This window comes from Geodermatophilus sp. SYSU D00710 (genome assembly GCF_054050195.1).
On record NZ_JBJGYX010000033.1, the window covers coordinates 1 to 50,013 of the forward strand.

At 76.4% G+C, this 50,013-nt stretch carries 45 protein-coding genes, 1 tRNA gene and 1 pseudogene; 26 read left to right on the forward strand and 21 right to left on the reverse strand.

Going from position 1 to position 50,013, the window contains the following annotated elements; genetic code table 11:
• Positions 1 to 181 precede the first annotated feature (181 nt).
• Positions 182 to 1,042, reverse strand: a complete 861-nt coding sequence (folP, locus tag ACI78U_RS15395; protein ID WP_456876208.1) for a dihydropteroate synthase — start codon at positions 1,040 to 1,042, stop codon at positions 182 to 184.
• Positions 1,043 to 1,116: 74 nt separating this feature from the next.
• Here folP and ACI78U_RS15400 point away from each other — a divergent pair, with 74 nt between their 5' ends.
• A complete protein-coding gene (locus tag ACI78U_RS15400) occupies positions 1,117 to 1,578 on the forward strand; it encodes a MaoC family dehydratase (protein WP_456876209.1) in 462 nt (153 codons plus the stop codon).
• Between the two features lie 51 nt (positions 1,579 to 1,629).
• On the opposite strand, the gene ACI78U_RS15405 is transcribed toward ACI78U_RS15400, so the two are convergent.
• Together ACI78U_RS15405 and ACI78U_RS15410 are read right to left on the reverse strand one after the other, a co-directional pair.
• Positions 1,630 to 2,886 (reverse strand): serine hydrolase domain-containing protein, encoded by a 1,257-nt coding sequence (locus tag ACI78U_RS15405; RefSeq protein WP_456876210.1) that lies wholly within the window; start codon positions 2,884 to 2,886, stop codon positions 1,630 to 1,632.
• A gap of 177 nt (positions 2,887 to 3,063) precedes the next feature.
• Positions 3,064 to 3,369 (reverse strand): annotated as a pseudogene (locus ACI78U_RS15410) (HU family DNA-binding protein); the annotation flags it as partial.
• A gap of 236 nt (positions 3,370 to 3,605) precedes the next feature.
• On the opposite strand from ACI78U_RS15410, the gene ACI78U_RS15415 reads away from it, so the two are divergent.
• A complete protein-coding gene (locus ACI78U_RS15415; RefSeq protein WP_456876211.1) occupies positions 3,606 to 4,529 on the forward strand; it encodes an aldo/keto reductase in 924 nt (307 codons plus the stop codon).
• A 78-nt stretch (positions 4,530 to 4,607) separates the two neighbouring features.
• Here the strand turns inward: ACI78U_RS15415 and ACI78U_RS15420 are convergent, their stop codons facing one another.
• Positions 4,608 to 5,702 carry an EAL domain-containing protein gene (locus ACI78U_RS15420; protein WP_456876212.1) on the reverse strand — a complete coding sequence of 365 codons (1,095 nt, stop codon included), beginning with the start codon at positions 5,700 to 5,702 and terminating at the stop codon, positions 4,608 to 4,610.
• Positions 5,703 to 5,876: 174 nt separating this feature from the next.
• Here ACI78U_RS15420 and ACI78U_RS15425 point away from each other — a divergent pair, with 174 nt between their 5' ends.
• The gene (locus tag ACI78U_RS15425) at positions 5,877 to 8,606 is read left to right on the forward strand and encodes a SpoIIE family protein phosphatase (RefSeq protein ID WP_456876213.1); all 2,730 of its coding nucleotides are present in this window, start codon (positions 5,877 to 5,879) and stop codon (positions 8,604 to 8,606) included.
• A 178-nt stretch (positions 8,607 to 8,784) separates the two neighbouring features.
• Here the strand turns inward: ACI78U_RS15425 and ACI78U_RS15430 are convergent, their stop codons facing one another.
• Positions 8,785 to 10,014, reverse strand: coding sequence for a saccharopine dehydrogenase family protein (locus ACI78U_RS15430; RefSeq protein WP_456876214.1), 1,230 nt, complete (start codon positions 10,012 to 10,014; stop codon positions 8,785 to 8,787).
• A 37-nt stretch (positions 10,015 to 10,051) separates the two neighbouring features.
• Positions 10,052 to 10,765 carry a trimeric intracellular cation channel family protein gene (locus tag ACI78U_RS15435; protein ID WP_456876215.1) on the reverse strand — a complete coding sequence of 238 codons (714 nt, stop codon included), beginning with the start codon at positions 10,763 to 10,765 and terminating at the stop codon, positions 10,052 to 10,054.
• A 125-nt stretch (positions 10,766 to 10,890) separates the two neighbouring features.
• On the opposite strand from ACI78U_RS15435, the gene ACI78U_RS15440 reads away from it, so the two are divergent.
• Complete coding sequence (locus ACI78U_RS15440; protein WP_456876216.1) at positions 10,891 to 12,888, forward strand: putative bifunctional diguanylate cyclase/phosphodiesterase; 1,998 nt, start codon at positions 10,891 to 10,893, stop codon at positions 12,886 to 12,888.
• Positions 12,885 to 13,796: an ABC transporter substrate-binding protein gene (locus ACI78U_RS15445; RefSeq protein WP_456876217.1), complete on the forward strand. Its 912-nt coding sequence runs from the start codon at positions 12,885 to 12,887 to the stop codon at positions 13,794 to 13,796. Before ACI78U_RS15440 ends, ACI78U_RS15445 begins: the two co-directional genes overlap by 4 nt.
• 33 nt (positions 13,797 to 13,829) lie before the next feature.
• Here ACI78U_RS15445 and nagA read toward each other — a convergent pair whose 3' ends face one another.
• A complete protein-coding gene (nagA, locus tag ACI78U_RS15450) occupies positions 13,830 to 14,960 on the reverse strand; it encodes an N-acetylglucosamine-6-phosphate deacetylase (RefSeq protein ID WP_456876218.1) in 1,131 nt (376 codons plus the stop codon).
• Between the two features lie 122 nt (positions 14,961 to 15,082).
• Here nagA and ACI78U_RS15455 point away from each other — a divergent pair, with 122 nt between their 5' ends.
• The 6 genes from ACI78U_RS15455 (at position 15,083) to ACI78U_RS15480 (ending at position 21,429) form a co-directional block, all read left to right on the forward strand.
• Positions 15,083 to 16,606 (forward strand): ABC transporter substrate-binding protein, encoded by a 1,524-nt coding sequence (locus tag ACI78U_RS15455; protein WP_456876219.1) that lies wholly within the window; start codon positions 15,083 to 15,085, stop codon positions 16,604 to 16,606.
• A gap of 8 nt (positions 16,607 to 16,614) precedes the next feature.
• Positions 16,615 to 17,547, forward strand: a complete 933-nt coding sequence (locus tag ACI78U_RS15460; protein WP_456876252.1) for an ABC transporter permease — start codon at positions 16,615 to 16,617, stop codon at positions 17,545 to 17,547.
• On the forward strand, positions 17,544 to 18,482 hold the full coding sequence (locus tag ACI78U_RS15465; protein ID WP_456876220.1) for an ABC transporter permease: 939 nt from the start codon (positions 17,544 to 17,546) through the stop codon (positions 18,480 to 18,482). The genes ACI78U_RS15460 and ACI78U_RS15465 overlap by 4 nt, the downstream gene beginning before the upstream one ends.
• On the forward strand, positions 18,479 to 19,513 hold the full coding sequence (locus ACI78U_RS15470) for an ABC transporter ATP-binding protein (protein WP_456876221.1): 1,035 nt from the start codon (positions 18,479 to 18,481) through the stop codon (positions 19,511 to 19,513). The genes ACI78U_RS15465 and ACI78U_RS15470 overlap by 4 nt, the downstream gene beginning before the upstream one ends.
• Complete coding sequence (locus tag ACI78U_RS15475) at positions 19,510 to 20,577, forward strand: ABC transporter ATP-binding protein (RefSeq protein WP_456876222.1); 1,068 nt, start codon at positions 19,510 to 19,512, stop codon at positions 20,575 to 20,577. The genes ACI78U_RS15470 and ACI78U_RS15475 overlap by 4 nt, the downstream gene beginning before the upstream one ends.
• A 99-nt stretch (positions 20,578 to 20,676) precedes the next feature.
• A complete protein-coding gene (locus ACI78U_RS15480) occupies positions 20,677 to 21,429 on the forward strand; it encodes an MIP/aquaporin family protein (protein ID WP_456876223.1) in 753 nt (250 codons plus the stop codon).
• A gap of 22 nt (positions 21,430 to 21,451) precedes the next feature.
• Here ACI78U_RS15480 and ACI78U_RS15485 read toward each other — a convergent pair whose 3' ends face one another.
• The 9 genes from ACI78U_RS15485 to ACI78U_RS15525 all read right to left on the reverse strand — a co-directional run bounded on the left by ACI78U_RS15485 (position 21,452) and on the right by ACI78U_RS15525 (position 29,772).
• Entirely contained in the window at positions 21,452 to 23,125 is a 1,674-nt protein-coding gene (locus ACI78U_RS15485; protein WP_456876224.1) for a helicase-related protein, read from the reverse strand.
• 319 nt (positions 23,126 to 23,444) lie between these two features.
• Positions 23,445 to 24,932, reverse strand: coding sequence for a protein kinase domain-containing protein (locus tag ACI78U_RS15490; protein ID WP_456876225.1), 1,488 nt, complete (start codon positions 24,930 to 24,932; stop codon positions 23,445 to 23,447).
• A gap of 266 nt (positions 24,933 to 25,198) precedes the next feature.
• Complete coding sequence (locus ACI78U_RS15495; protein WP_456876226.1) at positions 25,199 to 25,633, reverse strand: arsenate-mycothiol transferase ArsC; 435 nt, start codon at positions 25,631 to 25,633, stop codon at positions 25,199 to 25,201.
• Positions 25,630 to 26,124 (reverse strand): arsenate-mycothiol transferase ArsC, encoded by a 495-nt coding sequence (locus ACI78U_RS15500; RefSeq protein ID WP_456876227.1) that lies wholly within the window; start codon positions 26,122 to 26,124, stop codon positions 25,630 to 25,632. Before ACI78U_RS15500 ends, ACI78U_RS15495 begins: the two co-directional genes overlap by 4 nt.
• Positions 26,121 to 27,566, reverse strand: a complete 1,446-nt coding sequence (locus ACI78U_RS15505) for an FAD-dependent oxidoreductase (protein WP_456876228.1) — start codon at positions 27,564 to 27,566, stop codon at positions 26,121 to 26,123. The genes ACI78U_RS15500 and ACI78U_RS15505 overlap by 4 nt, the downstream gene beginning before the upstream one ends.
• On the reverse strand, positions 27,563 to 28,258 hold the full coding sequence (locus ACI78U_RS15510; RefSeq protein WP_456876229.1) for an arsenate reductase/protein-tyrosine-phosphatase family protein: 696 nt from the start codon (positions 28,256 to 28,258) through the stop codon (positions 27,563 to 27,565). The genes ACI78U_RS15505 and ACI78U_RS15510 overlap by 4 nt, the downstream gene beginning before the upstream one ends.
• Positions 28,255 to 29,037, reverse strand: coding sequence for an aquaporin (locus ACI78U_RS15515; RefSeq protein WP_456876230.1), 783 nt, complete (start codon positions 29,035 to 29,037; stop codon positions 28,255 to 28,257). Before ACI78U_RS15515 ends, ACI78U_RS15510 begins: the two co-directional genes overlap by 4 nt.
• The gene (locus tag ACI78U_RS15520; RefSeq protein WP_456876231.1) at positions 29,028 to 29,324 is read right to left on the reverse strand and encodes an ArsR/SmtB family transcription factor; all 297 of its coding nucleotides are present in this window, start codon (positions 29,322 to 29,324) and stop codon (positions 29,028 to 29,030) included. Before ACI78U_RS15520 ends, ACI78U_RS15515 begins: the two co-directional genes overlap by 10 nt.
• 91 nt (positions 29,325 to 29,415) lie before the next feature.
• Positions 29,416 to 29,772 (reverse strand): metalloregulator ArsR/SmtB family transcription factor, encoded by a 357-nt coding sequence (locus ACI78U_RS15525; RefSeq protein WP_456876232.1) that lies wholly within the window; start codon positions 29,770 to 29,772, stop codon positions 29,416 to 29,418.
• Positions 29,773 to 29,901: 129 nt separating this feature from the next.
• Here ACI78U_RS15525 and ACI78U_RS15530 point away from each other — a divergent pair, with 129 nt between their 5' ends.
• From ACI78U_RS15530 to ACI78U_RS15550, 5 genes are all read left to right on the forward strand, one after another.
• Positions 29,902 to 30,423: an ArsI/CadI family heavy metal resistance metalloenzyme gene (locus tag ACI78U_RS15530; RefSeq protein ID WP_456876233.1), complete on the forward strand. Its 522-nt coding sequence runs from the start codon at positions 29,902 to 29,904 to the stop codon at positions 30,421 to 30,423.
• A gap of 57 nt (positions 30,424 to 30,480) precedes the next feature.
• Complete coding sequence (locus ACI78U_RS15535) at positions 30,481 to 30,690, forward strand: hypothetical protein (protein WP_456876234.1); 210 nt, start codon at positions 30,481 to 30,483, stop codon at positions 30,688 to 30,690.
• Entirely contained in the window at positions 30,687 to 31,181 is a 495-nt protein-coding gene (locus tag ACI78U_RS15540; RefSeq protein WP_456876235.1) for a GNAT family N-acetyltransferase, read from the forward strand. Before ACI78U_RS15535 ends, ACI78U_RS15540 begins: the two co-directional genes overlap by 4 nt.
• Positions 31,182 to 31,733: 552 nt before the next feature.
• Positions 31,734 to 31,820 (forward strand) — tRNA-Ser (locus tag ACI78U_RS15545).
• A 351-nt stretch (positions 31,821 to 32,171) separates the two neighbouring features.
• Positions 32,172 to 33,143 (forward strand): GGDEF domain-containing protein, encoded by a 972-nt coding sequence (locus ACI78U_RS15550; protein ID WP_456876236.1) that lies wholly within the window; start codon positions 32,172 to 32,174, stop codon positions 33,141 to 33,143.
• Between the two features lie 42 nt (positions 33,144 to 33,185).
• On the opposite strand, the gene ACI78U_RS15555 is transcribed toward ACI78U_RS15550, so the two are convergent.
• A complete protein-coding gene (locus ACI78U_RS15555; protein ID WP_456876237.1) occupies positions 33,186 to 34,295 on the reverse strand; it encodes an NAD(P)/FAD-dependent oxidoreductase in 1,110 nt (369 codons plus the stop codon).
• Positions 34,296 to 34,415: 120 nt separating this feature from the next.
• On the opposite strand from ACI78U_RS15555, the gene ACI78U_RS15560 reads away from it, so the two are divergent.
• Positions 34,416 to 34,964, forward strand: a complete 549-nt coding sequence (locus ACI78U_RS15560) for a mycothiol transferase (RefSeq protein WP_456876238.1) — start codon at positions 34,416 to 34,418, stop codon at positions 34,962 to 34,964.
• A 22-nt stretch (positions 34,965 to 34,986) separates the two neighbouring features.
• Entirely contained in the window at positions 34,987 to 35,496 is a 510-nt protein-coding gene (locus ACI78U_RS15565; RefSeq protein ID WP_456876239.1) for an NUDIX domain-containing protein, read from the forward strand.
• Here ACI78U_RS15565 and ACI78U_RS15570 read toward each other — a convergent pair.
• The gene (locus ACI78U_RS15570; RefSeq protein WP_456876240.1) at positions 35,493 to 36,305 is read right to left on the reverse strand and encodes an endonuclease/exonuclease/phosphatase family protein; all 813 of its coding nucleotides are present in this window, start codon (positions 36,303 to 36,305) and stop codon (positions 35,493 to 35,495) included. The genes ACI78U_RS15565 and ACI78U_RS15570 overlap by 4 nt on opposite strands.
• A gap of 65 nt (positions 36,306 to 36,370) precedes the next feature.
• Here ACI78U_RS15570 and ACI78U_RS15575 point away from each other — a divergent pair, with 65 nt between their 5' ends.
• On the forward strand, positions 36,371 to 37,261 hold the full coding sequence (locus tag ACI78U_RS15575; protein ID WP_456876241.1) for a 1,4-dihydroxy-2-naphthoyl-CoA synthase: 891 nt from the start codon (positions 36,371 to 36,373) through the stop codon (positions 37,259 to 37,261).
• A gap of 262 nt (positions 37,262 to 37,523) precedes the next feature.
• On the opposite strand, the gene ACI78U_RS15580 is transcribed toward ACI78U_RS15575, so the two are convergent.
• Positions 37,524 to 38,378, reverse strand: a complete 855-nt coding sequence (locus tag ACI78U_RS15580; protein ID WP_456876242.1) for a DNA-formamidopyrimidine glycosylase family protein — start codon at positions 38,376 to 38,378, stop codon at positions 37,524 to 37,526.
• Between the two features lie 99 nt (positions 38,379 to 38,477).
• Between ACI78U_RS15580 and ACI78U_RS15585 the strand changes: the two genes are divergently transcribed.
• Positions 38,478 to 39,068, forward strand: a complete 591-nt coding sequence (locus tag ACI78U_RS15585) for an antibiotic biosynthesis monooxygenase (RefSeq protein ID WP_456876243.1) — start codon at positions 38,478 to 38,480, stop codon at positions 39,066 to 39,068.
• Between the two features lie 27 nt (positions 39,069 to 39,095).
• Here the strand turns inward: ACI78U_RS15585 and ACI78U_RS15590 are convergent, their stop codons facing one another.
• On the reverse strand, positions 39,096 to 39,902 hold the full coding sequence (locus ACI78U_RS15590; RefSeq protein ID WP_456876244.1) for a cold-shock protein: 807 nt from the start codon (positions 39,900 to 39,902) through the stop codon (positions 39,096 to 39,098).
• Between the two features lie 82 nt (positions 39,903 to 39,984).
• The gene (locus ACI78U_RS15595; RefSeq protein ID WP_456876245.1) at positions 39,985 to 44,604 is read right to left on the reverse strand and encodes an ATP-dependent helicase; all 4,620 of its coding nucleotides are present in this window, start codon (positions 44,602 to 44,604) and stop codon (positions 39,985 to 39,987) included.
• Between the two features lie 103 nt (positions 44,605 to 44,707).
• On the opposite strand from ACI78U_RS15595, the gene ACI78U_RS15600 reads away from it, so the two are divergent.
• The 6 genes from ACI78U_RS15600 to recA all read left to right on the forward strand — a co-directional run bounded on the left by ACI78U_RS15600 (position 44,708) and on the right by recA (position 49,789).
• The gene (locus tag ACI78U_RS15600) at positions 44,708 to 45,853 is read left to right on the forward strand and encodes an acyl-CoA dehydrogenase family protein (RefSeq protein ID WP_456876246.1); all 1,146 of its coding nucleotides are present in this window, start codon (positions 44,708 to 44,710) and stop codon (positions 45,851 to 45,853) included.
• A complete protein-coding gene (locus ACI78U_RS15605) occupies positions 45,850 to 47,091 on the forward strand; it encodes an MFS transporter (protein ID WP_456876247.1) in 1,242 nt (413 codons plus the stop codon). The genes ACI78U_RS15600 and ACI78U_RS15605 overlap by 4 nt, the downstream gene beginning before the upstream one ends.
• Before the next feature lie 170 nt (positions 47,092 to 47,261).
• On the forward strand, positions 47,262 to 47,729 hold the full coding sequence (locus tag ACI78U_RS15610) for a MarR family winged helix-turn-helix transcriptional regulator (RefSeq protein WP_456876248.1): 468 nt from the start codon (positions 47,262 to 47,264) through the stop codon (positions 47,727 to 47,729).
• Entirely contained in the window at positions 47,726 to 48,361 is a 636-nt protein-coding gene (locus ACI78U_RS15615) for a hypothetical protein (RefSeq protein ID WP_456876249.1), read from the forward strand. The genes ACI78U_RS15610 and ACI78U_RS15615 overlap by 4 nt, the downstream gene beginning before the upstream one ends.
• Before the next feature lie 9 nt (positions 48,362 to 48,370).
• On the forward strand, positions 48,371 to 48,565 hold the full coding sequence (locus ACI78U_RS15620; protein WP_456876250.1) for a DUF3046 domain-containing protein: 195 nt from the start codon (positions 48,371 to 48,373) through the stop codon (positions 48,563 to 48,565).
• A gap of 192 nt (positions 48,566 to 48,757) precedes the next feature.
• Positions 48,758 to 49,789, forward strand: a complete 1,032-nt coding sequence (gene recA / locus ACI78U_RS15625) for a recombinase RecA (protein ID WP_456876251.1) — start codon at positions 48,758 to 48,760, stop codon at positions 49,787 to 49,789.
• The last annotated feature ends 224 nt before the right edge of the window (positions 49,790 to 50,013 follow it).

Consider the following 50,013-nt stretch of genomic DNA (forward strand, 5'->3'; position numbering starts at 1 on the left):
GACCGACCGGCCGCGTCGAGGTCAACGCGGCGTGCCTACGGGCGTTCAACGCTGCCCAGGACATCGCCGCGGCCGTCGAGGACCTGGGAGCCGCCGCGGGGGGGGGGGGGGGGGGCCCCCCCCCCACGGGGCGGGGAGGCGCCGGGCGAGCGGACCGCGTGACCCCGGCGGCTCCGACCGCTCAGGCCAGGCCGCGGGTGGTGCGCGCCGGGGGACGGTCCCCGCGGATCGAGGCCACCATGTCCAGCGTCTGCCGGGTCGCCGCGACGTCGTGCGCGCGGAACACCCGGGCGCCCAGCCACGCGCTGACCGCCGTCGCCGCGAGGGTGCCGGTGAGCCGCTCCTCCAGCGGCACGTCGAGGGTCTCGCCGACGAAGTCCTTGTTCGACAGCGCCACCAGCACCGGCCACCCGGTGGCCACGAGCTCACCGAGCCGGCGGGTGGCCTCCAGGGAGTGGCGGGTGTTCTTGCCGAAGTCGTGGCCGGGGTCGACCAGCACCCGCTCGGGCTCCACGCCGGCGGCCACGGCCGCCTCGGCCAGCGCCGTCGTGCGCGCGACGACGTCGGCGACGACGTCGTCGTACCGCACCCGGTGCGGCCGGGTGCGCGGGGGCAGCCCGCCGGCGTGGGTGCACACGATCCCCGCACCCGCCGCGGCCGCGATGTGCGCCAGCTCCGGGTCGACGCCGCCCCACGCGTCGTTGACGACGTCGGCCCCGGCGGCGAGCGCCTCGCGCGCGACCTCGGCCCGCCAGGTGTCGATGGAGATCGGCAGGTCGGGGTGCGCGGCGCGGACGGCGGCGACCAGGTCGACGGTGCGGCGGATCTCCTCGGCGGCGTCCACCTCCTCTCCGGGTGCGGCCTTGACCCCGCCGACGTCCACCAGGTCCGCGCCCTCGGCCACCACCCGGTGCACCCGCTCGACGGCGGCCGCCAGCTCGTAGGTGGCGCCGCGGTCGTAGAACGAGTCGGGCGTGCGGTTCACGATGGCCATCACCAGCAGGCCGCCGTCGGGGACGTCCAGCCGGCCCAGTCGCAGCACCCGTCGTCTCCGTCCCCGTCGCCGGTGTGGTGGAGTCAGCCAACCAGACCACCCCGCACACAGGAGGACAGGCGATGGCGCAGACCACCGTGGAGGGCATCGACGGCGTGCTGGCGAAGGTCGGCCAGCCCCTCGGGCACAGCGACTGGCTGGAGATCACCCAGGAGCAGGTGGACAAGTTCGCCGAGGCCACCCACGACCACCAGTGGATCCACGTCGACGTCGAGCGCGCGAAGCGGGAGAGCCCCTTCGGCGGCCCGATCGCGCACGGCTACCTGACGCTGTCGCTGGTCTCGGCGCTGGCCGCGCAGATCATCGAGGCGAAGGGCTTCCGGATGGGCGTCAACTACGGCGCCGAGAAGATCCGCTTCATGTCGCCGGTGCCGGTCGGTGCGCGCATCCGCGCCTCGGCCACCCTCGACGAGGCCAAGCCGTTCGAGGGCGGCGTGCAGATGAACCTCGGCGTCACGATGGAGATCGAGGGCCAGAGCAAGCCGGCGATGGTGGCCGCGATCCTCTTCCGCCGCTACGTCTGACCCCGGGCACCTCCGCGGATGTGCCCGGGGCACATCCGCGGAGGTGCACGGTCAGACCACGATCGCCTGGTTGACCAGCGCCCGCAGGTAGGCGCGGATCGGCAGCGTGCTCGAGGGCAGCAGCTGCGTGTAGAAGGTGACGACGACGTCCTCGACCGGGTCGACGTAGAACGCCGTCGACGCCGCCCCGCCCCAGCTGTAGTCGCCGGCGTTGGACAGGACGCCGTAGCGCGCCGGGTCGATCACCATCGAGAAGCCCAGGCCGAAGCCCACCCCGCGCAGCGGCGTCTCGGCGAACAGCGGCCGGCCGAAGGTCTCCAGGTCGGCGTTGCCGGGCAGGTGGTTGCGCACCATGTGCGCCAGCGTGCGCGGGCCGAGCAGCCGGCCGCCGTCGTAGGAGCCGCCGCGGCGCAGCATCTCGCAGAAACGCAGGTAGTCACCCGCGGTCGAGACCAGCCCGCCGCCGCCGGACAGGAACGTCGGCCGGTGGTGCGCCGCCTGCCCCATGGCGTCGATCGGCGCGAACCCGGTGGACGCGCCGCCGGGCTGCCCGGGGACGGCGGCGTAGAGGCGGGCCAGCGAGTCGACGTCGTCGTCCTCGCGCAGGCCGAAGGACGTGTCGGTCATCCCGAGCGGGCCGAACACGCGCTCCTGGAAGAAGACGTCGAGCGTCTGGCCGGACACCACCTCGACCAGCCGGCCCAGGACGTCGGTGGACACGCCGTAGTTCCACTCCGCGCCGGGCTGGAAGACCAGCGGCACCGAGGCCCACTGCCGGCAGGCCTCGGCGGAGTCGGTGCCCGGCGGGGTGCTCCACTCGTGGCCCATCGCGCGGTACATCGCGTCGACCGGGTGGGCGTGGTGGAAGCCGTAGGTGAGCCCGGAGGTGTGGGTGAGCAGGTGCCGGATGCGGATCGGCTCGACCTGCGGCTGGGTGACCGGCTTCTGGGCCGACCCCGCCACGTAGACGCGGGTCTCGGCGAACTCCGGCAGCCACCTCTGGATCGGGTCGCCGAGCTCGAAGGCGCCCTCCTCGTACAGCATCATCGCCGCCACCGAGGTCACCGGCTTGGTCATCGAGAAGATCCGCCAGCGGGTGTCCTCCTCGACCGGCCGGCCGTTCTCGACGTCGCGGGAGCCGTGGCGGCCGACGTGCGCCAGCCGGCCGTGCCGCGACACGGTGACGAGGAAGCCGGGGAGCTGCCCGTCGTCGACCCAGCGGGCCAGCCGCCGGTCGAGGCGCTCCAGCCGGGTGCCGTCGAGGCCGACCTCGGCGGGGTCGGTGTCCTGGGTCAGTCCGCTCGTCACGCGTGCCTCCGTCCCGGTGCCGTCCCCTCGGGCGGCGCCTGCCCTGCGCATCCTGACCCATGCCGGTGCGGCGGGTCACAGGAGGCAGGCGCCGCCCCGGCGGGCGACCGCGGAGGTCCCGCGGTCACGTCCGGAGGGACGCGCCGGTCGGACCGGACGTCGCGGGGACCCGGCGGATCAGACCGGGACGTTGCTCGCGGCCTTCTTCAGGTTCGAGCCGGCGGTGACCTTGACGGTGTTGGCGGCGGGGATGTCGATCGACTCGCCGGTCTGCGGGTTGCGGCCGGTCCGGGCCGAGCGCTGGGTCCGCTCGACGGTCAGCAGACCGGAGACGGCGACCTTCTCGCCGCGGGTGATCGCGTCGACGAGCTCCTCCTGCAGGCCGGCCAGGACGGCGTCCACGGTGGCGCTGGGCACGTCCGCGCGCTTGGAGATGGCGGTGACGAGTTCGGCCTTGTTCACGGGGATCCTCTCGTGGGTGTCGGCGCCCGCCCGGGTCTCGGCGGGCCGCCGGTGACGGCGCCGGCCGCAGCGCGCGGCCGGCTCCCGGACGGTCGTCCGGGACGGACCGGTCCCCCCGCGGGGGCCCCGGCCCGGGGCACCGTGTCACGACAGTGGGGGATCTGGCCAGTCCAGGGCCACGATCGCATGCAGCCGACCCGCCGGTACCACCCGTCCCAGCGCAGGCGGGTGGGCGCGGGCCGACTTAGCGTGAGGGGGTGCCACAGCTCCCCGGGACCGACCTGGTCGTCAGCGACCTGTGCCTGGGCGGCAACGTCTTCGGCTGGACCGCCGACGCGGCGACGTCGCAGGCCGTCCTCGACCGCTTCGTCGACGCCGTCCCCAGCACCCAGCGGCCCTTCGTCGACACCGCCGAGATGTACGGCGACGGCCGCTCCGAGCAGATCCTCGGCGGCTGGATGGCCGAGCGCGGCCTGCGTGACCGGCTGGTGGTGGCCACCAAGGCCTCGCCGCAGCAGAAGGCGCACCCGCTGGCGGCGGGCGAGATCCGGGCCGCCGCGGAGCGGTCGCTGCGGAACCTGCGGACCGACCGGATCGACCTCTACTACGCGCACTACGACGACGAGACGACGCCGCTGGAGGAGACGCTCACGGCGTTCGACGAGCTGGTGCGCTCCGGCAAGGTGCTGCACGTGGCGGCGTCGAACTACTCGCCGGCGCGGCTGACCGAGGCGCTGGAGACCTCCGAGCGGCTCGGGACCACGCGGTACGTGGCGCTGCAGCCGCTCTACAACCTCCTCGAGCGGCCCGCCTACGAGGACGGGCTGCGCGACGTCGTCGCGGCGCACGGGCTGGGCTGCCTGCCCTACTTCGGCCTGGCCCGGGGCTTCCTGACCGGCAAGTACCGCGCCGGCGAGCGGGTCGACTCGCCGCGCGCCGAGCGGGCGAGCGCCTACCTCGGCGAGCGCGGCGACCGGGTGCTCGCGGCGCTGGCCGAGGTGGCGTCCGCGCACGGGGTGAGCCAGGCCGCCGTCGCCCTGCGGTGGCTGGCCGACCAGCCCACGGTCACCGCGCCGATCGCCAGCGCCCGCGACGTCGACCAGGTCGCCGACCTGCTGCCGATGCAGGACCTCGTGCTCTCCGACGACGAGCGCGCCGCCCTCACCGCTGCCTCCGAGTAGCCCCTCCGAGGTGCCTTTGTAGCGATGAAGGCACCTCACCGACGTCCGGAGGGGTGCCCTTGTAGCGATGAAGGCACCTCATCGGGCGGCGGCCGCGGAGGCGAGGTCCTCGACCCGCACCAGCCCGAGCACGGCCCCGGTGGCGTCGGTGCAGACCACCGGGTCGAAGCGGTGCGCCGGCGGGCGGGTCAGGGCCGCGTGCAGCGTCGTGGCGACGTCGTCGGCCGGGCCGACCCGCAGCGACACCGGCGCGGTGTGCGCGGCGCCGGTGCGGGGGTCGGCCAGTCGCAGCGCCAGCGGCTCGCCGTCCGGCCCGACGAGGACCACCGGGGGCAGGCCCGGCTGCGGCTCGCTCGCCTCGACCTGGCGGACCGGGCGCAGCAGGCCCGCCACGGTCGCCCGCTGCCGGGCGCGCGCGGTGCAGCCGCGCACGAGCGCGACCGCCTCGGGGGACAGCCCGCCGAAGCCGGGTGCCGGGCGGCCGAGCAGCCAGCCCTGGGCCAGCGGCACCCCGAGCCTGCAGGCGGCGGTCAGCTCGCCGCGCGTCTCGATCCCCTCGGCGACCAGCCAGGCGTCGATGCGGCCGGCGAACCCGCCGACCATCTCCACCACGGCCGTGCACACCGGGTCGGTGTCGGCGCCGGCCACCAGCGACCGGTCGAGCTTCACCAGCTGGGGCCGCAGCGCCGCGAGCCGGCGCAGGCCCGACCAGCCCGAGCCGGTGTCGTCGAGGGCCACCAGCGCACCCCGGGCCCGCAGCGCCGCGACCTCCACGCGCAGCGCGGCGACGTCGGGCACCGGCCCCTGCTCGGTCAGCTCGACGACGACGCGGCGCAGGTCCGGGCGGGTGGCCAGCGCCTGCTGCACCGGCCGGGTGCCGAGCAGGTGCGGGCCGACGTTGACGGCGAGGAAGGTGTCCGCGGGCAGGTCCGGCACCGCGGCCAGCGCCTTGCCGACCGCGAGGGCCTGGAGCTCGGCGGCGACCCCGGCGTCGGCGGCCGCGGCGAACCACACGTCGGGGCCGGCGGTACCGGGGAAGCGGGCCAGGGCCTCGTAGCCGGCGACCCGGGCGCGCGCGAGGTCGACGACCGGCTGGAAGACCAGGGTCAGGTCGTCCGGGTCGGCGAGCAGCGGCCGGCAGTCCGGCAGCGCCCGCGTCAGCATCCCCGTCATGCGCGGTCCATCGGCCCCGGCCGGGAGTCGCTCCACCGGGCGCCCGGCGGACCTCACCCGCTCGGGGGACGACCCGTCCGGGGGGAGGAGCGCGGACGGTCGATTCCGTTCCGCGCGGAGCGTGGCAGCATGGTCGGCTGCGGCCGCCCGGGCCGCGCCTGGCCGAGGAGGGCCGTGTCCGTCCCCGCGCCGTCGCCTGCCGCCGACGTGCTGCACGACGCCCACCGCGTCGCCGCCGCGCGCCGGCTGCTGCTCGAGGTGTCCGGGCCCGCGGCCTACGACCGGCTCTCCGGACTGGCCGCGCGCCTGCTCGACGCGGGGCACGCCAAGGTCACCGTGTTCACCGACCAGGACACCGTCGTCGGCGGGCACGGCCTGCCGCCCGGCGTCGTCGGCGGTCGCGCGCAGCTCACCGGGGAGTTCTCCGCCTGCGTCGTCCGGGAGGGCCGCCCCCTGGTGGTCCCCGACGCCCCCGCCGACGCGCGGGTGTCCGCCCTCCCCGCCGTCGTGTCCGGGGAGGTGGTCGCCTACCTCGGCAGCCCCCTGGTCTCCGCCTCGGGGCACGTGATCGGCGTCCTCGCCGTCTACGACGGCCGGCGGCGCACGTGGCAGGACGACGACGTCGCGCTGCTGGAGCACCTGGCCGCCTCGGTGGTCGCCGAGCTCGAGCTGGCCGCGGCCCGGTCGGCGATCGGCGCCTCCCGGGTCCGCCTCGAGGTCGCCCTCGAGGCCGGGGCGATCGGCATCTGGGACCACGACCTGCGCACCCGCGTCCTGCACTGGGACGAGCGCTGCGCGGCCATCCACGGCCTGTCCGGCCCCCTCGTGATCACCGACGTCGACGCGATGATCGCCGCCCGCATCCACCCCGACGACCACGCCGCCGTCCGCTCGGCCATGACCGACGCGCTGACCGGCACGGGGGAGTACGTGGTCGAGGCGCGGGCGATCCACACCGACGGCTCGACCCGCTGGACGGTCTCGCGCGGCCGCGTCGTGCGCGACTCCTGGGGCGACGCGGTGCGGGTGCTCGGCACCGTCGTCGACGTCACCGACGCCCGCGAGCAGGCCGCCCGCCGGATGGCCGCGGTGCAGCGCGCCGCCGCCGTCGCCGAGGTCGCCGCGGAGCTGGCCAACGCGACTGCGCTGTCGCAGCTGGCCGACATCACGCTGCGGGGCGCCCGGCTGCTCGGCGCGTCCTCCAGCGCGCTGGCCGCCTTCGACGGCGAGGGGGTGCTTCGGCTCTACCTCGCGCGGCAGCTCGCCGACACCGTCGCCGCGGCCGCCGCCGAGGCCGAGGTGGAGGCCCCGCCCGAGGGGCTGGCCATCGAGCTCGACGACGCGCTGCCCACCCAGTACGCGGCCCGCCACGGCGAGCGCGTGCTGCTCACCGACCTCGACGACGCCGTCGCCCGCTTCCCGCAGATGGCCGAGGTCGGCCCGGCCCTCGGCCTGCGCGCCCTGGCCGCACTCCCGCTGCGGGTGGAGGGCGGGCTGCTCGGCAGCTTCGTCGTCGTCTGGGACACCGAGCACGCCTTCGAGGACGCCGACGTCGAGCTCCTCGACGCGCTGACCGCGCAGATCTCCCTGAGCGTGTCCCGGCTGCGGGCCGACGCCGAGCGTGCCGCCGCCGTCGCCGCGATGGCCGAGGCCAACCAGCGGCTGCAGCTGCTGGCCGACGCCGGGCGGGTGCTGTCCGGGAGCCTGGAGATCACCGAGCAGCTGGGCCGGCTGGCCGACCTGGTGGTGCCGGCCCTCGCGGACTGGTGCTGGATCGTGGTCACCGACGAGCAGGGCCGACTGCACGAGATGGCCTGGTCCCACCGCGACCCCGCCCGCCGGGAGGACGTGGCCGAGTACGTCGGGGCCATGGTGCACGGGATGACCGACGAGCACGCCGCGCGGGTGGTGACCCGGACCGGCCGGCCGCTGGTGGTGCCCGAGGTCGACGTCGAGCGGATCCGGCGGGCGCTGCACGACCCCGTGGCGCAGGACGCGCTGCTGAGGCTGGCGCCGCACGCGGCGCTGATCGTGCCGCTGGTGGCGCGCGGGGAGGTGATCGGCGCCCTGGGCACGGCCAACGACGCCGAGCGCGGCCCGCACACGCCGGGGGAGGTCGAGACCGCCGCCGAGGTGGGCCGACGGGCCGGCCTGGCGCTGCAGACCGCGCGGCTGTTCGAGCAGCAGCGCGGGCTGGCGCACGCCCTGCAGCGCAGCATGCTCACCGCGCCGCCGCGGCCGGAGGGGCTCGACATCGTCGTCCGCTACGTCCCGGCGTCGGAGGGCGCCGAGGTGGGCGGGGACTGGTACGACGCCTTCCCCGGGGTGCTGGGCGGCACGGTGCTCGTCATCGGCGACGTCGTCGGGCACGACCGCAACGCCGCCGCGGTGATGGGTCAGCTGCGCGGGCTGCTGCGGGGCATCAGCCACGCCAGCGGTGCCGGCCCGGCCGCGGTCCTCCACCAGCTCGACCGCGCGGCCGACGGCCTGGCGCTGGGCGCCATGGCGACCGCGCTGGTGGCGCGGCTGGACCGCACCGGCGCCGACGGGGCCCTGCTGCACTGGTCGAGCGCCGGCCACCCGCCCCCGGTGGTCGTGGACCCCGACGGGAGCGTGCGGGTGCTGCGGTCCGAGCCGGCCGACCTGCTGCTCGGCGTGGACCCCGACCGCCCGCGCACCGACCACACCGCCGCCCTGGCCGCGGGCAGCACGGTGCTGCTGCACACCGACGGGCTGGTCGAGCGACGCGACCGGGACCTGCAGGCCGGCACCGAGCAGCTGCTCGACGTGCTGCGGGGTACCGCGGGCCTGCCGCTCGAGCGGCTGTGCGACCGGGTGCTGCAGCGGCTGTTCCTCCCCGACGCCGAGGACGACGTCGCCCTGCTCGCCGTCCGCGTGCTGTGACACTGCGGTCCTACCGGACCGCACCGCCACCACGTGCCGTCCCCGGGCTGCACGGAGCCGCTGCGAGCGCGTCCCTCCTCGGGGACCCTCCGGGCCCCACTCCTCGACGGCAGCGCACGTGCGCGCGCGGTCCGAGCCGGGCACTCCCGCGGAAGTGCCCGGACCCGCCGCCCGTCCGTCAGAGGGCGGCGACCTCGTAGGTGTGCCCGGCCGCGCGCAGCCGCTCGACCAGCACGTCGCCGAGCGCCGTCGCGGGCGTGAGCGACCCGGCGCGGTCGGGCAGCCGGTCGCCGTCGAGGGCGAGGCCGAGGGCCACCTGCCCGAACATCACCGACGTCGCCGCGTACCCGGGATCCCCCTTCCCGGCCGCGGTGGCGCGGTAGTGCCGCCCGCTCTCGGTGTCGGCGTCGACGACCATGCGGAACCAGCCCTTCTCCCGCTCGGACTCCGACGGGCCGGTGCCCGGCTCGGGCAGCACGCGGTCGACCAGCGCCCGCGTGGGCGGGAAGGCCAGTGCGCCTACGGCGGCGGCCAGGCCGGTGGTGACGCCCGCGGCGGTGAACGCGCCGGTGATGCCGCGGCCGGCGCTCATCGACTCCCCGTAGCGCAGGCCCCGCCCGTAGGCCCACTCCTGCAGCGCGTTGCTGCGCCGCACGATCCGGGTGTTGAACGACGCCATGACGAACGGCGCGGTCCAGCGGCCGTCGGCGGCGAGGGCGGGCAGCGCGGCGTCCGGCGGCTGGCGGGTGTCGGGCTCGGCGGCCCGGTCGGGGGAGAGTGCGAACGGGTCGGCGAGCAGGCGGCGGACGGCCCGGTCGCGGGTCGCGTCCTCGATCATCCCGCGCATCGTGGCGACCGTGCCGCCGCTGGCCCCGCCCCGGAGGCTGGCCACCAGGCGGACGTCGGTGAGCCCGCCCGCGCCGTCCGCCCGCGCCCGCTCGGCCAGGAGCAGCACCGACAGGTCGGAGGGGATGGAGTCGTAGCCGGCCGCGTGCACCAGGCGGGCGCCGGTCTCGCGGGCGACGGCGTCGCAGCGGTCGATGGCCTCGCGGACGAACAGCACCTCGCCGGTGAGGTCGGCGTAGTGCGTCCCGGCGCGGGCGCACGCCTCGACCACCGGCAGCCCGTAGCGCCGGTAGGGGCCGACGGTGGTCACCAGCACCCGGGTGCCCTCCGCGAGCCGGGTCAGCGACGCGGGGTCGCCGGTGTCGGCCTCCAGCAGCGGCCACGAGCGGCCGGCGGCGGGCAGGTCGGCGGCGGCCGCGGCCAGCTTCTCCCGCGAGCGGCCGGCCAGCGCCACCCGCAGGTCGGGCGGGGCGGCCTCGGCCAGGTAGCGGGCGACCAGCCGGCCGACGAAGCCGGTGGCACCGAAGAGGACGACGTCGTGCTCGCGCTGGGGTCCGGTCACCGCCCGATCCTGCCCCGGGAGGGTCCGGGCCCGCCCGTCAGCCCCGGGTCCCGCGCCGCCGCCGCGGCGGACGGTCGGCCCGCGAGAGCCGGTTGCGTGCGCGTCCGGGCAGGTCGACGGCGACCGGGGCCTCCCACCCGCGCCACACCGACAGCACCCGCAGCCCCGAGACCAGGGCGATGACGACCAGCGCGACGGGGATCGGGTCGAGGCCCAGCGGCCCGGCGAGCACGGTCAGCGCCGTGGCGCCGATGAGCGCGGCGACGGCGTTGTAGGGGCCCGGCTGCACGATGTCGGCGCGCTGGCCGAGCAGGACGTCGCGGATCACGGCCCCGCCGACGGCGGTGAGGGTGCCGATGAACACCACCGAGGCGCTGGGCAGGCCGGCGAGCTGGGCCTTCTGCGCGCCGATCACGGTGAACAGGCCGAGGGTGAGCGCGTCGAGCACCACGAGCAGCGCGGTCAGCCGCGACAGCCAGCCGGAGAAGTAGAAGGTGACCATCGCGGTGATCGCCACGGCCGGCAGGTAGGTCCGGTTGGTCAGCGCCACCGGCGGGCCGGCGGCCAGCAGCACGTCACGGATGAGCCCGCCACCGAGGCCGCCGCTGACCGCCAGCAGCAGCACCCCGGAGACGGCGAAGCCCTCCCGCGCGGCGAGCAGCCCGCCGGTGAGCGCGCCGACGACGATCGCCGCGAGGTCGACGGCGACCGGGACGCGCAGGGTCTCGACCGCCGCCGCGAGGGTGCTCACGGCTGCCCATCCTCCCGCCGGCGGGACGGCGTCCGGGGCAGGTGTCCCACCCGGACGGGGGAGGACCGGTCCTGTGGCGGAGGCCACCCCTCAACCTGCGGACGATCACGTCCGATACGAGCGGCATGCGTCGGTCCTCGTCCCCCGGGGTGGCCGGCACCCGGCTGTTCGCCGTGTACGCCGCGGCCAGCCTGGTGCCGGTCGTGCTGCTGGGCGGTGGTCTCGCGGCGGGCATCCGGCAGGACGCCGTCGACCGCGCGCTGGAGTACGGCCACGCTCAGGCGGCGGTGGTCGAGGAGATGGCGATCGCGCCGGCGCTGCGCGGCCAGGACCTCGCCACCGGGGTGACCGGCGCCGAGCTCGAGCGGCTGCGGGCGGCCACCGACCTGGCCGTCTTCCGCGGCTCGATCCTGCGGCTGCGGCTGCGCGACTTCTCCGGCGCGGTGGTCTTCGCCGACGACGGCGCCACCGGCCCCGAGGCCGCGCTGCCCGACTACCCCGCCGGCGAGGACGTCGTCCCGGCCGCCGACCCCGCGTTCGCCACGGCCGCGACGGGGGGCACCGACGTCGCCCTCCTCGACGACGACGGCCTGGCCGTCGGGCGGATGATCCGCGTGCTGCAGCCCATCGTGGCCGACACCTCGGGCCGCTCGGTCGGGGTCCTCGAGCTGCTGCTGCCCTACGACACCGTCGCCGCCGAGGTCGAGGCGGCGACCACCCGCACCTACTGGCGCCTGGGCGCCGGCCTGGGCGCGCTCTACCTCGTGCTCGCCGGGATCTCCTGGTCGACCACGCGCCGGCTGCGCCGCCAAGCCGCGCAGGCCGCGCACGACGCCCTGCACGACCCCCTGACCGGGCTGGCCAACCGGGAGCTGTTCGCCCGCCGGGTGGCCGCCGAGCTCGGGCGCGGCACGCCGGGCGCCGTCGTCCTCGTCGACCTCGACCGGTTCAAGGAGGTCAACGACACCCTGGGCCACCACGCCGGCGACCAGCTGCTGGTCGAGGTGGGCCGCCGGCTGACCGCCACCGTGCGCGCGGGGGACACCGTCGCCCGTCTCGGCGGCGACGAGTTCGGCCTGCTGCTGCCCGGGATGGACCGCGCCGCCGACGCCCGCGAGCTGGTGCAGCGGGTGAGCGACGCGCTGTCGGTCGAGACCGTCGTCGAGGGCGTCCCGCTCGCCGTCGAGGCCAGCTGCGGCATCGCCATGCACCCGGCCGACGCCACCGACGTCGAGACGCTGCTGACCTGCGCCGACGCCGCCATGTACCAGGGCAAGCGCGGCGCCACCGGCGTCGTCGTCTTCGACCCCCGCGCCACCGCCCCCTCGCCGCACTCGCCGGTCCTGCAGCACGACGTGCGCCGGGCCCTGGAGGGCGGCGACCTGCGGCTGCACTACCAGCCGCAGGTGGACCTGGCCTCCGGCCGCACCGCCGGCGTCGAGGCGCTGCTGCGCTGGCAGCACCCCGAGCGCGGGCTGATCGGGCCCGGCGACTTCCTGCCGGCGCTGGAGCAGTCCGGCGTCATGGGCGCGCTCACCGAGTGGGTGCTGCGGCAGGCGCTGGCCGACTGCGCCGCCTGGAGCGCCGCCGGCGAGGACTGGACGGTGTCGGTCAACGTCTCGGTGCGCAACCTGGAGACGCCCGGCTTCGCCGCCACCGTCGCCCGGCTCGCCGCCGAGGCCGGGGTGCCGCCGGCCCGGTTGCACCTCGAGGTCACCGAGACCGCGCTGCCCGCCGACCTCGCCGCCGCGTCGGCCTGCCTGGCCGAGCTGGCCGCGCACGGCTTCGGCGCCGCCCTGGACGACTTCGGCGTCGGCTTCGCCAGCCTGTCGCACCTGCGCTCCCTGGCGCTCACCGAGGTCAAGGTCGACCGGGCCTTCGTCACCGGCGTGGACGTCTCGGCCGAGGACGCCGCCGTCGTGCGTTCGCTGGTCGAGCTCGCGCACGGCCTGGGGCTGTCGGTCTGCGCCGAGGGCGTGGAGACGCCCGAGGTCGCGGCCTGGCTTCGGGCGGTCGGCTGCGACCGCGCCCAGGGCTGGTTGTTCTCCCGGCCGCGCCCGTGGCCGGAACTCACCCGCGCGGCCGCAGCGGTGTCCGCGCCCTCCGTGGAGGTCCTCGCGTGACCCGCACCCACCGTGCCCTCGCCGGCACCGCCGTCCTCGCCGTCGCCCTGGTCACCGCGGGCTGCGGGACCTCCGGGGACCCGGCCGCACCCTCACCCGACGCGGCGCCGGCCGTGACCGTGGACGAGCGGCTGCACGCCGCGCTGCCCGAGGACGTCCGCGACAGCGGCGTCCTGACCGTGGCCAACGACCCGTCCTACCCGCCGGCCTCGTCCTTCGGCCCCGACGGGCGCACCATCGTCGGCTTCGAGCCCGACCTCGGCGCCGCGCTCGGCGACCTGCTCGGGGTGGAGGTGCAGTTCGAGGCCTCCTCCTTCGACACCCTGCTCGACGACCTCGCCGCCGACCGGTTCGACCTGGTGATGAGCGCGGTCACCGACACCGCCGAGCGCGAGCAGCAGGCCGACTTCGTCAACTACTTCCGCGCCGGCTCCTCGATCGTCGTCGCGCGGGGCAACCCGCACGGCATCCACGACCTCGCCGGGCTGTGCGGGCGCAGCGTCGCCGTCGAGGCCGGGACGGTGCAGGTCGGGCTGCTCGAGCGGGCGCAGGCGGCGTGCGTGGGGCGGATCGACGTCCACGAGCTGCCCACCAACGACGACGCGCTGCTCGAGCTGCGCACCGGCCGCGCCGACGCCGTCGTCGCCGACTACCCGCCGGCGGTCTTCGTGACCACCGACCCGCGGACGCAGAACAGCTTCCAGCTGGTCTCCGACACCCAGTACGAGCCCGGGCTCTACGGCATCGCCGTCGCGCCCGACCGCCCCGAGCTGCGCGACGCGGTGACGCAGGCGCTGCAGCGGCTCGTCGACGACGGCGTCTACCAGCAGCTGCTCGACCGGTGGGAGGTCGGCCACGGCGCCGTCGACGCGGTGACCGTCAACGGCGGCCTGCCCCCGGTGGACTGACCGGGCCGCCGTGCCCCGACGCCGTCCCGGCGGTCAGCGGATCCGCCGCCCGGCCGCCCACACCGCCGTGACGGACAGGTCCGCTGCCAGGGCGACGACGTCCGCCGCGTACCCGGGCGCGAGCCGGCCGAGCCGGTGCCCGAGGCCCAGCGCCCGCGCCGGGGTGGCGGTCAGCGCGGTGACCGCGGCCACCGGGTCGACGCCGGCGGCGAGCGCGGCCCGCAGCGCGGCGTCCTGGGTGAGCGTGGACCCGGCGAGCGTGTCGGTGCCGGTGAGGACCGCCCGGTCGCCGCGCACGGTGACCGCCCGCCCGCCGATGCGGTGCTCGCTGTCGCCGTCGCCCGCCGCGGCCGTCGCGTCGGTGACCAGCGCGACCCGCCCCGGCGCGCCGGCCACCAGCAGCGCGGCGACGACGGGGTGGACGTGCACACCGTCGAGCACCAGCTCGAGCGTGACCCGGGGGTCGGCGAGCGCCGCGCCGACCGGGCCCGGGTCGCGGTGGTGCAGGCCGGGCATCGCGTTGAACGCGTGCGTGAGCAGCCGGGCACCGGCGTCGAAGGCCGCCGCGGTGAGCGCGGCGTCGGCCTCGGTGTGCCCCACCGCGACGACGACACCCGCGGCGGTGAACGCGCGCACGGCCTCGAGCGCGCCGGGCAGCTCGGGCGCGATGGTGACCTGCCGCAGCGTGCCCCGGGCGGCGGCCAGCAGCCGGGCGACGTCGCCGGCGGTGGGGGCCCGCAGGTGGCGCGGGTCGTGGGCGCCGCAGCGGGTGGCCGCGAGGAACGGCCCCTCGAGGTGCGCGCCCAGGACGGTCGGGTCCGCTCCGGCCAGGTCGGCGATGCCGGCCAGCGACGCCGCCAGTTCCCCGACCGGCGCGGCGACCAGGCTCACCACCGACCGGGTGGTGCCCGCGGCCCGGTGCACGGCCAGCGCCCGGCGGACCGCGCCGGGGCCGTCGTCGAAGGAGTGACCGCCGCCGCCGTGGACGTGCAGGTCGACGAAGCCCGGCACCAGTTCCGCGCCGGCGAGGTCGACGGTCTCGTCGGCGTGCGGACGGGGTCCGGTGCCGGTGGCCGCGACGGTGTCGCCGTCGAGGAGCACCCAGCCGTCCTCGACCGGCCCGCCGGCGTCGAGCAGCCGGTCGCCGGCCAGCAGCGTGCGCACGGACGGGGATCTCCCCATCCGGGAGGTCGAGGGAACGTAACGATCGGGTTCTCGTTCGGCGCGGACACGGCGACAGGGCCAGGGTCGGGGGCGGACGACACCGCCGAACCCCGGAGGTCCGCGTGCGCACGACACCCCTGCTGCCCCTCGCCGCCGCGGCGGCCCTGGTCCTCACCGCCTGCGGAGGCGGGGAGAGCGTCGACACCGGCGGTGGCGGCGGAGCCGACGAGAACGTGCTCGTGGCCGCGGTCAGTGCCCAGCCCGACCAGTTCGACCCGCACGCCACCAACGCCTACGCGAGCTTCCAGGTGCTGGAGAACGTCTACGACACCCTCGTCGTCCCGAGCGCCGAGGACCTCACCATGCAGCCGAGCCTGGCCGAGTCGTGGACCACCAGCCCCGACGGGCTGGCCTGGACGTTCACCCTCCGCGAGGGCGTCACCTTCCACGACGGCAGCGAGTTCGACTCCGCCGACGTCGTCTACAGCTTCCGGCGGATCATCGACGAGGAGCTGGCCAACGCCTACCGGTTCGCCACCGTCACCGACGTCACCGCGCCGGACCCCCGGACCGTGGTCCTCACGCTCAGCCGGCCCACGCCCAACCTGCTGGAGCTCATCGGCTCGTTCAAGGGCATGGCGATCGTCCCGGAGAACGCCGCCGACGACCTCGACCTGCAGACCGAGGCCAACGGCACCGGGCCGTTCCGGCTGGAGAGCTCCGACGCCAACGCCACCGTGCTCACCGCCTTCGAGGAGCACTGGGCCGGTGCGCCGACCGTCGACGGGGTCGAGTTCCGCTACGTCGCCGAGCCCAGCGCGGCCCTCACCGCGCTGCGCAACGGCGAGGTGCAGTGGACCGACAACGTCCCGCCGCAGAACATCGAGTCGCTGCAGGGCGAGGAGGACGTCGAGCTCGGCTCGGTCACCAGCGTCGAGTACTACTACCTGTCGATGAACTACGCCGTCCCGCCGTTCGACAACCGGGACGTGCGCCGGGCGATCGCCACCGCGATCGACCGCGAGGAGGTCACCCAGGCCGCCCGCTTCGGCGCCGCGCAGGCCAACCAGACGGCGATCCCCGAGGGCAGCCCCTGGTTCCTGGACTACGCGCCGTTCACCCCCGACCAGGAGGCCGCCCGGCAGCTGCTCGCGCAGGCCGGCGTGCAGACGCCGCTGACGATGGGTCTGATGGTCACCGACGAGATCCCCGAGACGGTGGCCGCCGCCCAGGTCATCGCCAGCCAGCTGCAGCCGATCGGCGTCGAGGTGGAGATCCAGGAGGAGGACCTCGCCACCTGGCTCGACCGGCAGGACCAGGGCGACTTCGACGCCTTCCTGCTCAGCTGGATCGGCAACATCGACCCGGCGGACTTCTACGAGAACCAGCACCTGTCCACCGGCGGCAGCAACTACCAGGGCTACAACAACCCGCAGGTCGACGCCCTGCTGACCCGGGCGGCCACCGAGCCGGACCAGGCCACCCGCAAGGGCCTCTACGACGAGGCCGCGCGGATCGTCGTCGACGACGTCAGCTACCTGTACCTGTACAACCCCGACGAGGTGCAGGCCTGGTCGGCCGGGCTGACCGGGTACCAGGTGCGGCCCGACGCGGCGATCAACTTCGAGACGGTGCAGCTGCCCTGACCGGGTTCCTGCTCCGGCGCGCCGGCCAGGCCGTGGTGGTCCTGGCCGGCGTCAGCGTCCTGGTCTTCTCGCTGATCCACCTCGTCCGGGGCGACCCGATCCGCCTGGCGCTGGGCACCCGGTACTCCCAGGAGACCTACGACGCCCTGCGGGAGCGCAGCGGCCTGGACCTGCCCCTCGTCGAGCAGTACCTCACCTGGGCCGGGCGGGCGGTGACCGGTGACCTCGGGGTGAGCTTCCGCAGCGGGGAGACGGTCACCTCGCTGATCGCCGAGCGGCTGCCGGCGACGCTGACCCTGGCGTTCGCCGCGCTGCTGGTGGCGCTGGTCATCGCCGTGCCGCTGGGCGTGCTCTCCGCGCTGCACCCGCGGTCGCTGGTCGACCGGCTGGCCACCGTCGTCAGCCAGATCGGCATCTCGGTGCCCGACTTCTGGCTGTCGATCATGCTGATCCTGGTCTTCGCCGGGACGCTGGGCTGGTTCCCCTCGGGCGGCTACGTCCCGCTCACCGAGGACCCGCTGGGCTGGCTGCAGCGCCTGGTGCTGCCCGCGGTGGCCACCGGCGTCGTCTCCGGGTCGGTCATCACCCGGTTCGTCCGGTCCAGCGTGCTGGAGGCGCTGGGCTCCGACCACGTGCGCACCGCGCGGGCCAAGGGCGTGCCCGCCCGGCAGGTGCTCACCTGGCACGTGCTGCGCAACGCCCTGCTCCCGCTGGTGACCGTCACCGGCGTCCAGCTGGCCTACCTGCTCTCGGGGGTGGTCGTCGTGGAGATCGTCTTCTCCTGGCCGGGCCTGGGCCAGCTGGCCTACCAGGCGGTGCGCGACCGCGACTTCCCGGTGCTGCAGGGCGCGGTGCTGCTGTTCGCCCTCGTCTTCCTGGTCGTCAACCTGCTGGTCGACCTGCTCTACGGCCGCATCGACCCGAGGATCACCCGCCGATGACCACCCTGCCCACGCCGGGTGCCACCCCGGCGCAGCCCCCGCCGTCCGAGCCGCTGCCGACGGCGGCGCCGCCGCGCCCGCGGTGGCGGGAGACCCTCGGCCTGCTCGCGCGCAACCCGACCGCCGCCGTCTCCGCCGTCGTGCTGGTGGTCATCGTGCTGGTCGCGGTCTTCGACGAGACCCTGGCGCCCGACGGGCCCAACGACCAGGACCCCTCTCGGCAGCTGCAGCCACCGAGCTGGGAGCACCCGTTCGGCACCGACGAGTTCGGCCGCGACGTGTTCAGCCGGGTGGTCCTCGGCGCCGGGACGTCGCTGCGGGTCGGCTTCCTGTCCGTGGCGTTCGCCCTCGTCGTCGGCACGGTCATCGGGCTGCTGGCCGGCTACCACGGCCGGTGGGTCGACGACACGCTCATGCGGATCATGGACGTGCTGTTCGCCTTCCCCGCCGTGCTGCTGGCCATCGCGATCGTGGCGATCCGCGGCGCGGGGCCGGCCAACGCCATCCTGGCCATCGGCATCGTCTACGTGCCGATCTTCGCCCGGGTCACCCGCGCCAGCGTGCTCGGCGTGCGCGAGGAGGTCTACGTGCGCGCCTCGCGGTCGGTGGGCGCGTCGGACTGGCGGCTGGTCACCCGGCACGTGCTGCCCAACGCCGCGCCGCCGATCATCGTGCAGACCTCGGTCAGCCTGGCCTTCGCCGTCCTCGCCGAGGCCGCGCTGTCCTTCCTCGGCCTGGGCCCGCGCCGGCCGGACCCGTCGTGGGGGCTGATGCTCGCCGACGGCCGAGACTTCATCGACCAGGCCTGGTGGTACACGGTGTTCCCCGGCCTGGCCATCGTCGTCACCGTGCTGTGCTTCAACCTGCTCGGCGACGGGCTGCGCGACGTCCTCGACCCGCGCCAGCGCACGCTCATGGCCGGGGGCGGCCGGTGAGCGCGGCCGCGGACACCGCCGTCGAGCCGGTCCTGGCGGTGGAGGACCTGCGCGTGGACCTGCGCACCCCGCGCGGGACGGCGCACGTGGTCAACGGGCTGTCCTACACCGTCGGCCCGGGGGAGACCGTCGCCGTCGTCGGGGAGTCCGGCAGCGGCAAGAGCGTCTCGGTGCTCGCGCTGGTCGGCCTGCTGCCGGCGGGGACGGCGACGGTGACCGGCCGGGCGCTGCTGCGGGGCGAGGACCTGCTGACCATGCCGCCCGAGCGGCTGCGGCAGGTGCGCGGCCCGGGCGTCGGCATGGTGTTCCAGGACCCGATGACCTCGCTCAACCCGGTGCTCACCGTGGGCCGGCAGCTCACCGAGGGGCTGCGCGCCCACGGGCCGGTGTCCCGGGCCGCGGCGCGCGCCCGGGCGGTGGAGCTGCTCGCCGAGGTGGGGTTGCCCGACCCCGGTCGGGCGGTGGACCGCTTCCCGCACGAGCTCTCCGGCGGCATGCGGCAGCGGGTGGTGATCGCGATCGCGCTGGCCAACGCGCCGGCGCTGCTGGTCGCCGACGAGGCCACCACCGCCCTCGACGTCACCGTGCAGGCGCAGATCCTCGAGCTGGTCGAGCGGCTGCAGGCCGAGCACGGCACCGGCGTCGTCTGGATCACCCACGACCTCGGCGTCGTCGCCGGGATCGCCGACCGGGTGCTGGTCGTCTACGGCGGGCGCTGCGTGGAGGACGGCACGGCCGACGACGTCCTCGAGCGGCCGGTGCACCCCTACACCCGCGGCCTGCTCGGCGCGCTGCCCGACCTGGCCGCGGCCGGCGACGGCGACCTGGCCACCATCGCCGGCACCCCGCCCCCGCCCACCGACCTGCCCGCCGGGTGCGTGTTCTGGCCGCGCTGCCCGGTGCGCGGCGACGCCCGCTGCGAGACCGAGCAGCCGCCCCTCGCCCCGGTGGGGGGCCTTCATCGCGACATTGGCACCACCCGGCTCGCGCACCGGGCGGCGACGTGGTGCACGGAGGGGGAGGCGTCGTGACGTCGACGGGCGAGCGCGAGGTGCTGGTCTCCGCCCGCGGGCTGGAGGTCCACTTCCCGCTGCGCTCGGGCGGGCCGCTGCGCCGCGCCGCGGGCGCGGTCCGCGCGGTGGACGGCGTCGACCTCGACGTGTACCGCGGCGAGACGCTGGGGCTGGTGGGCGAGTCCGGGTGCGGCAAGTCCACGCTGGGCAACGCGCTGCTGCGGCTGGTGCAGCCGACCGGCGGCACGGTGACCTTCGACGGCGCCGACGTCACCGCGATGTCGCGCCGGCAGCTGCGCGACCTGCGCCGGCGCGCGGGGATGGTGTTCCAGGACCCGTTCGCCTCGCTCGACCCGCGGCGCACCGTGGCGCAGACGGTCGGCGAGCCGCTGGAGGTCCACGGCCTGCACCCGGGGCGGGCGGCGCGCGCGGCGCGGGTCCGCGAGCTGCTCGAGCTGGTCGGCCTCGACCCGGCCGTCGCCGCCCGCTACCCGCACGAGTTCTCCGGGGGGCAGCGCCAGCGGGTCGGCATCGCCCGGGCGCTGGCCGGGGAGCCGGACTTCCTGGTCTGCGACGAGGCGATCGCGTCCCTCGACGTCAGCGTGCAGGCGCAGGTGCTCAACCTGCTGCGCCGGCTGCAGCGCCGGCTGGGGCTCACGCTGCTGTTCATCTCCCACGACCTGGCGGCGGTGCGGCACGTGTCCGACCGGATCGCGGTCATGTACCTGGGCCGGGTGGTCGAGGTCGGGCCCGCCGCCGCCGTCGCCGCGGAGCCGCAGATGCCCTACACGCGGGCGCTGCTGTCGGCGGTGCCGGTGCCGCACCCGGAGCTCGAGCGCTCCCGGCGGCGGATCGTGCTGCGCGGCGACGTCCCCTCGCCGGCGCGGGTGCCCAGCGGCTGCCGGTTCCGCACCCGCTGCCCCGACGTGTTCGGGCCCTGTCCCGACGTCGACCCGGCGCTGCAGCCGGCCGGCGCCGCGCCCGGCCACCTCGCCGCCTGCCACCTGCACGGCGTCACCGGGACGCCGGTGCAGCGGGAGCAGCCCGGCGCGCCGGTCGACGCCGGCGACCCCGCCCGCTGACCATCGGCACCGCACCGGCTCGTTTCGTCGTGCGGCCGTCCGGCTAACGGGCGCCGGGGAGGCGGCGTACACGGCGCCGCTGCGAGCGGGGAGCGCGTGATGGCGTCGAGCAGGACCGGCCGGCAGGCCGTGACCACAGGCCTCTACGGCAGCAGGATCGGCCCGCGGGTGGGGCGCCCGGCGCTCACCGAGTTCGTCGGGACGGCGATCCTCGTGTTCGTCGGGACCAGCGTGGTGGTGGCCGGGCCCGCCACCGGCAACGGCGTCTACGACCTCCTCGCGGTGGTGCTCGCCTTCGGCCTGACGCTCACCGCGCTCGCCGCGGCCCTCGGGCACGTCTCGGGCTGCCACCTCAACCCGGCGGTCACGCTGGGGCTGGCCGTGACCCGGCGCTTCCCCTGGTCGGCCGCCGGTGCCTACGTCGCCGCCCAGCTCGCCGGCGGGCTCGCCGGCGCAGCCCTGACCTGGGCGCTGTACGGCCAGGCGGCGCGGGACGAGGCGCGGCTGGGCGCCACCACGCCGCAGGAGTTCGTCTCCACCGGCCAGGCGTTCCTCGCCGAGGTCCTGGTGACCTTCGTGCTGGTGCTCGTCGTGGTGTCGGTCGCCACCGACGCCCGTGCCGAGAACGCGATCGCGCCGGTGGCCGTGGGCCTCGCCCTGGCCGCCGGCATCTTCGTCGCCGGGCCGCTCACCGGCGGCGCGGTCAACCCGGCGCGCGCCTTCGGACCCGGCGTCCTGGCGGGACAGCTGTCGTCGCTGTGGATCTACCTCGTGGCCCCCGTCGTCGGCGGCGTCCTCGCGGCCCTCGTGTACGACCGCCTGCTCTCCACGGGCGAGCCGCCGGAGGCCTGACCGCAGCGCGGCCGCGCACCGGTCAGCCGCGGCCGCTGCGGGTGGGCCGCCGGCCCTGCCGGGAGCCCGACCGCGGGACCCGACGCCCGCCGCGCCCGGTGTCCCGGCCGCCGGCGCGGGGGTGCCCGTCCCGGGCCCGTCCGCGCGGTGCGCTGCACGGGCGGCAGGTGGAGAACCAGGGGGCGATCGCGGTGCCGCACTCGACGCACGCGCTCGACCGGCTCACCGCGATGGCGTCGGGCAGCAGCTCGCTGATCGCCTCGGCGCACTCCTCCTCGACCCAGGCGGCGTCGTCGCTGCTCAGCCCGGCCACGCCGGGGAACTGCCGCAGCAGCGTCTGGGCGTCGCGCGCAGCCGCGGCGGCCTGCTCGAAGTCCTCGACACCGCCGCCGACCGGGACGTCGGGCAGCACGAGCTCCGGCCGGACCGGCAGCCCGACGGCGTGCCGCAGCGCCGCCCGGGCCAGCACCAGCCAGCGGGTGCGCCGCGGCGGGTCGTAGTCGATCGGGAGGTTCACCAGCCGCCAGACGGTGTACAGGTCGCCGGCCGCGCCGAGCGGGCCGCGCAGCATCGGCAGCAGCGCCTGCACCCGCAGCACCAGCGAGCTGACGTCGTCGGGGGTCATGGCCTGGTCGCGGGTGGCCGCGCGGGCCCACTCCTGCCAGCGGACCAGGGCCTCGGGCAGGTCGACGGCCTCGAGGGCGCCGAGGTCCTCGAGTGCGGGGCGCAGCCGCGGCCGGCGCCCGGGCAGGTCGCTGGGCCGGTCGCCGCGGGCGACCTCGGCGCCGACGGCCACCAGCGCCGCCGACGGTCGCAGCTTCGGCACGCCGGTCAGCACGCCCACGGTCCCGTGCCCGGTCAGGCCGTAACGGCCGGCCCGCCCGGCGATCTGCGCGGCCTCCCAGCTGCGCAGCGGCCGCAGCTCGATGCCGTCGAACTTCGTCGTCTCGGCGAACAGCACGGTGGTGGCCGGGACGTTGATGCCGTGCCCGATGACGTCGGTGGTGACCAGGACGTCGAGCTCCCCGGTGGTGAACCGCTCGATGACCTCGCGCCGGGTGGCCGGGGGCAGCGCGCCGTAGAGGACGCCCACCTTCCCCGGCCGGTGCCGGTCCAGTTCCGCGGCGACGGCGTAGACGGTCTTGCGGGAGAAGGCGACGACGAGGGTCTGCGGGCGGACGCCGGTGGTGCGGACCGGCGCGCGGAGCACGTCGAGCCGGGACAGCCGCTGGTGGTGGACGACGTCGACGGACCCGGCGTCGGCGACCAGCGGTGCCAGCAGCGGGTGGGCCTCGGCCGCCGCGATCAGGTGCATCTCGCGGTACTCGCCGGTCAGCAGCAGCCGCGCCCAGTGGTGGCCGCGGTCGGGGTCGGCGACCCAGTGCGACTCGTCGAGGACGAGCAGCTCGCCGCGCATGGGGGCCTTCTCCACCGTGCAGCAGACGACCGGCGCGGAGGGGTCGATCTCCTCCTCACCGGTGGACAGGCCGACGGTGCCCTCGGGCAGCACCGCCGCGAGCTTGGCGTAGGCCTCGTGGGCGAGCTGGCGCAGCGGCGCGGCGTAGACACCCGAGCCGGTGGCGGCCAGCTCCTGCAGCGACTCGTACGTCTTGCCGGAGTTGGTCGGGCCGAGGTGGAAGACGACCCGCTGGGGCGGCGTCGCGCGGACGGGCAGCTCCGGTGCGGCGCCCTCCACCCACAGCTGCTGGGCGCGCCGCTCGGCGCGGGCCGCCTCGCGGTCGGCCTCCCGGTCGGCACGGCGGTCGGCCTCCCGGTCGGCACGGCGGTCGGCCTCCCGGTCGGCACGGCGGTCGGCCTCCCGGTCGGCCGCGGGAGCGACGGCGGGGAGCTCGTCGGCGGGGCGCCGTTTCCGGCGGCGGACGGTGGACGTCGGGGGAGCGGTGTCGGGCAGGGGAGGTCCTCGGGTCGGTCGTGCAGGGGTGTGCGGCCGCCGCGTCGCTCGCGGGGCAACTCCGGGTCAACACCGGACCGGCCGCGGACATGCCCGGGCGGGCTCAGTCGTCGCCCTCCCGGTCCTTGTCCTTGTCCTTGTCCCTCCCGTTGCCGTTCCCGTCGCCGTTCTCGCTGCCCTGGTCGCCCTCGTCGCCGTTGCCGCGGCCCTCGCCCTCCTGCTCCGCCGGCACCGGGGCGGGGGCGGGGGCCGGAGGAGGGGCGACGGCGTGGGTGAGGGTCACCGACTGGCCGGGCAGCAGCTCGCCGACCGGGTCGACGGCGATGACCTGCCCGTCCGCGACGTCGCTCGTGGTGAGCGGGCGCCGCTGCACCTGCAGGCCGAGGGCGACCAGCTCGGCCTCCACGTCGGCGACCGGGCGGCCGACCAGCGCGGCCGGGTCGAGCCGGACCGTGCTCGGCGGGGCCGGGGCGCTCGTGGTCGTGGGCGCGGCCGTGGCGCGGTCGGGCGTGGCGGCCGCGTCCCCGTCCCCTCCGCCCAGCAGGCCCGAGACGCCGAGCACGACGACGAGCGCCGCGACGGTGGCCCCGGCGAGGGCGGCCCACGTCCTGCGCCGGCGCGCGGGGTCCTCCGTTCCCTCCGCGACGGTGGTGTCCCCGGTGCGGTCCGCCGGGAGCAGGGGAGGCGCGGCCGGGCCGGTCGCCGTCGATGCCCCGGTCAGGGGGAGCACCGCCGTGGCGTGGCGGTCCACGGCGGCGCGAGGTGCGGCCGGGGCCAGCGCGTCGACGGCGTCGCGCACGGCGGCACCGTCGGCGAGACGGACCGCGGGGTCCCGGGCCATCATCCGCGCCACCAGGTCGCGGACGCCGGCGGGCACGTCGGGCGGCAGGGGCGGGGCCTGGTCGCGGATCTTCAGCAGCGCGATCTGCACCGGTGACCCGCCCTCGAACGGCAGCCGCCCGGCCAGGCACTGGTAGGCGACGACCCCGAGGGCGTAGACGTCGCTGGCCGGGGTGGCGGGCACGCCGTCGGCCTGCTCCGGGGACAGGTAGTGCGCGGTCCCGAGCACCTGGCCGGTCTGCGTCAGCCGCTCGCTCGCCGCCGACCAGGCGATGCCGAAGTCGGTGATCTTCACGCCGCCGTCGGCGGTCACGAGCACGTTGCCCGGCTTGACGTCGCGGTGCACGACGCCGGCCTCGTGGGCGGCGGCCAGCGCCGCCGCCGTCTGGCGGACGATCCGCAGTGTCCGGTCGACCCCGAGCCGTCCCTCCTGCGCGAGCAGGTCCGACAGCGCGGTGCCGTGGACGAGCTCCATGACCAGGTAGGGCAGCGGTCCGCGGCTGGTGTCGGCCTCGCCGTAGTCGTGGACCGCGGCGATGTGCGGGTCGTTGAGCAGCGCGGCGTGCTGCGCCTCGGAGCGGAACCGGTTCAGGAACGCGGGGTCGCCGCTGTACTCGGGACGCAGCGTCTTCACGGCGACCGACCGCTGCAGCAGTGTGTCCTGGGCCCGCCACACGACCCCCATGCCGCCGGCGGCGATGACCGACCCGAGCCGGTACCGGACGTCCAGGAGGTCTCCTGGCGAGGTCATCGGAACCGCTCCGCATCTGGTCGACCGTCGGGGGGCGCTCGTGCCGTCGCCCGCTCCGGCGGTGTCGACCACCGGGGCGAGGAGGTCGGCACCTCGGACTCACCGGCCCCGGCCGCGCCGCGCGGGACGCGACGCGGCCCGTCCGCGCGGGACGGGCCGGTTGGCGTCAGTCTACCGCCGGAGGACGGGTTCCCCGGCCGGCGCGAGGGCGTGGCGCCCGCGGGGGACGGCGCCCGCCGGGGGCCCCGCGGAGCCGGGCCCGGCCGTCAGCGACCGAGGACCGACGGAGGGAGCCGGTGGTGCGGCGCGACCTCGGCGAGCAGCTCGCGGACGCGGGTGTCGAGGTCGGCGACGATGCGTCGCACGGTCTCGGCGTCCTGGCCCTTCGGGTCCTCGACCGGCCAGTCCTCGATCCGGGTACCGGGGACGACGGGGCAGGACTCCCCGCAGCCGAGGGTGACCACCACGTCGGCGCCCTCGACGAGGTCGTAGCTCAGCGTGGTCGGCGTGTGGCCCGTCACCGGCAGACCCGCTTCGTCCAGTACCGCGGCGACCACCGGGTTCACCGCCGAGGCCGGCTCGGACCCCGCGCTGCGGACCTCGACGGCGTCACCGGCGTAGTGCCGGGCCAGCGTGGCCGAGGCCACCGAACGGCCGCTGTTGTGGATGCAGGCGAACAGGATGCTGGGGCGGTCGCTCACGGGGTCCTCCCGAGGTCGGGTCCGGTGCCGTCGGACGGGGTCGTGCCCGCGTCCGTGGTGGTGGGGGCGGTGCCGACCAGGTCGGCGACGAGGGCCTGGACGCGGGCATCGATCTGCCGGCGGAGCGGCCGGATGCCCTCGGTGTCCCAGCCGGCCGGGTCGGGCAGGTGCCAGGTCTCGTACCGCACGCCGTCGACGTGGGGCAGCTCGAGGCCGGGCTTCATCGCCACCACCACGTCGGCGGCGGCCACCCGGTCGGCGGTCACCGCGGACGGCCGGTGGCCGGAGGCGTCGATGCCGAGCTCGGCGAGGGTGGCGGTGGTGGACGCGCTGGGTCCGTCATCGGGGGTGGTACCGGCCGAGTCGGCCTCGATCCGGTCGGCGGCGTGGTGGCGGGCCAGCGCGACGGCCAGGACGGAGCGGCCGGCGTTGTGCGCGCAGACGAAGAGCACGCGCGGTCGGCGCGGCGTCGAAGCGGGGGGAGTGGTCATGCGGGTGCCGGCGCCGGGTGTGCGGCGGCAGCCGGCCGGGTGGGGGCGTGCCCGGCGAGCCATGCCTGCGCGGCGATCTGGACGGCGTCCCACGGTGAGCCCAGCGGTGGGGTGTAGGACAGGTCGAGGTCGAGCACGTCGGCCACCGTCATGCCGTGGAACAGCGCGGTGGCGTAGACGTCGACCCGCTTGGCGGTCTCGGTGCCGCGCCGGCCGATCAGCTGCGCACCGAGCAGCCGGCCGGTGTCGGCGTCGCCGGTGACCCGGATCGTGATCGGCTGGGCGCCCGGGTAGTAGGCCATGTGGTCGTCGGCGACCGTGGTGGTCGACACCGGCCGGTACCCGGCGGCGGTGGCCTCGGGCTCGCGCAGCCCGGTGCGGGCGGCGACGGCGTCGAAGACCTTGACCACCTGGGTGCCGAGGCTGCCGGCGTAGCGGGCGGTGCCGCCGAGGGCGTTCTCGCCGGCGACGCGACCCTGCTTGTGCGCGGTGGTGCCCAGCGGCAGGTAGGTGGCACCGGTGAGGCGGTGGTGGGTCACCACGCAGTCCCCGGCGGCCCAGACGTCGGGCAGCCCGGTGGCCATGCCCTCGTCGACGGCGACCGCGCCGCGCGCGCCGGTGCGGGCTCCGGCGGCGAGGAGCAGGTCGGTGTCCGGGCGGACGCCGACGCTGACGAGGACCACGTCGACGTCCCAGGCCACCGGCTCGCCGTCGGGTCCGGTGCCGGTCACGTGCAGCCGCGGGGCGTCGGTGGCCGGGCCGCCGCTGGAGGTGATGGCGGTGACCGCGGTCCCGGTGTGGACCTGGACGCCCTGGCCGGCCAGCTCGGCGCGGACCAGCGCGCCGAGCTCGACGTCCACGGTGGGCAGCACCTCGGGCAGCATCTCGACGGTGTGCACCGCCAGGCCGCGGGTGGTGAGGGCCTCGGCCATCTCCAGGCCGATGTAGCCGCCCCCGACGATCAGCGCCGAGCGGGCACCGGACCGCTCGAGCGTGCCGATGAGCGCGAAGGTGTCGTCCATCGTGTGCAGCAGGTGGACCCCGTCGGCCGGGCCGAGGGTGGCCAGCCCCCCGATCGGTGGGCGGACCGGGACGGCGCCGGTGCCGACGACCAGCCGGTCGTAGTCCAGCGTCGCGGTGCTGCCGTCGGCGGTCCGGACGGCGATCCGGTGGCCGTCGACGTCGATACCGGTGACGCGGGTGTCCAGGCGCAGCCGCATGCCGGTGGCCTCGAGGTCGGCCCGGCTGCGGTGGGCCAGGTCGTGCCAGTCGCCGACCTCGCCGGAGACGAGGTAGGGGATCCCGCAGATGCTGAGGTTCGGGTAGGCGTCGGCCACCACGAGGGTCACCTCGGCCGAGGGGTCGAGTTCACGGGCGCGCAGGCCGGCGGAGATGCCGGCGTCGGAGCCGCCGACGACCACCAGGCGCAGGCCGGTGCTCACCGGGCGGTGGCCGGCGCGGGAGGGGCCAGCGGGCCCGGCAGGTCCAGGTCGGGCAGCAGCGAGACGACGAGCCCGCGGACGCGGGCGTCGAGGTCGGCGCGGATGGCGGCGACCTGCGCTGCGCTGGCGCGGGCGGGGTCGGCGACCGGCCAGTCCTCGTAGCGGCGGCCCGGCACGACCGGGCACTCGTCGCCGCAGCCGAGGGTGACCACGACGTCCGCGGCCGACAGCACGTCGTGGGTCAGCGGCTTCGGGAACTCCTGCCCCAGGTCCAGTCCGATCCCGGCCATCGCCGCGGTGACCTCGGGGTGGATCTGCTCGGCCGGGTCGGACCCGGCGGTGTAGACGTGCACGCCGTCGCCGGCGTAGGACCGCAGGAGAGCTGCCGCCATCTGACTGCGGCCGGCGTTGTGCACGCACACGAACAGCACCGCCGGTGCCCGGCGGGCACGCTTGCCCTCGGCCAGTGCCCGGGCGTCGAGGCGCTCGCAGGCGAACCGACCGGCCAGCACCGGCAGGAAGGTCGTCACCCTCGCGGTCCGGGCGAGCTTCGCGTAGCTGTCCCGGTACACCTCCTCCACCTCGCCGCGGGGGAAGCGGTCGTCGTAGTCGCGGGCCAGGTCGTCGACGATGCGGGCGACCTGCTGGTCGGCGACGGCCTGCTCGGCCGGTCCCGGTGTGCTCGCGGTCATGGTCGCGCTCCTCTCGGGGTCCCGTGGCGGTCGGTGTCCGGCCGGGCGGCGGCGGCGGACGGCGGTGCGATGGGGTCCTCGTGCGGGACGACGGCGTCGGCGGCGACGCCGGCGACCGTCGGGTGGAGCAGCGCGACCACGGCCGCACCGGCGGCCCCGCCGACGAGCTGGGCGAGCACGAACGCGGGCACCGAGGAGGGGGCGATGCCGGCGAAGGTGTCCGACAGCATGCGGGCGACGTCGATCATCGGGTTGGCGAACGACGTCGAGGACGACCAGAAGTAGGCCGCGGTGATGTACGCACCGACGGCGAACGGGGCCATCCCGGCCCGGCCGGCGCGCACCAGGCCGAAGACGAGCACGACGAGACCGAAGGTGGCCAGCGCCTCGGACAGCCACAGTCCGCCACCCGAGCGCTCGGTCGTGGCGATGCTGACCGCGGGCAGGTCGAACATCAGGTTCGCGGCGACCGCGCCGAGCGCTCCGCCGGCCAGCTGTGCCGGCAGGTACACGGCGACCTGCCGGGTGGTGACGCCGCCGAAGGCCCGGTCGGCCAGGGTGACCACCGGGTTGAAGTGGCCGCCGGACACCGGACCGAAGGCCAGGATGAGCGCGACCAGCCCGGCGCCGGTGACCAGCGCGTTCTCCAGCAGCTGCAGGCCGGTGTCGTCCGGGAAGAGCCGGGAGGCGGCGATGCCCGACCCGATGACGACGGTGACCAGCCCGGCCGAGCCGAGGAACTCCGCGACCGCCTGGCGGGTCAGCAGGCTCAGTCGCACGGCCGCTTCACCGCCGCCGCCAGCCGGGCGCGGGAGGCCAGCCGCGCGTAGTGCGCCGACACGGCCTCCAGCACCTCCGGACGCAACCGGTAGTAGGTGAACCGCCCGGCCGGCTCGGCCGTCACGACGCCCAGGTCCCGCAGCACCCGCAGGTGGTTGCTGACGTTCGAGCCGGTCGCGCCGGTCTCCCCGACCAGGTGGCAGACGCACAGCTGCTCGCCGGCGAGCAGGTGGACGATCCGCGCCCGCAGGGGGTCGCCCAGCGCCCGCAGCAACTCGTCAGCCACCGGTGATGTCAGCACAGGCTGAGGAGACGGCCTCCTGGGGCGCAGGTCAAGCGAACAGCGGGTGAACGGCCGTGTCCGGTTGCCGCCGTGGTCAGCCGGGAGCGAGCGCTCCACGCAGCGCCTCGAGCGCCGAGCGGTTGACCGCGTACCAGACGTTGCGGCCCCGCCGCTCGCTGACGCACACGCCGCTGGCGACCAGGACCCTCAGGTGGTGGGACACGGTCGGCTGGCTCCGGCCGACCGGCTCGACGAGGTCGCAGGCGCAGACGGCGCCGCCCTCGGCGTTGGCCAGCAGCGAGACCAGCTGCAGCCGGACGGGGTCGGCGAGCGCGGCGAGCTGCTTGGCGAGGGCCTCGGCGTCCGAGGCGGCGAGCACCGCGGTCGTCAGCGGCGCGCAGCAGGCGACCACCTCGGGCTGGTCGAGCACCGGCAGCTCCTGCACGGTCATCGGGTCTCTCCTCGGTCCGGCGACTGGTCCACGTGAACGCATTGACAAACGTCGATGTTCCGAGCATCGTCAGACACATCGATGACCGTGAATGTACCGCTGCTCGTGTCGATGACCAGGAGGTCCCCCGTGTCCCGTGTCCAGCTCGCCCTCAACGTCGACGACCTCGAGGTCGCCGTCGCCTTCTACTCCCGCCTGTTCGGCGCCGAGCCGGCCAAGCGCCGGCCCGGGTACGCGAACTTCGCGATCGCCGAGCCGCCGCTGAAGCTCGTCCTGCTGGAGAACCCCGGACAGGGCGGCACCATCAACCACCTCGGCGTCGAGGTCGAGTCCACCGAGCGCGTGCACGCCGAGGTCGCCCGGCTGACCGGCGCGGGCCTGATCGCCGACGAGGAGATGGGCACCACCTGCTGCTATGCCACCCAGGACAAGGCGTGGCTGACCGGTCCCGGCGGCGAGCGGTGGGAGGTCTACACCGTGCTCGCCGACAGCGCGACCTTCGGCGCCAGCCCGCAGACCCTCGTCGACGCCGGCCAGGCTCCCGCGAGTACCGAGGGGTCCGTGCCCGCACCGGCCGCCTCCGGCGCCTGCTGTGGCACCGCGCAGGACGCCGTCCCGGCCGGCGCGGCGGGCGCCCGCCCCACCGAGTAGCCCAGCGACCGTGACGGCGACGGCCTGCCGGTCCCGTCACTGCGGAGGAGTCCGACCGTGCTCACCCCCTACGTCGCCCAGTTGATCGCCGACGACCGCGCCACCGAGCTGCAGCGCCACGCGGCAACCGCCCGCCTGGCCGCGCTCGCCCGCTGCTGCCGGCCGTCGATATGGGTGCGCGCCATCCGGCGGGTCACCGCGGCCGCCGTCCGGCTGCGCGCCGCGCTGCCACGGGTCCGGCCGGGCGCCGCGGCCTGCTGCGCGTGACCGCCCCCGCAGGCGAGGGTCCGCCGGTGCTCGTCCGGGTGGCGACACCGGCGGACCTCCCCGCCGTCACCGACCTCGTCGTCGCCGCCGGGCTGCCGCCGGCCGGCCTGTCCGAGGCCGCGCTCGTGCTCGTCGCCGAGGCGGCCGGCGGGCTCGTCGGCACCATCGCCCTGGAGCGGCACGGCACCGGCGGGGACACCGCGTTCCTGCTCCGTTCGGCGGCCGTGGCACCCGCCTGGCGCGCCCGCGGCGTGGGTGCCGCACTGGCCACCGTCGCCCTCGCCCACGTGGACGCCGCCGGCGCCCCCGTGGCACTGCTCACCGAGACCGCCGAGGGGTACTTCCCTCGCTTCGGCTTCGTCCCGGCCGACCGGGCCCAGCTGCCCGCGACGCTGGCCGACTCGGCCGAGCTGCGAGGAGCCTGCCCGGCGTCGGCCCGCGCGCTGCTGCGCCCACCGGCCGACCCGGTCGCCCGTCCACGACGTCCGTGAGGGGAGGTGACCTGCCGTGAACGACTGCTGCGAGAACTGCACGACCGACAGCTGCGGCGCCGGCTGCTGCTGACCCCGACGACGGTGGCCCCTCGCTCCGACCGCAGCGGGGGGCTGCCGCTCGGCACTCCCGGCTCCGGCGGCCGTCCGCGAACGCCGCGACACCCAACCCCTCGCGTGCGGCGGACCCCAGACGTCCGGGAGGGCACCGTGCGCCAGAGGTGTCGCCGCGATCGGTCGTGGGTGGTGGACGTCGATGACGTGCACCGTCGCTCCGGCGCAGCCCGCGCAGGTCGAGCTCGTCCATCGGGTGGGCGGCCGGCAGTCGCACGACGACGGCGTCCGCGAGCGTCGCGTGGGACACGACCGCGCGGAGCCGAGGCGCACGGCAGTCGATCGGCGGTGCACAGCGCGACTGTGGTGAAGCGCACACACGGGGTGGCGAACCGGGGCGCACCCTCCCCCGCCTGTGGCTGTGCCCTGGCCGGCGCGGGTAGCGTCGACCGCCCGAGCTCCTGTGCTGCGGACGTCGTCGCAGGTGGGGAGCTCGGAGGAGGGCTCGCCTAGCGGCCGATGGCGGCGGTCTTGAAAACCGCTATGGGGTCACACCCATCGTGGGTTCGAATCCCACGCCCTCCGCTCCCGAACGGACGCCTCCTGTGCCGAGGTGGACCTGACGGGTCGTCCCGGGCCCGTGGTCCGCCCGGATGCCCGCTGGGACCCGCCGTCCTGCCGGCCCCCGATCCGAGGCCGGCGTTCTTCGACGACGAGAACCGCCGGTACGACGTGGACGGTGTCGAGCGGCTCTCCGGGACCAGGTCGAGCGCCGCGTCCGCGGCCCCCCGAGACGCCCGCCAGGCCGGCGGACACGCCCCGTTCGAGTGGGTCGGCTCAGGGCAACGCCCCGTTGCGGCCGATGCAGCGGGTGTGGCCGTTCCCCCGGGACTGAGAGCGCGGCAGCCGGGGGCGGCTGCGCGGTCCCTCGTGCTCATGCTGGGCGTCTCCGCCGCCGTCCTCGCCGTGGTCAGCACCTTCGGCACCAACGCGGCGACGGCGTTCACCGTGGGCGCCTCCTGGGCGGGGGTCGCCCTCCTCGCGGTCCTGGCCCTCGTGGTCGGGTCCGCCGACGCCGAGCGGCTCGACCGCGCCGGGGTCCTGGTCGGGGCCGGTGTCGCCGGCGCGCTCCTGGTCTGCGGCCTCAACCTGCTCACCCAGGACTCCTCGGCCGGCGCCCAGGCGTTCCTCGCCTTCCCCGTGCTCTGGGCGGCGTCGCACCTGCGCCGCACCGCGGTCGCCCTCGTGACGGCGACGGCCGTGGCCGCCAACGCCGTCGTCGTGCCGCTGCTGGTCCCCCTCGAGGTGGGCGTCAGCGACGTCCTCATCACCGGGGTCGTGCTCACCGTCGTCGCGTCGATGCTCGAGCGCTCCTGCGCGGTGCAGGAGCGGCTGGTCCGGGCGCTCGAGCAGCAGGCCACCGTGGACACCCTCACCGGCCTGGTCAACCGCCGCGTCCTCGACGACGCCCTGACCGTGGCCCTGACCGGCTCCGGGACCGACGGCACGGCCCTGCTGCTGCTCGACGTCGACTCCTTCAAGCAGATCAACGACGAGCACGGCCACCCCGTCGGTGACGACGCGCTGGTGCACCTCGCCGGGGTCGTCCGGGGGCAGATCCGCGCCGGCGACGCCGTGCTGTCCCGCCTCGGCGGCGACGAGCTCGCCGTGCTCCTGCCCGGCTGCAGCTCCGAGGTGGCGGTGGCCCGCGCCGAGTCGGTGCTCGAGTCGGTCCTGTCCACCCCGCTCACGCTGCCCGACGGCAGCCTGCTGGCGATGTCGGTGAGCGTCGGGGTGGCGCACTCCCGCGGCGCGCTGGGCCGGCGCGAGTTCTACGCCGCCGCCGACCGGGCCCTCTACCGCGCCAAGCGCGGCGGCCGCGGCCGGGTCGAGGTCGCCACGGCCTGACGGACCGGTTCCGGCAGCCAATATCGCGACAAAGGCACCTGGTCAGCGGAGGTGGCGGGCCGCGGCGGTGAGCGTCCGGGCGGTGAGCCGGCCGTCGGCGAGCCCGAGCGCCACCACGTCGTCGAACACCCGCTGGTCGGCCGCGGCCGCGCGGAAGGCGGCGTCCATGACCACCGGCCACCGGCTGATCCAGGACGCCGCCGACGCCGACCGGTGGTGGGCACCCAGCCGGCGGCGCAGCGCCCGCCGGTGCGCCGTGCCCGCGCCCGCCCCGGCCGCTGCCGCGCGCCCGGCCAGGGCCCCGGACAGCACCGCGTAGAAGATCCCCTCCCCGGTCATCGGGTTGACCAGCGACGCGGCGTCCCCGGCGAGCAGCACCCGCCCGTCGGGCTGGCGCGGCCGCCCGGTCGACAGCGGCAGCCGGTGCGCCCGCAGTCCCGCCGGCTCGACGCCGGGCAGCAGCCGGTGCAGCCCCTCCACCAGCGCCGCGCGGGTGGCCCCGCCGGACACCAGCTCCCCGTAGCCCACGTTGGCCCGCCCGTCGCCCAGCGGGAACGACCAGGCGTAGGCCGGCCAGCGCTGCTCGGTGGTCACCAGCACCTGGGTGCCGGCCTGCCCGGGCGGCTCCGGCGCGTAGCCGCGCAGCGCCACCGCCATCCGGTCGTCGCGGTTGCGCCGCAGGCCCAGGGCCCGCCGCACCACCGACTCCGCGCCGTCGGCCCCGACGAGCACGCCGGCGGTCAGCACGCCGTCGACGACGACCCCGTCGGGTTCCTGCGTCACCGAGCGGACGGCGTGCCGGCGGAACACCGCGCCCCGGTCGAGCGCGGCGGCCAGCAGGCGGGCGTCGAAGACCTCGCGCGGCACCACCGACGACGGCCGGGAGGTGGCCCGCTCGACCGCGGCCCCGCCCGGCGAGCGCAGCGCCAGCCGGGGTGCGGGCGCGTAGCCGGCGGTCAGCGCGGCGACGTCGACGCCGAGCCCGGCCAGCACGTCCAGCGCCTCGGGGGCGATGCCGTCGCCGCAGACCTTGTCGCGGGGGAAGTCCGCCCGGTCGAGGACGAGCACCGACGCGCCGGTGCCCAGGGCGGACAGGGCGGCCGCCGCCCCCGCCGGGCCGCCCCCGACCACGACGACGTCCCAGCGCTCCACGACGGCGACGCTAGGCAGCGCGGCGGGCGGCGGCCAGCCGGGCGTCGGCCCGGGTTCCGGTCCTGGTCCGTCCCGACCGCCCGGCGGAGGATGGCGGCACCGGCGTCCCGAGGAGGCCCCGTGTCCGCACGCGACGAGCCGACCGTGCTGCTGACCCTGCTCGCCGACCAGCGCACCGCCCTCCGCAACGCCCTCCACGGGCTGACCGAGGAGCAGGCCCGGGCCACGCCCAGCGCCAGCGCGCTGTCCCTGTCGGCGTTGGTCAAGCACGTGACGCAGGGGGAGAGGGCCACCGTCGCCGGCCGGATCGGGCGCCGTCCGCACGGGATGGCGGCCGACACGCAGGCGGGGTGGATGGCGGGGTTCACCGTCGCCGCCGACGAGACCGTCGACGTGCTGCTCGACCGCTGGGCCGCGGTGGCGCGGGAGACCGAGGAGGTCGTGCGCGCCGAGCGCGACCTCGACCGCCGGGTCGAGGTCCGCGCGGACGTCGCGCGGTGGCTGCCGCCGCGCACCGTGGTCACCGTCCGCTGGCTGCTGCTGCACCAGGTCCAGGAGCAGGCGCGGCACGCCGGGCACGCCGACGTCATCCGCGAGTCGATCGACGGCAAGGGCGCCTGGCAGCTGGAGGCCGAGGCGCAGGGCATCGCGGCGCCGAGCTGGGAGTGACCCGGGGGCGGAGGTCCGGCCGGTGCGGTGGAATGGGGACGTGGTGACCAGCGGGCTGACCCCCACCGACGGCTGGACCACCTGCTCCCTCGGCCACCGCCACTGGGGCCGCGCCGGCGCGGCGGGCCTGCTGGTCCACCGCGACGGCGCCACCGGCCCGGAGTTGCTGCTCCAGCACCGCGCGCTGTGGTCCCACCACGGCGGCACCTGGGGGACGCCCGGCGGCGCGCTGCACCTCGGTGAGACGCCCGAGCAGGGCGCGCTGCGGGAGGTCGAGGAGGAGCTCGGTCTGCCCGCGCGCGACCTGGTGCTCGGCGCCCGGTCGGTCGACGACCACGGCGGCTGGGCCTACACGACGGTGCTCGCCCGCCCGGTGGGCGACCTCGACCCGTCCCGGCTGCGACTCGACGGCGAGAGCACCGGCGTGGCCTGGGTGGCGCTGGCCGCCCTGCACCAGGTGACGCTGCACCCCGGTCTCGCCGGCTCTCTGGACCGGCTGCGGCCGCTGCTCCTCGACGGGACGGCGGCCTAGCCCGTCTCGACGGTCACCGTCAGCGCCCGGTGGTCGCCCACCGGCAGCGCCCGGGCGGCGGCGTCCCGGCCGGTCGCGGCGTGGCCCAGTGCCAGCAGGTGGTCGAGCTGCAGCCGCGGCGCGTGCACCGGGAAGCTCGGCTCCCGCACCAGCCGGGTCGCCCCCAGCAGCCGCGCCGGGACGTTCCCGGGCAGGTTGAGGTCGCCGGCCAGCACGACCGGGCCGGGAAGCGCCGTCGCCCACCGGCGCAGCCGCCGCAGCTGGCGGACGGCGGTCGGCGGCGAGAAGGACAGGTGGGTGGCCACCACGGTCAGCCCGTCCAGGCAGGCGGCGACGGCGACGCGCGGCTCGTCCGGGATCCACCACGTCCGCAGCCGGCCGGTGCCCGGGTCGGGTGCCCGCAGCGGCAGCCGCGCCCGCCCGGCGCCCAGTCCCAGCACCGCCCAGCGGCGCACCGGGCGGCGGGACAGCAGGGCGATGCCGTAGGACGGCGTGGCGACGGCGTCCCCGGGCCCGCGCAGGCCCGCCGGGTCGGCCGGGGTCCAGGTGCCGCGGAACGGGCTCGGCGTGCCGGTGAGGGTGGCCGCCGCCCGCCAGTCGACCGCGTGCAGCGCCGCGGCGAGCGCCGCCGCCTGGTCGGTGTCCCCCGAGCGGGGCTGGCAGGCGTCGACCTCCTGCACGGCGAGCACGTCGACGGGGAGGTCGGCGACGGCGGCGGCGAGGCGCGGCGCCGTCAGCACGCGGCCGTCGGGACCGCGGCCGGAGGCGAGGTTGAGGGTGCCCACGCGCAGGGCCTCGCCGTCGGGCACGCGTCCGACGCTAGCCGCGCGGCGGCCGCCGCGCCCGGCCGGGCGGGACTCGATACCTTCTCCGGGTGAGCGCCCGCGACGACGTCTCGGAGATCTTCGACAGCGGGGCGTGGCGGCCGGTCGACGGCTTCGACTTCGCCGACCTCACCTACCACCGGGCCGTCGACGCCGGCGTCGTCCGGATCGCCTTCGACCGGCCCGAGGTGCGCAACGCGTTCCGGCCGCAGACGGTCGACGAGCTGATCACCGCGCTCGAGCACGCCCGGCTGTCCACCGACGTCGGCTGCGTGCTGCTCACCGGCAACGGGCCCAGCCCCCGGGACGGCGGCTGGGCGTTCTGCTCGGGCGGTGACCAGCGGGTGCGCGGCCGGCACGGCTACGAGCACGAGGTCGGGCGCACCAGTGGCCGGCTGCACGTGCTCGAGGCCCAGCGGCTCATCCGGTTCATGCCCAAGGTCGTCGTCTGCGTCGTCCCCGGCTGGGCGGCCGGCGGCGGGCACAGCCTGCACGTGGTCTCCGACCTGACGCTGGCCAGCGCCGAGCACGCGCGGTTCAAGCAGACCGACGCCGACGTCGGCAGCTTCGACGGCGGCTTCGGCTCGGCCTACCTCGCCCGCCAGGTGGGCCAGAAGTTCGCCCGCGAGGTGTTCTTCCTCGGCGAGGAGTACTCGGCGGAGGACGCGCACCGCATGGGCATGGTCAACCGGGTCGTGCCGCACGCCGAGCTCGAGGCGACCGCGCTGGACTGGGGGCGGCGGATCGTGGCCAAGAGCCCGACCGCGCAGCGGATGCTCAAGTACTCGTTCAACCTGGTCGACGACGGGCTGGTCGGCCAGCAGCTCTTCGCCGGGGAGACGACCCGGCTCGCCTACGCGGCCGAGGAGGCCGTCGAGGGCCGCGACGCCTTCCTGGAGAAGCGCGACCCCGACTTCTCCCGGTTCCCCTGGCACGTCTGACCCAGTCGAGGAGGACCAGTGATCGTCGAGGTGGTGGGAGGCGCCGACGAGCGTCCCGAGGTGCGGGGGGGGGGGGGGGGGGGCGGGGGGGGGCGGCGGCGGGCCCTGCGCCGCGCCCCCCCCCCCCAGGCCCCCCCCCCCCTCCCCCACCCCCCCCCCCGCCCCCCCCAGCACCCCCACCCCCCCCCCACCCCCCCGAAAACCCCATCGGCCCGGCCCCGCGGGGCCCCGCCCCCCCCGGGGGCCCGGGCCCCCGACGCGTTCAGTGGGCGTTGGCGAGCGGCGGCGGGCGGCCGGGCTCGCCGGTGCGGGCCGCGGGGTCGACCGGGGCGTCGGTGGCCTGGCAGGTCGGGCACCAGTAGGTGATCCGCTCCTGCAGGTCCGGCCCCTGGTCGCCGCGCAGGACCGGCGTGCCGCAGCGGTAGCAGGGCTTGTCCTTGCGGCCGTACACCCAGTGGTCACGGCCGCGGCGCAGGTCGCCGGTGGTGCTCTGCTCGGGCCGGTCGCGGTTGGCCAGCATCAGCGCGCGGGTGCGCTCGACGAGCCCGGGGAGGTCCTCGACGTCGGCCACCCGCATCCACGGGTGCACCCCGCAGACGAACAGGCCCTCGACCTTGTACAGGTTGCCCGGCCCGCACAGGTTGCGCTGGTCGAGGACAGCGACGCCGATCTGCTCGTCGGGGTGCGACCGCAGCCGGCGGAGGGCCTCCTCGAGGTCCCAGTCCGGGCCGAGGACGTCGGGGCCGAGGTGGCCGACGACGGAGTCCTCGTCCGCGGTGCGGACCAGCGCGACGTCGTGCAGCCGGTAGCCGACGCAGTCCCACCGGTCGGTGGCCAGGATCGCCCGGATCGAGAACGCCGGCCCGCCGCGCCACCGGGCACCCTTGCGGTAGATGTGCCAGCTGCCGTCCATCCGGTAGTGGGTGCGCAGCGTCCAGCCGTCGGTGAACCGGGTCAGCATGTGCTTGCCGCGGGGGACCACCTCGCTGACCGTGCGGCCGGTCAGGTCGGTCGCGGCCAGCTGCGGCACCCGGAGCTCGCCGCGGCGCAGCGTCTGGCCGGCCAGCGCGCTGTCCATCCGCTTGGCCGCCAGCCAGACGGTGTCTCCCTCGGGCACGTCCTCCAGTGTCCCCGGTGCGCATCGGCGCTGCTGGAGGGCGAGGGAGGTCACCCCGCGGGCGGGAAGCGCCGTGCGCCCGGACGCGCTGAACCTGCCGTGCAGCGACGTCCCGACCCCAGCGACACGGCCGTCTCCCCCGAGCACGTGACCGGGGTGGCCGAGCCGGTCACGGTGACCGTCGCCCGCGACGTCCGCGGCGACCACCGGACGGCGTTCGAGCAGTGGGCGGGTGAGGTCCTCGGCCTGGCCGAGCGGTTCCCCGGCAACCTCGGCACCAGCCTGCTCCGCCCCGGTCCCGGCTCGACGCGGTACCACCTGGTCTACCGCTTCGCCGACGGCGAGTCGCTGGCCCGCTGGGAGCGCTCGGCGGAGCGTCAGGCGGCCCTCGCGCGGGTCGCACACCTCTCCGACGGCGCCGACTACGCCCGCGTCGCCGGACTCGACAGCTTCTTCACCGCGCTGACCCCGCCGCGGCCGGGCCCGCGCTGGCGGCTCACGGTGCTGACCATCGCCGCCGTCTTCGGCATCACGCTGGCCTTCCAGCTGCTGGTGGCCCCGCACGTCGCGTCGTGGCCGCTGCCGCTGCGGCTGCTGCTGTCGGCCACGGTGGTCGTCGTGCTGCTCGGCCAGGTGGTCATGCCGCGGCTGACCCGCTGGTTCGCCCCCTGGCTGCGCGCCCGCCGCTGACCGCCGGCTCCCGGACGGAGTGCCCGCCTAGTCGAGAGGGCGGACGCCGCTCGCGCTCGTGCCGCGCGCCCCGGAGGTGCGGGTGAACGAGACCCGCTGGCCCTCCTCGAGCTCGCGGTAGCCGCCGTCGTCCTCGATCTCGGAGTAGTGCACGAAGACGTCGTCGCCGCCGTCGTCGGGGGTGATGAACCCGAAGCCCTTGTCGGGGTTGAACCACTGCACGGTGCCCTCGGCGTCCCCGCCGGAGTCCCCGCCGCGCGGAGCGCGGGCCGGCCGCTGGTCGCGGCTGCCCCGGTCGTCACGGCGGTCGCGCGGCGCGGGCCGGTCGTAGCCGCCGCGACGCGGGGTCGACGGCAGCAGCCGCACGGAGTCGGCCTGCAGTCCGCGGTTGCCCTCGACGAGCTCGAACTCGACCCGGTCGCCCTCCTCGAGGTCGCCGCCGCGGGTCACCGCGGAGACGTGCACGAAGACGTCCTCGGGGACGATGAAGCCGAACCCGCGGTCGGCGTCGAAGCGCGCCACGGTGCCCTGGACGACGATGCCGCGGGGCGCGCGGCTCCCCCCGGAGCGGCCGCGGTCGTCCCGCGACCCGCCGCGGTCGTCGCGACGGCCGCCGCGCGGGGCGCCGCCGGTCGGGCGCACCCGCTCGGCCTGCGGACCACGCGGCCCGTCGGCGGCGTCGTACTCGACCGGCTGACCCTCGTCGAGGGAGCGGAACCCCCCGGTGTCCTCGATGGCCGAGAAGTGGACGAAGACGTCGTCCCCGCCGTCCTGCGGCTCGATGAACCCGAAGCCCTTGTCCGCGTCGAACCAGCGGACCGTGCCGGCTGCCATGTCTGTTCCCTCATCCCTCACGACTGCGACGGTCCACGGTACGCGCGGTGGCGCGGACGCCGGTCGGCCAGCCGCCGGAGGGTCACCCGCGCAGGCGCAGCCCCCGTGGGGTGGCGGCGAACCCGGCGGCCTGCAACGCGGACGACAGCGGGGTGTCCTGGTGCACCGAGGCGCCGTCGGCCTTCTGCACGACCATCCGCCCCAGCGCTCCGGCCGCGACCGCGCCCGACAGCGCGGTGGCCGCCTCCTTGAGCGTCTGCTCGTCCTCGGTGAACGACAGCAGCGACTTGCCGCCGCGCTCCACGTAGAGCACCAGGCCGCCGTCGACCAGCACCACCAGCGCCCCGGCCTTGCGCCCGGCGCGGTGCCCGCCGCCTCGCCGGCCACCCGCGCCGGTGCCCTCGCCGACGTCGACCGCCACCTGCGCCGCCGGGGGATCGGCGGGGTCGCCGTCGGCCGGGCCGCCGCGCTCGGGCCACGGCAGCGCCGCGCCGTAGACGTTGGCCGGGTCGGTGGCCGCGAGCACCACCGCGCCCTCGGGGGCCCGGTCGGGGGAGGCGAACGCCCGCAGCCGGTCGACAGAGCCGGGGGTGCCGAACTGCGCGGCGCCGAGGGTCTCGACGAAGTAGCCGCGCCGGGCCCGGTTGTTCTCCTCGAACGCGCGCAGCACGGGGTAGACGGCGGAGAAGCCGCCGGGCACCTGCTCGGCCATCACGGCGCCGCGGGTGAGCACGCCGTGCCGCTCCAGCAGCGCCTCGGCGCGGGCGGTGGTGCGCCGGGTCGGGTTGGGCTCGCGCTCGGGCAGCCGCGACCACCGGCCGGCGACCGTGGGCGGCCCGGTGCGGGTGGGCATCGCCGGGCGGCCGAGCCGCGGACGGCCGTAGCGGGTGCGGTCGACCCGGGCCCGTGGCGGTGCCGGGGCCCGCTTGTGCGTGCCGCCGCCGGCCAGCCGGGTGCGCAGCGGGGCGAGGGTGTCGTTGGTGAGCAGCCCGGCCCACACCAGGTCCCAGACGACGTCGGCGAGCGCGGTGTCGTCGGTGGAGCCGACCAGGTCGGACAGTCCGCGGAAGAACACCGCCTGCCCGGCGGCGAGCTGCTCGAGGACGGCGAACGCGACGCCGCCCTCCTCCGGCGGCTCGACGACGTCGGGGAGCAGCAGCGGCGCGAGGTCGGCGGGCACCAGGCTCACCCAGCCGTCGCCGCCGGGCAGCCCGCCGGCGCCGGCCCACAGCACCTCGCCGGCGCTGGTGAGCTCGTCGAGCATCGCAGGGGAGTAGTCGCGGACCCGGCCGCGCAGCACCAGCGTCTCCAGCGCGCTGGCCGGGACGAGGGCGCCGGCCAGCTGCTCGACGACGGCGAGGACGCCGTCGACGCCGCGCATCCGGCTGCCCACCGACTGCCAGGACGGGGTGAACCGCGCCAGCGTGCCGATGGGCACCGGCTCCACCTCCTGGCGCAGCTTGGCCAGGCTGCGGCGGCGCACCGAGCGCAGCACCTCGGCGTCGCACCACTCCTGGCCGCTGCCGCCGGGACGGAACTCGCCGGTGACCAGCCGGCCGGTGCCGACCAGCCGCTGCAGGGTGGCGGTGACGACCGCGACGCCGAGGCCGAGCCGGGTGGCCACCTCGGCGGGCTGGAACGGGCCGTGGGTGCGGGCGTAGCGGCCGACCAGGTCGCCCAGCGGGTCGGCGACCGGCTCGGTGAACGCCTCGGGCACGCCGACGGGCAGCGCGGTGCCCAGGGCGTCGCGCAGCCGGCCGGCGTCCTCGATGGCGACGTACCGCTCCTGGCCGGCGATCCGCACGACGATCGCCCGCCGCGACGCGACCAGTTCCTCCAGCCACCCGGCGGGCACGCCGCGGGGCGCCGCCTCGGCCGCGGTGAGGTCGCCCAGCAGCCGCAGCAGGTCGCCGGCGCCGTCGACGTCGCGGGGGTGCCGCTCGGCGGGCAGCCGCTGCAGCTCGCGCTCGACCTCGGCCAGCGCCTCGGCGTCGAGCAGCTCGCGCAGCTCCGAGCGGCCCAGCAGCTCGGCGAGCAGGCCGGTGTCGAGGGCCAGCGCCTGCGCCCGGCGCTCGGCCAGCGGGGCGTCGCCCTCGTAGAGGAACTGCCCGACGTAGCCGAACAGCAGCGACTGCGCGAACGGCGAGGCCGCCTGCGTCTGGACGTCGACCACCCGCACCCGCCGCGAGCGGACGTCGCGCATCAGCTCCACCAGGCCCGGCACGTCGTAGACGTCCTGCAGCACCTCGCGGGCCGCCTCGAGGGTGATGGGGAAGCTCGAGAAGTCGCTGGCCACGCTCAGCAGCTGCGCGGCGCGCTGCCGCTGCTGCCACAGCGGGGTGCGCCGGCGCGGGTCGCGGCGGGGGAGCAGCAGCGCGCGGGCGGCGCACTCGCGGAACCGGCTGGCGAACAGCGCCGAGCTGCCGACCTCGGCGGTCACCTCGCGCTCGACGTCGTCGGGGTCGAGGACGGCGAGGTCGGCCTCCGGCGGCTCGCCGGTGGTGTCGGGCAGTCGCAGCACGATGCCGTCGTCGGAGTGCATGGAGGCGACGTCGACGCCGTGGCGCTCGCGCAGCCGGGCGGCGAGCACCAGCGCCCACGGGGCGTTGACCTGCGCGCCGAAGGGGGAGTGCACGACCAGCCGCCAGTCGCCGAGCTCGTCGCGGAACCGCTCGACCAGCAGCGTGCGGTCGTCGGGCAGGTGGCCGGTGGCCGCCTTCTGCTCGGCGAGGTAGGCGAGCAGGTTGGCCGCGCCCCAGTCGTCGAGGCCGGCGGCCTGCGCCCGTTCCCGGCCCCGCTCCGGCGTCGCGGAGCCGACCTCGCGCAGGAAGGCGCCCAGCGCCCGGCCCAGCTCCAGCGGCCGGCCGGGGGCGTCGCCGTGCCAGAACGGCATCTTCCCGGGCTGGCCGGGCGCGGGGGAGACGAGCACCCGGTCGTGGGTGATCTCCTCGATGCGCCACGAGGAGGAGCCGAGCAGGAAGACGTCGCCCACCCGGGACTCGTAGACCATCTCCTCGTCGAGCTCGCCCACCCGGCGCCCGCCCGACCCCTCGCCGCCGACGAGGAAGACGCCGAACAGGCCGCGGTCGGGGATGGTGCCGCCGCTGGTGACCGCCAGCCGCTGCGCGCCGGCGCGCGCGGTGAGGGTGTCGGTGACCCGGTCCCAGGTCAGCCGGGGGCGCAGCTCGGCGAAGGCGTCGGAGGGGTAGCGCCCGGCGAGCATGTCGAGGACGGCGTGCAGCGCGGAGTCGGGCAGGCCGGAGAACGGCGCCGAGCGGCGCAGCAGGGCGCCGACCTCCTCCACCGTGCGCGGGCCCTCCGACACGATCGCGACGACCTGCTGGGCGAGCACGTCGAGCGGGTTGCGCAGGTACCGGATCGACTCGATCGCGCCGGCCTTCATCCGCTCGGCGACCAGCGCGCACTGCACCAGGTCGCCGCGGTACTTGGGGAACAGCACGCCCCGGCTGACCGCGCCGACCTGGTGCCCCGCCCGGCCCACCCGCTGCAGGCCGGCCGCGACCGTGGGCGGGGCCTCCACCTGGACGACGAGGTCGACCGAGCCCATGTCGATGCCGAGCTCGAGCGACGACGTCGCCACCACCGCCGGCAGCCGCCCGGACTTCAGCGCCTCCTCCACGACCGCCCGCTGCTCCCGCGACACCGACCCGTGGTGGGCGGCGGCGACCGGCCGCACGCCCTCGGGCACCCCGCCCCCCGAGCCGGCCTGGGCCATGAGCGCCGCGGCGTTGGTGCCCGGCGGGACGGTCTCGCCGGTGGCCCGCTCGTAGGCCATCTCGTTGAGCCGGCTGGTCAGCCGCTCGGCCAGCCGGCGGGAGTTGGCGAACACGATCGTGCTGCGGTGGGCCGCCACCAGGTCGAGCACCCGCTCCTCGACCGCCGGCCAGATCGACGCCCGCGGCTGGTCGCCGGCCGCCGACCCGTCGAGCTCGCCGGTGGGCTGGCCCAGCTGGCTCATGTCCTCGACCGGGACGACGACCGACAGGTCCCACTCCTTGGCCGACGGCGGCTGCACGACCCGCACCGGGCGCCCGCCGGCGAGGAAGGTGGCGACCTCCTCGATCGGGCGGACCGTGGCCGACAGGCCGATCCGCTGCGCGGGCCGCTCGAGCAGCTCGTCGAGCCGGTCGAGGGAGACCGCCAGGTGCGCACCGCGCTTGCTGTCGGTGACCGCGTGGACCTCGTCGACGATCACCGTCTCGACGCCGCGCAGCGCCTCCCGTGCCGCGCTGGTGAGCAGCAGGAACAGCGACTCGGGGGTGGTGATGAGGATGTCGGTGGGGCGGCGGGTGAACGCCCGCCGCTCGTCGGCCGGGGTGTCGCCCGAGCGGATCCCGACCGAGATCTCCGGCCGGGGCAGGCCCAGCCGCATCGCCGCCTGGCCGATGCCCGTCAGCGGGGCGCGCAGGTTGCGCTCGACGTCGACGGCCAGCGCCTTGAGCGGGGAGACGTAGAGGACGCGGCAGCGGCGGCTCTCGTCGTCCGGCGGCGTGCTGGTCAGCCGGTCGAGCGACCACAGGAACGCCGCCAGCGTCTTGCCCGACCCGGTGGGGGCGACGACGAGGGCGTGCTCGCCGCTGCTGATGGCCTCCCAGGCGCCCTCCTGGGCGGCCGTGGGCTCGGCGAAGGCGCCGGTGAACCAGGCCCGCGTGGGCGCGGAGAACCGGTCGAGAGCGGGCACGTCCCCAGTGTCCCCGGGGGTACGACAGTCCGCTGGCCTGCGGGGACGCCACCGGCCCGCGGGGTCGCCCGATCCGGTGGTGGCGTGCGGCACACTGCCGGGCATGCGCACCTCCCTCTACGAGGCCGGGCACGAGGACTTCCGGCAGACCGTCCGCACGTTCCTCGAGAAGAACGTCGCCCCCCACCACGACCAGTGGGAGCGCGACGGGATCGTGCCGCGCGAGGTGTGGCTGGCCGGCGGCGAGCAGGGCCTGCTCGGGATGGACGTCGACGAGCGCTTCGGCGGCGGCGGGGTGCGCGACTTCCGCTACAACGCCGTCCTCGACGAGGAGGTCACCCGGATCGGCGCCAGCGGCCTGGGCTTCGGGCTGCACAACGACGTCGTCGCCCCCTACCTGCGCGACCTGTGCACCGAGGAGCAGGCGCAGCGCTGGCTGCCCGGCTTCTGCCGCGGCGAGCTGATCACGGCGATCGCGATGACCGAGCCGGGCACCGGCAGCGACCTGCAGGCCATCCGCACCACCGCCCGCCGCGACGGCGACTCCTGGGTGCTCACCGGCGCCAAGACGTTCATCACCAACGGCATCAACGCCGACCTGGTGGTCGTGGTGGCGCGCACCGACCCCGACGCCCCCGGCGCCAGGGGCACCAGCCTGCTCGTCGTCGAACGGGGCATGCCCGGCTTCACCCGCGGCCGCAACCTCGAGAAGGTCGGTCTCAAGGCCCAGGACACCGCCGAGCTGTTCTTCGACGAGGTGCGCGTGCCGGCGGAGAACCTGCTCGGCACCGAGAACCGCGGCTTCGCCCACCTCATGGACAACCTGCCGCAGGAGCGGCTGTCCATCGCCGTCGGCGCGGTCGCCGCCTGCGAGACGGTGCTCGCCCGGACCCTCGAGTACGTGACCGGCCGGACCGCCTTCGGCCGGCCGGTCGGCAGCTTCCAGCACAGCCGGTTCGTCCTCGCCGAGCTGCACACCGAGACGACGATCGCGCGCACCTTCGTCGACGAGTGCATCCGGCAGCTGGGCACCGGCGAGCTGACCGCCGTCGACGCCGCCATGGCCAAGTACTGGACGAGCGAGCTGCAGAACAAGGTCGCCGACCGCTGCCTGCAGCTGCACGGCGGCTACGGCTACATGGACGAGTACCCGGTGTCGAAGGCCTGGCGCGACGCCCGCGTGCAGTCGATCTACGGCGGCACCAACGAGATCATGCGGGAGATCATCGGCCGCTCGCTGGGACTGTGACCACGCAGGCGGGCCCCGACGTCGGACGGGTCCAGCGGCGCACGGTCGGCGTGCTGTCCGGCGCGGTGGCGCTGGCCGGGCTCGGGGTCACCGTGGGCATCACCATCGGCGGCCTGCTGGCCCGCGAGGTGGCCGGCAGCGACGCCGCGGCCGGCCTCGGGCAGACCGCGGGCGTCCTCGGTGCCGCGGTGCTCGCCGTCCCACTGGCCCGGCTCTCCGACCGCTCCGGCCGGCGTGCCGGGCTGGCCGCCGGGTACGCCGTCGCCGTCGGCGGTGCGCTGCTGACCGTGCTCGCGGCCGCCCTGTCGTCCCTGGCGCTGCTGCTGGCCGGGCTGTTCGCCGCCGGCGCCGCCACCGCCTGCGGCCTGCAGGCGCGCTACGCCGCCGCCGACCTGGCCGCACCCGAGCGGCGCGGCCGCGACCTGTCCCTGGTCGTCTGGGCGACGACGGTCGGCTCGGTCCTCGGCCCCAACCTCGCCGCGCCCGGCGCCGACCTGGGCCGCGCGCTCGGCCTGCCCGCGCTCGGCGGCGGCTTCGCCGTCTGCGCGCTCGTCTTCGCCCTCGTCGCGGTCGGCCTGCTGGCCGGGCTGCGGCCCGACCCGCTGCTGCTCGCGCGCCGGTTGCGCGGGCCGGCCGACGGCGGGCCGGCGCGCGGCCGCACGCGCACGGCGCTGGCCGAGGTCTGGCGCGCACCCGACGGGCGGCTGGGACTGGTCGCCGTCGTGGTCTCCCACTCCGTGATGGTCGGCGTCATGGTCATGACGCCGGTGCACATGGGGCACGCCGCTCACGACGACGCGACGACGCTGCGGCTGGTCGGCGTGGTCATCAGCGTGCACGTCGCCGGGATGTACCTGTTCTCACCGCTGGTCGGCTGGCTCGCCGACCGGGCCGGACGCCGGGTGACGGTCGCCGTCGGCGCCGGCCTGCTGCTGGCCGCCGCCGCGATCGCCGGCACCGCCCCACCGGAGGCCGCGGGCCGGCTCGGCGTCGGCCTGCTGCTGCTCGGGGTGGGCTGGTCGTGCGGGCTGATCGCCGGCTCGACGCTGGTCACGGAGTCGGTGCCCGCGGAGAGCCGGCCGACGGCCCAGGGCGGCACCGACCTGCTCATGGGGCTGGGCGCGGCGGTCGCCGGCGCCGCCGGGGGGCCGCTGCTGGCCGGCGGCGGCTACGGCCTGGTGGCGGGCGTGTCGGCGGCGCTCGTGCTGCCGCTGGCGCTGGTGTGGGCCCGGCGCTGAGCGGTCAGCGGCCGCGCAGGTTGCGCCAGAGCAGCACCAGCGTCACGACGAGGCACAGCGCGATGCCGATCTCCAGGACGGTGTCCCAGGTCGCCGAACCGGTGGTGGGGAACACGCCTCCAGGATAGTCCGTGTATCGTGAAGCCACTTCACGGTGAAGGGGGCTCACGATGACCGCCGACGACGCACGGGTGGCGGCCCTGGACCGCGTGCTCGAGCTGACCGTGCTCCTCGGGCGGGACATGACGGCCTCCCTCGCCGCCTCCGGCCTCACCGTCGCCCGCACCACGCTGCTGTGGCACCTGCGCGCCGCCGGACCGAGCACCCAGCGCGCGCTGGCCGACGCCCTCGGGGTGAGCGCCCGCAACGTGACCGGCCTGGTCGACGGGCTGGTCGCGGCCGGGCTGGTGACCCGCGAGCCGCACCCGGCCGACCGCCGGGCCGCCCTGGTCACCCCCACCGCACGCGGGCAGGCGCTGCTCGACGAGCTGGCGCGCGGCCAGGCCGAGCTGGCCGGCCAGCTCTTCGGCGGGCTGCCGGCCGACCGGCTCGGCGGGCTGGTGGCCGCGCTCGACGACGTCCTGGAACGGCTGCGGGCGCTGGTCCCGCACGGGGCCGCCGCGGAGGAGGGCCGGTGACCGCCCGCGGGCTGCTGCGCGCCGCGGTCACCGCCGAGGCCGGCGTCTGGCGCAGCCTGGGGCGCTGGGTCCGCCGCCGGCCCGACGTGCCGGCCGGGGCCGACGCCTTCCCCTACGCCTCGGCGGCGGCGCCGGTGCTGTGGACCTTCATCGTGCTGTCGGCGGTCGAGATCCCCCTGGTCGACTGGCTGCTGCCCTGGCCCTCGCTGCGGATCGCGCTGCTGGTCGTCGGCGTCTACGGGCTGCTCTGGATGGTGGGCCTGCTCGCGGCGATGCGCGTGCACCCGCACACCGTCGACGACGGCGGTCTGCGCGTGCGGTCGGGGTGGTCGGTCGACGTCCGCGTGCGGTGGGAGGAGATCGCCGCCGTCCGGGTGCGCCGGCGCAGCGTCGAGGGCTCCCGCACGGTCGTCGTCGCCGAGGAGGGCGGCCGGCGCGCGGTGTCGGTCGCCGTCCTCTCCTCCACCCAGGTCGACGTCGAGCTGCGGGCGCCGCTGGTGCTGCCGCTGGCGCGCACCGGCGGCCGGCCGGTCGACGAGCTGCGGCTGGCCGCCGACGACCCCGCGGCGCTGGTCCGGCGGCTGCGGGCCGGGCTGGCCCACCACGCCGCCGCCGAGGAGGACGCGCGCTAGCGTCGGGGCGTGCGCCTGCAGGAGTTCTGGTCCCGGCTCGACGAGCAGTTCGGGTCGATGCGGGCGCAGAGCGTGGCGCGCGACCACGTCTTCGCCGCGCTCGGCGGGCGGACGGCCGTCGACGCCATCGAGGCGGGGCTGCCGGTGCGGCGGGTCTGGCTGGCGATCTGCGAGGAGTACGACGTCCCGCCGCGGGAGCGCTGAGCCGGTCGGAGCCGGGCGACGGCGTGTCGCTCGACTCGAACACGTGTTCGTCCTACAGTGGCGGACGCGTCCACAGGGGGGTCGTCCCTCCACAGGCCGAGCCGGTCACCGGAAAGTGTCGGACCCCCGGCCTACCGTCGCCTCCGACACCGCTCCGACTCCACGACACGCGACTTCCCGAAGGTGAGCAGCATGGCAACGCTGGACCGCGACAAGGCCCTCGACATGGCCCTCGCCCAGATCGACAAGCAGTTCGGCAAGGGCTCGGTCATGCGCCTGGGCGACAGCGCCGCCCAGGCGATCAAGGTCATCCCGACCGGCTCGATCGCGCTCGACATCGCGCTGGGCATCGGCGGCCTGCCGCGCGGCCGCGTCATCGAGGTCTACGGCCCGGAGGCCTCCGGCAAGACCACGGTCGCCCTGCACGCGGTGGCCAACGCCCAGGCCGCCGGCGGCATCGCGGCCTTCATCGACGCCGAGCACGCCCTCGACCCGGAGTACGCCCGGGCCATCGGCGTGGACACCGACGCGCTGCTGGTCAGCCAGCCCGACACCGGTGAGCAGGCGCTGGAGATCGCCGACATGCTCATCCGCTCCGGCGCGCTCGACATCATCGTCATCGACTCCGTGGCGGCCCTCGTGCCCCGCGCCGAGATCGAGGGCGAGATGGGCGACAGCCACGTCGGTCTGCAGGCCCGCCTCATGAGCCAGGCGCTGCGCAAGATCACCGGTGCGCTGAACAACTCCGGCACCACCGCGATCTTCATCAACCAGCTGCGCGAGAAGGTCGGCATCGTCTACGGCTCGCCCGAGGTCACCACCGGTGGGCGCGCCCTGAAGTTCTACTCGTCGGTCCGCCTCGACGTCCGCCGCATCGAGACCCTGAAGCAGGGCACCGAGGCGGTCGGCAGCCGGGTACGGGTCAAGGTCGTCAAGAACAAGGTCGCCGCACCCTTCAAGCAGGCCGAGCTCGACCTGCTGTGGGGTCAGGGCTTCAGCCGCGAGGGCGGCCTGATCGACGCCGGCGTCGAGCACGGCTTCATCCGCAAGTCCGGCGCCTGGTACACGTACGAGGGCGACCAGCTCGGCCAGGGCAAGGAGAACGTCCGGGCCTTCCTCCGTGACAACCCCGACCTCGCCGACGAGATCGAGAAGAAGGTCAAGGAGAAGCTGGGCGTCGGTGCCACGCTCGACGCGCCGGCCGCCGACCCGGCCGACTTCTGAGCGACTCCGTGACCGGCTGGTCAGGCTCGCTCTCCGAGGAGATCGACCCCGAGCAGTCCGGCCGGCGCGGCCGCGGGACCCGTCCGTCGGGTGCCGGCGGCCGCGCCGGCCGCCCCCGGGGGGGGGGGGGGGGGGGGGCCCGCCCCGCCCCCCCCCCCCCCCCCCCCGCAACACCCCCCCCCCCCCCCCCCCCCCCCCCCGGACCCAACAAAACAACCCCCGCC

Excerpts from the sequence above, each read along its gene's own strand:
- ACI78U_RS15400 (WP_456876209.1), top strand. The coding sequence starts at position 1,117 with ATGGCGCAGACCACCGTGGAGGGCATCGACGGCGTGCTGGCGAAGGTC.
- ACI78U_RS15420 (WP_456876212.1), bottom strand. The coding sequence starts at position 5,702 with ATGACGGGGATGCTGACGCGGGCGCTGCCGGACTGCCGGCCGCTGCTC.
- ACI78U_RS15440 (WP_456876216.1), top strand. The coding sequence starts at position 10,891 with ATGCGTCGGTCCTCGTCCCCCGGGGTGGCCGGCACCCGGCTGTTCGCC.
- ACI78U_RS15465 (WP_456876220.1), top strand. The coding sequence starts at position 17,544 with ATGACCACCCTGCCCACGCCGGGTGCCACCCCGGCGCAGCCCCCGCCG.
- ACI78U_RS15480 (WP_456876223.1), top strand. The coding sequence starts at position 20,677 with ATGGCGTCGAGCAGGACCGGCCGGCAGGCCGTGACCACAGGCCTCTAC.
- ACI78U_RS15490 (WP_456876225.1), bottom strand. The coding sequence starts at position 24,932 with ATGACCTCGCCAGGAGACCTCCTGGACGTCCGGTACCGGCTCGGGTCG.
- ACI78U_RS15500 (WP_456876227.1), bottom strand. The coding sequence starts at position 26,124 with ATGACCACTCCCCCCGCTTCGACGCCGCGCCGACCGCGCGTGCTCTTC.
- ACI78U_RS15510 (WP_456876229.1), bottom strand. The coding sequence starts at position 28,258 with ATGACCGCGAGCACACCGGGACCGGCCGAGCAGGCCGTCGCCGACCAG.
- ACI78U_RS15525 (WP_456876232.1), bottom strand. The coding sequence starts at position 29,772 with ATGACCGTGCAGGAGCTGCCGGTGCTCGACCAGCCCGAGGTGGTCGCC.
- ACI78U_RS15550 (WP_456876236.1), top strand. The coding sequence starts at position 32,172 with ATGCTGGGCGTCTCCGCCGCCGTCCTCGCCGTGGTCAGCACCTTCGGC.
- ACI78U_RS15590 (WP_456876244.1), bottom strand. The coding sequence starts at position 39,902 with ATGGCAGCCGGCACGGTCCGCTGGTTCGACGCGGACAAGGGCTTCGGG.
- ACI78U_RS15600 (WP_456876246.1), top strand. The coding sequence starts at position 44,708 with ATGCGCACCTCCCTCTACGAGGCCGGGCACGAGGACTTCCGGCAGACC.
- ACI78U_RS15610 (WP_456876248.1), top strand. The coding sequence starts at position 47,262 with ATGACCGCCGACGACGCACGGGTGGCGGCCCTGGACCGCGTGCTCGAG.
- recA (WP_456876251.1), top strand. The coding sequence starts at position 48,758 with ATGGCAACGCTGGACCGCGACAAGGCCCTCGACATGGCCCTCGCCCAG.